Origin of the sequence: Stieleria sedimenti, assembly GCF_025060895.1 — a bacterium.
Classification (GTDB): domain Bacteria; phylum Planctomycetota; class Planctomycetia; order Pirellulales; family Pirellulaceae; genus Stieleria; species Stieleria sedimenti.
In genome coordinates this window covers 57,672-115,342 of sequence record NZ_JANZKV010000042.1, presented here as the reverse complement: position 1 = coordinate 115,342, position 57,671 = coordinate 57,672, and the positions used below count along the sequence as shown (strand labels likewise).

The 57,671-nt window shown below is 55.1% G+C and carries 47 protein-coding genes and 1 pseudogene (1 of these 48 only partly in view); 16 read left to right on the top strand and 32 right to left on the bottom strand.

Annotated elements, in window-relative coordinates; translation table 11 throughout:
• The first annotated feature begins 27 nt into the window (after positions 1 to 27).
• Entirely contained in the window at positions 28 to 849 is an 822-nt protein-coding gene (locus NZK35_RS06690) for an anti-sigma factor family protein (protein WP_259631796.1), read from the top strand.
• Between the two features lie 3 nt (positions 850 to 852).
• On the opposite strand, the gene NZK35_RS06685 is transcribed toward NZK35_RS06690, so the two are convergent.
• The 5 genes and pseudogenes from NZK35_RS06685 to NZK35_RS34625 all read right to left on the bottom strand — a co-directional run.
• Positions 853 to 2,094 (bottom strand): DUF4062 domain-containing protein, encoded by a 1,242-nt coding sequence (locus NZK35_RS06685; RefSeq protein ID WP_259631795.1) that lies wholly within the window; start codon positions 2,092 to 2,094, stop codon positions 853 to 855.
• A 190-nt stretch (positions 2,095 to 2,284) separates the two neighbouring features.
• Complete coding sequence (locus NZK35_RS06680) at positions 2,285 to 4,792, bottom strand: heavy metal translocating P-type ATPase (RefSeq protein ID WP_145214774.1); 2,508 nt, start codon at positions 4,790 to 4,792, stop codon at positions 2,285 to 2,287.
• A gap of 451 nt (positions 4,793 to 5,243) precedes the next feature.
• Complete coding sequence (locus tag NZK35_RS06675) at positions 5,244 to 6,728, bottom strand: PP2C family protein-serine/threonine phosphatase (protein ID WP_259631794.1); 1,485 nt, start codon at positions 6,726 to 6,728, stop codon at positions 5,244 to 5,246.
• On the bottom strand, positions 6,728 to 7,195 hold the full coding sequence (locus tag NZK35_RS06670) for a response regulator transcription factor (protein ID WP_259631874.1): 468 nt from the start codon (positions 7,193 to 7,195) through the stop codon (positions 6,728 to 6,730). Before NZK35_RS06670 ends, NZK35_RS06675 begins: the two co-directional genes overlap by 1 nt.
• 15 nt (positions 7,196 to 7,210) lie before the next feature.
• Positions 7,211 to 7,339, bottom strand: a pseudogene (locus tag NZK35_RS34625) (carbon storage regulator); the annotation flags it as partial.
• A 755-nt stretch (positions 7,340 to 8,094) separates the two neighbouring features.
• Here NZK35_RS34625 and NZK35_RS06660 point away from each other — a divergent pair.
• Positions 8,095 to 8,460 carry a hypothetical protein gene (locus tag NZK35_RS06660; RefSeq protein ID WP_145214780.1) on the top strand — a complete coding sequence of 122 codons (366 nt, stop codon included), beginning with the start codon at positions 8,095 to 8,097 and terminating at the stop codon, positions 8,458 to 8,460.
• Between the two features lie 132 nt (positions 8,461 to 8,592).
• On the opposite strand, the gene NZK35_RS06655 is transcribed toward NZK35_RS06660, so the two are convergent.
• From NZK35_RS06655 to NZK35_RS06610, 11 genes are all read right to left on the bottom strand, one after another.
• Entirely contained in the window at positions 8,593 to 10,188 is a 1,596-nt protein-coding gene (locus NZK35_RS06655; protein WP_145214782.1) for a cation:proton antiporter, read from the bottom strand.
• Between the two features lie 49 nt (positions 10,189 to 10,237).
• Complete coding sequence (locus tag NZK35_RS34845) at positions 10,238 to 10,444, bottom strand: BON domain-containing protein (protein ID WP_407699770.1); 207 nt, start codon at positions 10,442 to 10,444, stop codon at positions 10,238 to 10,240.
• A 36-nt stretch (positions 10,445 to 10,480) separates the two neighbouring features.
• Positions 10,481 to 10,810, bottom strand: coding sequence for a response regulator (locus NZK35_RS06650; protein ID WP_259631793.1), 330 nt, complete (start codon positions 10,808 to 10,810; stop codon positions 10,481 to 10,483).
• Between the two features lie 83 nt (positions 10,811 to 10,893).
• A complete protein-coding gene (locus NZK35_RS06645; RefSeq protein ID WP_259631792.1) occupies positions 10,894 to 11,655 on the bottom strand; it encodes a methyltransferase family protein in 762 nt (253 codons plus the stop codon).
• 13 nt (positions 11,656 to 11,668) lie between these two features.
• The gene (locus tag NZK35_RS06640; protein WP_145214790.1) at positions 11,669 to 14,797 is read right to left on the bottom strand and encodes an efflux RND transporter permease subunit; all 3,129 of its coding nucleotides are present in this window, start codon (positions 14,795 to 14,797) and stop codon (positions 11,669 to 11,671) included.
• Positions 14,798 to 14,803: 6 nt separating this feature from the next.
• The gene (locus tag NZK35_RS06635; RefSeq protein WP_259631791.1) at positions 14,804 to 16,327 is read right to left on the bottom strand and encodes an efflux RND transporter periplasmic adaptor subunit; all 1,524 of its coding nucleotides are present in this window, start codon (positions 16,325 to 16,327) and stop codon (positions 14,804 to 14,806) included.
• A 226-nt stretch (positions 16,328 to 16,553) separates the two neighbouring features.
• Positions 16,554 to 17,075, bottom strand: coding sequence for a hypothetical protein (locus NZK35_RS06630; RefSeq protein WP_145222886.1), 522 nt, complete (start codon positions 17,073 to 17,075; stop codon positions 16,554 to 16,556).
• A gap of 89 nt (positions 17,076 to 17,164) precedes the next feature.
• The gene (locus NZK35_RS06625; protein WP_145214797.1) at positions 17,165 to 17,509 is read right to left on the bottom strand and encodes a hypothetical protein; all 345 of its coding nucleotides are present in this window, start codon (positions 17,507 to 17,509) and stop codon (positions 17,165 to 17,167) included.
• Between the two features lie 130 nt (positions 17,510 to 17,639).
• Complete coding sequence (locus tag NZK35_RS06620) at positions 17,640 to 21,017, bottom strand: efflux RND transporter permease subunit (protein WP_259631790.1); 3,378 nt, start codon at positions 21,015 to 21,017, stop codon at positions 17,640 to 17,642.
• A gap of 99 nt (positions 21,018 to 21,116) precedes the next feature.
• Entirely contained in the window at positions 21,117 to 22,652 is a 1,536-nt protein-coding gene (locus NZK35_RS06615) for an efflux RND transporter periplasmic adaptor subunit (RefSeq protein ID WP_259631789.1), read from the bottom strand.
• Between the two features lie 899 nt (positions 22,653 to 23,551).
• On the bottom strand, positions 23,552 to 25,150 hold the full coding sequence (locus NZK35_RS06610; protein WP_259631788.1) for a TolC family protein: 1,599 nt from the start codon (positions 25,148 to 25,150) through the stop codon (positions 23,552 to 23,554).
• A 1,427-nt stretch (positions 25,151 to 26,577) separates the two neighbouring features.
• Here NZK35_RS06610 and NZK35_RS06605 point away from each other — a divergent pair.
• From NZK35_RS06605 to NZK35_RS06590, 4 genes are all read left to right on the top strand, one after another.
• On the top strand, positions 26,578 to 28,179 hold the full coding sequence (locus NZK35_RS06605) for a SulP family inorganic anion transporter (protein WP_259631787.1): 1,602 nt from the start codon (positions 26,578 to 26,580) through the stop codon (positions 28,177 to 28,179).
• A gap of 85 nt (positions 28,180 to 28,264) precedes the next feature.
• Positions 28,265 to 28,522 (top strand): hypothetical protein, encoded by a 258-nt coding sequence (locus NZK35_RS06600; protein ID WP_259631786.1) that lies wholly within the window; start codon positions 28,265 to 28,267, stop codon positions 28,520 to 28,522.
• 85 nt (positions 28,523 to 28,607) lie between these two features.
• The gene (locus tag NZK35_RS06595) at positions 28,608 to 29,282 is read left to right on the top strand and encodes a carbonic anhydrase (RefSeq protein ID WP_145214805.1); all 675 of its coding nucleotides are present in this window, start codon (positions 28,608 to 28,610) and stop codon (positions 29,280 to 29,282) included.
• A gap of 138 nt (positions 29,283 to 29,420) precedes the next feature.
• A complete protein-coding gene (locus NZK35_RS06590; RefSeq protein ID WP_145214808.1) occupies positions 29,421 to 30,374 on the top strand; it encodes a hypothetical protein in 954 nt (317 codons plus the stop codon).
• 289 nt (positions 30,375 to 30,663) lie between these two features.
• On the opposite strand, the gene NZK35_RS06585 is transcribed toward NZK35_RS06590, so the two are convergent.
• The 8 genes from NZK35_RS06585 to NZK35_RS06550 form a co-directional block, all read right to left on the bottom strand.
• Positions 30,664 to 31,356 (bottom strand): hypothetical protein, encoded by a 693-nt coding sequence (locus NZK35_RS06585; RefSeq protein ID WP_145214810.1) that lies wholly within the window; start codon positions 31,354 to 31,356, stop codon positions 30,664 to 30,666.
• A gap of 806 nt (positions 31,357 to 32,162) precedes the next feature.
• Positions 32,163 to 33,296, bottom strand: coding sequence for an ABC transporter permease (locus tag NZK35_RS06580; protein ID WP_145214813.1), 1,134 nt, complete (start codon positions 33,294 to 33,296; stop codon positions 32,163 to 32,165).
• A 42-nt stretch (positions 33,297 to 33,338) separates the two neighbouring features.
• Positions 33,339 to 34,100 carry an ABC transporter ATP-binding protein gene (locus NZK35_RS06575; protein WP_145214816.1) on the bottom strand — a complete coding sequence of 254 codons (762 nt, stop codon included), beginning with the start codon at positions 34,098 to 34,100 and terminating at the stop codon, positions 33,339 to 33,341.
• On the bottom strand, positions 34,101 to 35,660 hold the full coding sequence (locus NZK35_RS06570) for an efflux RND transporter periplasmic adaptor subunit (protein ID WP_145214819.1): 1,560 nt from the start codon (positions 35,658 to 35,660) through the stop codon (positions 34,101 to 34,103).
• A 2-nt stretch (positions 35,661 to 35,662) separates the two neighbouring features.
• Positions 35,663 to 36,193: a hypothetical protein gene (locus NZK35_RS06565; RefSeq protein ID WP_259631785.1), complete on the bottom strand. Its 531-nt coding sequence runs from the start codon at positions 36,191 to 36,193 to the stop codon at positions 35,663 to 35,665.
• Positions 36,194 to 36,240: 47 nt separating this feature from the next.
• Positions 36,241 to 37,395: an ABC transporter permease gene (locus NZK35_RS06560; protein ID WP_259631784.1), complete on the bottom strand. Its 1,155-nt coding sequence runs from the start codon at positions 37,393 to 37,395 to the stop codon at positions 36,241 to 36,243.
• 100 nt (positions 37,396 to 37,495) lie between these two features.
• The gene (locus NZK35_RS06555; RefSeq protein WP_145214828.1) at positions 37,496 to 37,843 is read right to left on the bottom strand and encodes a heavy-metal-associated domain-containing protein; all 348 of its coding nucleotides are present in this window, start codon (positions 37,841 to 37,843) and stop codon (positions 37,496 to 37,498) included.
• Positions 37,844 to 38,623: 780 nt separating this feature from the next.
• Positions 38,624 to 41,068, bottom strand: coding sequence for a fused MFS/spermidine synthase (locus tag NZK35_RS06550; RefSeq protein ID WP_259631783.1), 2,445 nt, complete (start codon positions 41,066 to 41,068; stop codon positions 38,624 to 38,626).
• Positions 41,069 to 41,305: 237 nt separating this feature from the next.
• Between NZK35_RS06550 and NZK35_RS06545 the strand changes: the two genes are divergently transcribed.
• The 3 genes from NZK35_RS06545 to NZK35_RS06535 all read left to right on the top strand — a co-directional run bounded on the left by NZK35_RS06545 (position 41,306) and on the right by NZK35_RS06535 (position 44,506).
• On the top strand, positions 41,306 to 41,983 hold the full coding sequence (locus NZK35_RS06545) for a hypothetical protein (protein WP_259631782.1): 678 nt from the start codon (positions 41,306 to 41,308) through the stop codon (positions 41,981 to 41,983).
• Between the two features lie 1,018 nt (positions 41,984 to 43,001).
• Positions 43,002 to 43,937, top strand: coding sequence for a hypothetical protein (locus NZK35_RS06540; RefSeq protein WP_145214834.1), 936 nt, complete (start codon positions 43,002 to 43,004; stop codon positions 43,935 to 43,937).
• Positions 43,938 to 44,107: 170 nt separating this feature from the next.
• Positions 44,108 to 44,506, top strand: coding sequence for a hypothetical protein (locus NZK35_RS06535; protein ID WP_259631781.1), 399 nt, complete (start codon positions 44,108 to 44,110; stop codon positions 44,504 to 44,506).
• 306 nt (positions 44,507 to 44,812) lie between these two features.
• On the opposite strand, the gene NZK35_RS06530 is transcribed toward NZK35_RS06535, so the two are convergent.
• On the bottom strand, positions 44,813 to 45,505 hold the full coding sequence (locus NZK35_RS06530; protein ID WP_259631780.1) for a hypothetical protein: 693 nt from the start codon (positions 45,503 to 45,505) through the stop codon (positions 44,813 to 44,815).
• An 84-nt stretch (positions 45,506 to 45,589) separates the two neighbouring features.
• On the opposite strand from NZK35_RS06530, the gene NZK35_RS06525 reads away from it, so the two are divergent.
• The 3 genes from NZK35_RS06525 to NZK35_RS06515 all read left to right on the top strand — a co-directional run bounded on the left by NZK35_RS06525 (position 45,590) and on the right by NZK35_RS06515 (position 48,251).
• Positions 45,590 to 46,048 carry a hypothetical protein gene (locus NZK35_RS06525; protein WP_259631779.1) on the top strand — a complete coding sequence of 153 codons (459 nt, stop codon included), beginning with the start codon at positions 45,590 to 45,592 and terminating at the stop codon, positions 46,046 to 46,048.
• Between the two features lie 519 nt (positions 46,049 to 46,567).
• Positions 46,568 to 46,897, top strand: coding sequence for a hypothetical protein (locus NZK35_RS06520; RefSeq protein WP_259631778.1), 330 nt, complete (start codon positions 46,568 to 46,570; stop codon positions 46,895 to 46,897).
• Between the two features lie 370 nt (positions 46,898 to 47,267).
• Positions 47,268 to 48,251: a hypothetical protein gene (locus NZK35_RS06515; protein ID WP_259631777.1), complete on the top strand. Its 984-nt coding sequence runs from the start codon at positions 47,268 to 47,270 to the stop codon at positions 48,249 to 48,251.
• Between the two features lie 88 nt (positions 48,252 to 48,339).
• On the opposite strand, the gene mntR is transcribed toward NZK35_RS06515, so the two are convergent.
• Positions 48,340 to 48,753, bottom strand: coding sequence for a manganese-binding transcriptional regulator MntR (gene mntR, locus NZK35_RS06510; RefSeq protein ID WP_259631776.1), 414 nt, complete (start codon positions 48,751 to 48,753; stop codon positions 48,340 to 48,342).
• Positions 48,754 to 49,001: 248 nt separating this feature from the next.
• Between mntR and NZK35_RS06505 the strand changes: the two genes are divergently transcribed.
• The 4 genes from NZK35_RS06505 (at position 49,002) to NZK35_RS06490 (ending at position 52,880) form a co-directional block, all read left to right on the top strand.
• Entirely contained in the window at positions 49,002 to 50,057 is a 1,056-nt protein-coding gene (locus tag NZK35_RS06505) for a DUF1559 family PulG-like putative transporter (protein WP_259631775.1), read from the top strand.
• Between the two features lie 357 nt (positions 50,058 to 50,414).
• Positions 50,415 to 51,218 carry a hypothetical protein gene (locus tag NZK35_RS06500; protein WP_259631774.1) on the top strand — a complete coding sequence of 268 codons (804 nt, stop codon included), beginning with the start codon at positions 50,415 to 50,417 and terminating at the stop codon, positions 51,216 to 51,218.
• A 2-nt stretch (positions 51,219 to 51,220) separates the two neighbouring features.
• On the top strand, positions 51,221 to 51,676 hold the full coding sequence (locus NZK35_RS06495) for a HEAT repeat domain-containing protein (protein WP_259631773.1): 456 nt from the start codon (positions 51,221 to 51,223) through the stop codon (positions 51,674 to 51,676).
• A gap of 112 nt (positions 51,677 to 51,788) precedes the next feature.
• Positions 51,789 to 52,880 (top strand): transporter, encoded by a 1,092-nt coding sequence (locus tag NZK35_RS06490; RefSeq protein WP_323379615.1) that lies wholly within the window; start codon positions 51,789 to 51,791, stop codon positions 52,878 to 52,880.
• Here NZK35_RS06490 and NZK35_RS06485 read toward each other — a convergent pair.
• The 6 genes from NZK35_RS06485 to NZK35_RS06460 form a co-directional block, all read right to left on the bottom strand.
• A complete protein-coding gene (locus tag NZK35_RS06485) occupies positions 52,841 to 55,042 on the bottom strand; it encodes a heavy metal translocating P-type ATPase (protein WP_259631772.1) in 2,202 nt (733 codons plus the stop codon). The genes NZK35_RS06490 and NZK35_RS06485 overlap by 40 nt on opposite strands.
• A complete protein-coding gene (locus tag NZK35_RS06480) occupies positions 55,039 to 55,410 on the bottom strand; it encodes a cation diffusion facilitator family transporter (RefSeq protein ID WP_259631771.1) in 372 nt (123 codons plus the stop codon). The genes NZK35_RS06485 and NZK35_RS06480 overlap by 4 nt, the downstream gene beginning before the upstream one ends.
• Positions 55,394 to 55,603 (bottom strand): hypothetical protein, encoded by a 210-nt coding sequence (locus NZK35_RS06475; protein ID WP_259631770.1) that lies wholly within the window; start codon positions 55,601 to 55,603, stop codon positions 55,394 to 55,396. Before NZK35_RS06475 ends, NZK35_RS06480 begins: the two co-directional genes overlap by 17 nt.
• A gap of 92 nt (positions 55,604 to 55,695) precedes the next feature.
• Complete coding sequence (locus NZK35_RS06470) at positions 55,696 to 56,964, bottom strand: cytochrome P450 (protein WP_145214859.1); 1,269 nt, start codon at positions 56,962 to 56,964, stop codon at positions 55,696 to 55,698.
• Between the two features lie 47 nt (positions 56,965 to 57,011).
• A complete protein-coding gene (locus NZK35_RS06465) occupies positions 57,012 to 57,503 on the bottom strand; it encodes a thioredoxin family protein (protein WP_145214862.1) in 492 nt (163 codons plus the stop codon).
• On the bottom strand, positions 57,500 to 57,671 hold the 3' portion of the coding sequence (locus NZK35_RS06460; RefSeq protein ID WP_145214864.1) for a cation transporter. It continues 461 nt past the right edge of the window; only the last 172 of its 633 coding nucleotides appear in the window; its start codon lies off the right edge, out of view — the gene reads right to left on this strand; it ends in the stop codon at positions 57,500 to 57,502. Before NZK35_RS06460 ends, NZK35_RS06465 begins: the two co-directional genes overlap by 4 nt.

Here is a 57,671-nt window from a genome sequence, read left to right as displayed (position 1 = left end):
TCATCAGATATTTCGCGGAGCAGTCATATGGATTGCCAACAAGCCAGCAAACTATTGTCGAACTACTATGACGGTGAACTATCTGGCGAACAGCAAATCAATGTCGATCGTCACATCAAGGGCTGTTCCGACTGTCTTGAGCACTTGACCTTTTTTGATGCGGTTTCCGAGGCGATCCGAAAGCTGTCTCTGGCCGCAACGCCTAAAGAATTGCTTTGGGAACGCATCGCAACGGAATTGGACGAAACGCCTCGATCTTTCGATCAGCGTGCTCTGCCAACCGCGCCGACCGCCGTGGCGAGAGAGCAATCTCGATGGCGGTGGACAATGTTATCCACCGCAGCCATCACGCTAATTGCGGTCGGTCTATACTGGGTAGCGTTCACCAATCGTCAGCATCATGAACCGCTCCAGGCGTATCTGGACCTATTTGAAACAGACCCTGAGCTCGCTCAGCAGCACCTAGCAGAAACGTATACGGGTCGCTCCATATTACCCGACCAGGCCGCGCAACTGGTCGGTTACCGTCCACGCAACGTGGACACACCGCCCAGTGGTTTCGTATGCGATGAGTTGATGGTGCTGGACATGCCTTGCTGCAAATGCGTCCAAGCCCTTTGGCAGCGCAAAGACCATACGCATCTGGCGGTCTTCGAGCACAAGTGTAAAGTGAATGATTGGTTTTCTAAAGATCCACGCATCCAGATCGAGTGTGCCGGAATCATTTGTCGAGTTACGCAGATTGACGGGCAACTCGCCGCCTCATGGCGAGTAGGCTCCCGCATGATGACTGTTATCGGCGTAAGAGACACCGACGAACTGGCCCGGCTCATCGAAATCCTTTCGTAAATTTCATCCGCCGTCAGGATTGGCGAACTTAAGCCACTCGTGTTCGCGCAGAGTCTTACGAGACTTATCATTGAGTCGGACTGCAGTCGTACCCCCGTCGCCGGCGACCAATTCCAGAGCTTCGATCTCTCCGAGAGCATTCACTTTTTCGCGGACGATTGGAACGGCTATTCTGCAGCCGTTGAACGCATCTTCGGCCAAGCTGCTTACGTCGACGTAGTCGTATTCACCTTGTTGCAAAGAATTGACTCGGCGCAGCAGCAAAATGTGCCAAAGCTCATCGGCGGCTTCGTATCCACTCCGAGTCAAACGGAACACCTCTCGTTTGTACCCGAGATCCTCGGCGAAACCGCATTGTTCAAGTTGCTCCAAGCCACCCTCCCACTTGGCCTCGGAACGTTCGTCACCAGTATTCGTGAGGCAGATGCCACCCACAGATAACTCGTGGCCAGCTCGCATTCGGGACAGGAGGATTCGACTGCTGTCAGCCACGGATGCAACGGCAAGAATGGAACATGCTTCTGGTAAAAGCGTTACGTCGCGGCGGTCTGACTCAGCGGTTATCACCGCAAATTCGTTGCTGTCGAGAATCGCATTCATTGTCAGATCGAGTTGCTGTCGGAACAGACGAGCGAATTCCTCTGCTTCCGTGTACTGAAGATACAATCCGTCGGTTTTTACGCTGTCCTTGAACGAGCGGACTGCTTGGACTTGCTCCAAATCAGCCGCATTGGGAATGGGGCGGTCGCAGAAGAAAAGCAAGACTTTGTCATCGCCTTTTGTCTCGGAGAACTCATGGATTTCTTGAACCGTGCCAGACAGGGCTTTCGCGGTTGGCGTTCCGAGACGCGACCATAGGATTGCAACGAGCAGGTCGCAACGCTCCAGCAATTGAGCGTTAATCAAGTCTTGCGGATGCCCACCCTGCACAGCACGCGAGTGGGTCTCAACCCGAATCGGCTCGACGATTACGGATCGCGGCAGAGAATGGGCGGCATTCCATTCCTGAATGACTCGGCAAGCCTCTTCCCGTTCAAGATGGACATCGCCGGGGCTGGCTATAAATACACGGACGATGATTCCGTTTTGCATATTCTCGATACTCGCCTTTGAAGAGAGGAAGTTTTTGCATCGTGCAGGAAACTTTGCAGGAATCAAACAAAACGATGATTGTATTGGAGCATTCCGGAAATGGCAGCCATAGCAAGCAAGAAAACTCGGTTCCGGAAGGTCAGTTTCCAGCATGCCATCGTGCTAAAGTCCCAGCAATCGCAAGTTGGTAACGCTGGCAGCATACGCCACTCAACGCCCTGTCATTGCAGGTTCGCTATGGAGTTCATGTACGATAAATCCGACGGACCGATGACACGCCGCAACTGAGCTTCGAGCGACGGCGTCAAACAAATCAATGACGAGGTGAGCAGTTATTGCTCGATCATTCATAGTTCGTTGAGATCGATCGGTAAGCGAGCAGTCGCAGCGCGTTAAAGACGACGACGAGGGTACTTCCTTCGTGGAGGGCGACGGCGGGGCCGATGTTGAGACCTAGGATTGTTGCCGGTACGAGAAAGGCGACCATGCCGAGGCTCATCCATAGGTTCTGGCGGATGATGCGGCGGGTGGCTCGGCTGAGTCCAATAGCGAGTGGGAGATGGTCGAGGTTGTCGGCCATCAGTGCAACGTCGGCTGTTTCGAGCGCAACGTCGCTGCCGGCGGCTCCCATGGCGATGCCGACCGAAGCGGATGCCATCGCAGGGGCGTCGTTGACGCCGTCGCCTACCATCGCCACGCCGCCTTCACTTTGCAGCTTCTTGATCTCCGTGACTTTGTCGTCGGGCATCAGGTCGCCGCGTGCTTCGTCAAGACCAACTTCATTGGCGACCGCGTCGGCGACTTGCTGATTATCTCCGGAGATCATGATCATCCGCTGAATGCCGAGTTGACGCAGTTGTGCAATTGTTCGTTTCGATGCTTCACGCGGTGTGTCCATCAGTCCGATGACGCCGAGATAACGGTCGCCGCGACGAACAATCATGGTGGTTCGTCCGTGTTTTTCAAGTGACTCGACGATGGTTCGAACGCTATCGGGAAGCGGTGGACCATCGACCTCTGCGAATAAGTCGTCCTTGCCAATGTGAACCAATTCGCCTTCGACGGTCGCTTGAATCCCACGTCCAGTAATGCTCTTCAAATCGGTCGCTTCAGGGATGAAACCCGCGGCTAGCGCCGTCGGCTCACCAGACTCCCCTCCTTCCAGCTTCTTTCTCCCGTCTCGGACGACGGCTTTGGCGAGCGGGTGCTTACTGAGGTCTTCGACGGCGATCGCAAACCGCAAGAGTTCCGATTCGTCGACACCTTCGGTGGTGCGAACGTCAGTCACTTTGGGTTCGCCTTCGGTCAGTGTTCCGGTTTTATCGAACGCGATCGCATCGAGACTGCCGAGGCTTTCCAGTGGCCCGCCGCCTTTGACAAGGATTCCTCCGCGAGCTGCTCGGGCGACTCCGCTCAGAACTGCACTGGGTGTTGCGATCGCCAGGGCACAGGGGCTTGCTGCGACCAAAACAGCCATCGCTCGATAAAATGAATCGCTGAAACTTTCGTCGATGACCAACGGTGCAAACATCAGTAACACAACGCCAGTGATGACGGATGGGACAAAGTAACGCTCAAACTTCTTCGTAAACTTCTGAGTCGGTGAAACTCGCGTTTCCGCTTCGCTGACCATCGTAACAACGCGGGCGAGTGTGTTCTCGGACGCCGTCTTGGTGACTTGGATTTCGATGGAACCGGACTGATTGATCGTCCCAGCGAACGCACGATATTCGGCGGAAAGCGATTCGGGATCAGCTGCTGCGGCGTCAACGTCATCGACGGGGCGTTTGTCTACGGGAACACTCTCGCCGGTAATCGGTGCTTGGTTGATGCTCGATTCACCAGCGATCACGAAGCCATCGGCGGGGACGCGTTCATCGGGTTTGATCACGACGACGTCGCCAACGACCAATTCTTCGACGGGAACCTCAGTTTCCGTGCTGTCGCGGCGCACACGCGCGGTTCGAGGCGCGAGTTCCGACAGCGCTTCGATGGCACGCTTGGCCTTTCCCATCGCGTAGCCTTCCAAGGCGTGGCCAATGCTGAACAGAAACAGCAACAACGCTCCTTCGGCCCAGGCACCAAGCGACGCGGCACCTGCGGCGGCGACGATCATCAAGAAGTCAATTTCAAATTTACCAGCTCGAATTTTTTCAATTGCTTCGGTGACCGTGTAGTAGCCGCCGAAGAGATAGGCCGCGATGTAACAGCCCAAAGAAATCCATTCGTTGAGATGCGCAAAAGATTCGATCAACCATCCGACTAGCAACAACACGCCACAGAGGACTGCGAAGATCAATTCCGACCTGGGACCAAAAATACCGCCGTGAGCGTGGTCGTGTCCCGAGTGATCGTGTTCCGCCTCGTGACCTTCATCATCATGCTTGTGGCCGGCGTGATCGCCGACAACGTCCGCTGCTTCGCCGGTCCATTCGTTCAGAGCCTTTGCGATCGCGGATTCGCTGGTGGTCCGTTTGTCGTACTCGACGCGAACAGCGCCATCGGGTGACACGACCGCTTCAAGGACGCCGTCTACCCGTCCTAATCGCGACTCGATCGCGGAGGCTCGGCGGGCGTGTGTTGATCGCAACTTACTGAGCCAATGCCCATAACGCTGATCCAATTGCGCACCGGCACGCTTTGCGAGATCTCGCACTTCGCCAGTCGAAACCACACTCGGATCGTAGTGAATACAAATTCGATCGGGCGTCTCGGTACCCCTCTTAATCGCGTGAACCGAATCAATGCCAGCCTTCGCTTGCAGCAAGTCCGCCAGTCTGTCGACGCAGGCATCATCCGCCGAATCGACGGTCGGCAGCAAAAGGCCCAGTTGCATTTTTTCTTTATTCATCTTTTTCTTTCTCATTGTTTCCGATCATGACTAAATGCTTGCGTTTATTCGAGTGCATCAGCATTAACACCGGTTGCTCCGCGTCGGATCGTTCGCGAATTCGTTCGTAATGGTCAAGGATGCAAATGGCGTGCCCATTGGTACAGACTACTGCCATTGCGACGGCTAAGCCTTCGGTGTAGGAAATACTCCCCTTGGTTACGTGTGGCATCAGCGGACTCTGAGTTCATTCGGGAAGGTTTAATTCGCAAGGAATAGTCGTGCACCTAGCCGTGCGAAACACGATCTGCCGTGTTGCGAATTTCTTGCGACAGGCTACTGGCGTGAGGAGCGTTAGTAGGAAGCGAAGCAACACGTGTTGGCTCGGCGGCACACAAAAGCGATATCGCGGCAAGTTGAATTGCAGCGGCGGCTCCACGCGACAGCGACGCAAAACGTAACGCAGAGCGACTCATTGAATTCTCCGTCCTTGTCCGTCGAGTCGAAGTTGATTGGTTTGTGATTGCTGGTCGTGCTCCAGGCACTGGGCCACCAGCAGCGTAATATCGTCTTGAGAAGGTTGACCGCCAATGTGCGCGTTGACCCGATCGGCAAACGTGCGAGCAAGTTCCGCGATACAAGCGTGGCCGTCGTCCACTGCGAGCTGCTGGATTCGTGTGCGGCCAAACATTTCGCCTGATTCATTGGTCGCTTCACTGATCCCGTCGGTTAGCAGCATGAAGCGATCGCCGTGATGGAGCTGGATCGTTTCTGTTTTCCAATCCAACGTCTCGTCCACGCCAAGGGGTAAGCCGGTCGCTTCGATCGACTGCATTTCTCCTTCATGAATCAACAGCATGGGTTCGTGACCCGCGCTGGCAAACTTCAACTCTTTTGATTCCGCATTCCAACGCAACATGATTGCGGTTGCGAAGCCATCTTCGGCTAAGTAACGCGGCAGGGCTCGATTTACGCGTCCCATCAGTTCGCCGGGATCGGTACAGCCGACTGCAGCCGAGTCGATGACTAATTTCAGAATCGAGGCACTCATAGCGGCTGGGATGCCGTGGCCGACAAGGTCAGCGACGTAGATCAACCACGACCCGTCGCGCAGCTTCATCACGTCGTAGATGTCACCGGCAACTTCTTCGGCGGGTTGGTAGTGCGTTGCGATGCGAAGACCGGGAACGTCAATTCTGTTGGGGAGCAAGTTGCGTTGAATTTGTTCGGCTCGCTTCATCGCTGTCGCCCGATTCGCTTGAGCGGCATTCAATGAATCTGCCATCGCGGAAATTGATTCACTCAAATCATTCAATTCCAAACTGAGGAATGAAGTCGGTTCGACCTCAAATTGTTTCGAACCGAGTCGTATCACTGATGCGGCAAGCTGCATCGTTGGTCTAGCGATCAGCCGCACGAGCACCACATCGACAATTACCGCCGCCAACGCCGCGATGCCCAACAACCAACTGACGTGCATCAGGATTTCACCTCGAACACTTCGTCGAATGTCTGCGGCCAACTCCGAAACTTCGACCGTTAGCAATCCTGACGAGAATCGTCCCGCGATCACCTCGAGGCTAAAGTTTGGCGCGTCGACCGAAACGGTTGAATCGATCGGGCCGGTGTGGGTGTGCAGCTTGCATCCATTCCAGCGGACGTCGATCCAATGCCCCGGCGAGTCCGGACCAGCGGTTTCGGCGCAACTGCTTTCCAGGAAAGCCGTGATTGCCGCAGTATCATCGGGATCACTCAAACGCAACAACGCACTTCCGATCACACCCGCTTCGTCGCTGAGTGTGATTCGTCGTTCATCAGTGGCACGCCGCATCTCTCGTCGGTAATCCGTCACCAGTAAGAGGCCAACGAGAAGGGCGAGTGGGATATTGACTGCCACCAGCAACAGCGACACCGTCGGGTAGGCCCGACGGTGATTCTTGGTCACGCGGTCGCCCATCAATCGTGTCCAGCAAGGCGTTGTTGCACGATGTGAACAATCTCGGTGCAACCGAACGCGCGCAGGCGGCTCGCAGAACCTTCAGGGGATTCATCCGGTGAAGGAAAACTGAGCAGCGCTACAGGAATTTGGTCAATCGAAGGATCATGGTACATGACCTCGACAACACCGTCACCGCTACCCCATAGCAAGTGCTGGTCAATAACCAACATGTCGAACGCGCCGGAACGGAGCGCTGACAAGCAAGATATTCCATCGGTGACTTCACTCGCACCGAAACCGACGTAGCGAAAGGCATCGGCATAGCGACGACGTTCGTCGGCGTCAGTGATGGCCACCAAAACATTCGCTGGGTCCGACTGTTCGGAACGAGAGGGCAAAGTGTGCGTCTCACGAGACTTGGGTTCCAGTCGCCAATGAGTGGCAATGCCTTCTTCGACGACCGTGTCTTCGTCATCGGGTGACACTTGTTCGCCGCGACAAATGGCGATTTCACGAGGAGCGTCGGTCGACAGTCTCGCTCGACTGCGACTTGCTTTCGCGATGGTGATCGTGGTTTCAGAACGGAGCAAACAAATCGATTGTCCAACCCTTCTTGATAGAACCAACATGGTTTGAAATTCCTTGAGGCGTAGACGGGATCATTCCGCCGTGAGTGTTGTGATGCCGGAATCATTTCCGGGCGACGCTGTGCTTTGGATCGAGCAAGTGGCTCAAATCAAAAAACGACAAAGCCGCGCACAAAGCTTCGGAGGCGTTTCAAACCAGACAGCGATCCGCCCGTCTTGGTGTCGTGATGCAACCAGCACTGCGTGATCCACTCGCGCGAGAAAGAAGTACTGGGCGTATACCTTGGCCCGCCGCGGTGACGGAGCTGACTCCGCATAGGCCAACGGGCTGGCCTCGCAGCATGAACACGGGAGGCCTGACGTCGACATCTCGGAATTGGTCGTGGTTGCCGCAGCAGTATGGCAGCCGCACATCGTCGCCGGCGAAGCGGTTGCGCAGCAGCGTGTTGCCGCGTCGTTTGAATGACCACATTGGCAGTGACGCGTCTGGCCGACCAGCGCCGTGATCAGGACAAGAACCGCCGCGAGGTGCACCGCAACTTGGTGGCGAACACATTTGCGCCGTGAGTGATGGAAGCAGCAATTCCCGCTCACCCGACTGACCTCCTCAGGCACCTTACGATGCCAAGGTGACACCACAACGACGGCACTGGCGAATCGTATTGACTACGCCATCGATTCTTCGCCGGAGTCGAAAACGCAAAAAACGAACGTTTTACGGGGGTTTTACGATTTGGTACGCGACCTGCATTACCGATCCCATGTTCCCCCGCTTCTCCTCCCAACGGATCTGAAAAATGAAACGCTTTTTGATGATTGCCTTCGCTGGTGCTGCCCTGACCTTTCTCATTCCGTCGGCTGACGTTACGGCTGCTGACTTCCATCATGGCGGTGGCCATGGCTACAGCGGCAGCCACGGGTATATTGGTCATGGTGGCGGTCACGTTAACTACGGGCACCGATACACCGGTGGCCACAGGTACTATGGCGGACACGGAGTCGTTACTCCCTACTATGGTTCGGGGTACGGCCGGTCCTCGTTCGGCTATGGTGGTGGCCACTACGCACCGAACTACCGCGCGTACCAACCGGCTCATCGCGGCCACGGTGGTGTGCATCTCGACGTAGGACGTTTGCATCTCGGAATCGGCGGTCATCACTGATCGAAGCCAGCCATCTGCGCAATTAATTACGACCGCGCGGATAACGACGAATAGACCGCGACGGCATCGCAGGACAGCCTGCGATGCGGTTGTCGTTCTCCAAAGCCTTCGTGTATCAATTGCTGGTTTCATTTACGCCCCTCTTCCGAGTTCGGGCAAATCGGGCATCGTGTCATCGCCGATTCGGGCAAGCGATTTCTTGAGTAGGACCGGAGTCATCAGCGTGGTGACGATAACCATGGCAACGACGGCGGAAAACAGCGAGCCAGAAAGAACGCCAAATCCCCTGCCTATACTTGCGAAAATGAGTCCGACCTCTCCTCGCGGAATCATCCCCAACCCAATCGTCCAACGATCCGCCCCACGTCCAGATACAATACCACAGGCCAATTTCCCGACGATCGCAACGACACTCAGGCCCAACGCAAGCCACAGAGTGTTGATATCGGTGAACGATCGGAGATCGACTTGCATCCCCATCAGTACAAAGAAGATGGGAGCAAATATCTTTTCCAGTGGCGCGATTAAGCCTTCCATGGAGTGTTGTGAATCAAACTTGAAATGGTCCTCTCGCAAAATCAAACCTGCCGCAAATGCTCCTACAATCGGGGCCAGTCCGATGATCCCCGCGACCCAAGCCAGAAGGAATGCCAACGCGAGCGGAAACAATAGCTTGAGATGACGCCCCCCAAAAGTCGTGAACACGGGAATCATCCATCCAACGAACTTTCCGCCACACAGAATTATTGCGACGAGGAAAAGCGTCGACAGCAAACCAATCTTGCTTATCTTAAGCACATCAACTTCCCCAGTGGATGCCACTCCGACAACAACCGTCATCAAGATGAGGCCGAGAATGTCATCTATGACCGCCGCGCCGAGAATAATCTTCGCTTCTCGAGTCTGTGTTTTCTTAAAATCTTGCAGGACGCGAGCGGTGATTCCAACGCTGGTCGCACAAAGCGTTGCTGCCAAGAAAAGATGGGCTACAACCGGGGACTCGGGCAGCAACCACCGGCTCGCAAAGTAACCTAGCACAAATGGGATAGTGACTCCGACGACGGCAACCAGCAATGCTCTCCAACCGACCGCGAGCATGTCATCGACCTGGGACTCCAATCCCACCATGAACAAGAGCAGAATGACACCTAGCTCCGAAAACAGCCAAATCGCAAAACCCATTGCGATGTAGCGTGGTCCTTCTTCCCCGGTCACAATCGTAATCAACCGGGCGGTTCTTCCGTGCTGGTTGACGGCATCGGCACCGAAAATCTGTTCGGCCGCCAGAGGCACGGACTCGCCGGAAAGCCAGACTTCGCTGAACAACGGGATTATATCGCCCAGATTCATCACCAGCGTAAAGAACGGAATTCCTAACCAAACGCCGATGTTCCCCAATAGCGTTCCGATCAACAGTTCCCCCAACACGGACGACTGTCCGACTCGTTCGGCGACCCATCGGCCTGAGGCGGCAAGCACAATAATGATCCCAAGCTCGAGCAGGATGGGTGAAAATGATAGTTGATGGTCTTCCGGGCTGTGAGCGTCAATGCTGTCTTTTGCGTCTACGTTCCTGTTTGAATTCTGCTCCGCTGGCGGGAATTCGGTTGCTTTGACCGAACGCATCGGGGCGGCATCACAGACGAGGTCACTCATCATCCCAGCCAGCATAAGGCTGAGAATCATGAAGACCATCGGCAGAGGGTTTCGATAAGCTGCACCAATCATGGATGCGTCGATCCGTGAAGCTTGCCATCGTTTGCTGCAGCTTGATTCGTCATTGCAAAACCTTGATTTGATTTCTGACGCCGGTGACTCCCGGCGTCGTGCTAACGATTGCCATGGCGAGAGCGCGATCGTCCAAATCCAAAACTGATGCTGTCAGTTCGGCGATCCCATGCGAATCCACCGTGACAGTCGAGTTTGGGAATCCCGACCTCGTTAGAGACTTGCTGATTCGCGTTTCGATGTAGTTTTTTATCACTTCGATTCCTGAATCTTGGGTAACGACTCAACGAGCTTATTGGCGTAGGCGACTCTCGACAACCTGAACAAGTTCTTCGATTGCAAGCGGGGAGCCGTTGCTGCGTCTGTGGCCCTTTCTTGAATCCACAGGGATTTCAATGATGACTGCCGGGACCGCTTGAATTTGCGAGTCATTCCTCAACACCTCGATGATGCCTTCGCCTTGCCCCAACGGAAGTTCCGTTTCCACTATCAAAATGTCGAACGCTCGGCAGCGTAAAGCATCCAGACACTCATTCGCGTCAGAAACGTTGGCTACGTTGAATCCCTCACTGGAGAGACGCGATGAATATTGGTATTGAAGCGTCGAATCAGAAATGGCCATGAGTACGGTTCTTCTTGCCTCTAACATCGTCGCTTGCATATCCTCTCTTCTCATTGTCTTGTCAACACAAACGTTTCGTTTTGCTATTCGCCCACCCTAGCCATGATTTCTTCGAACTTCGCCCAACGACGAAACTGACGTTTCATAATGCGGGCAATGCCATAGAGCACTAGCCCACCACCGAAGACGAGATACCACGAGGTTTCTACGGCGACTTTTCCTTGCTGCATCCTGTGCATCACGAATTCCAATCCAGGGAACGCCAATGCGATCACAGCAACTGCCGCTGATTCGGCGCGAATCACCTTGGGCCAATTCATTGGCAGTTCCGCGCTCCGCCACCGTATGATTCGAGGCACAAAAGCGGGGGTGCGATTTGCCCACCGGATGAACACTCGCCCGAACTTCTGCCGCAAGAATGCTTCCTCGGTAAACATGATTCGTTCGTAGTACAGCGCAAAAGACATCACATAAATCGCAATCAGCCATGGCGAAAGGGAATGCATCACAATCCCAAGCGCGATGAGGAAATTGCCGAGGTACAACGGATGCCGAAGGACTGAATAGAACCCAGACGTGTTCAGTGACTCGGCAATCTGTTCTTTCGTGTTGCGACCGGACGTTCCATCTGCCGCATGCCCTACCGTATGGCATCGTATGAAAAGACCAAGCAACGAAACGCAGAGACTGACGATGCCCCAAGCGAAATGCAAACTCGGATTCGTTTCGATCGTCGGGTATCGCGTCGCGGCGACGAAGATCAGCGGTAGGAAAGCGAATGGAAGATAGCTGCGCCAACGGAACAGCCAAACACCAGATCGTTCAAATTCTTCAATGAGGGGCATAGGAGTTGGGAGTTTAGAGGTCGGTTGGCTTGGGATCGTCCGGTTCCGCGGCGTCTTCGGTGGGCTCAAACCAGTGGTAAATTGACGGCAGCACAATTAGCGTTAGCAGACTGGATGTAATCACTCCACCGATGACGACGGTGGCCAGTGGGCGCTGGACCTCTGCACCGCTGCTGTTGGAAAATGCCATCGGCAAAAAACCGAGTGCGTCGGTGGTCGCTGTCATCAACACGGGACGCAGGCGGTCGACTGCGCCGGTGAAGACTGCGCTGCCGACTTCGCTGCCGGATTCACGTAGGGCACGGATGTGTTCAATCAACACCACACCGTTCATGACCGCGATGCCGAACAGGGCGATAAATCCCACCCCGGCGGAAATCGAAAACGGCATGTCACGAATCCATAACGCCAAAATCCCGCCAACGGTCGCGATCGGCACATTCAAGAAGATCAGCAGCGCGAGTTTGACCGAATGAAATGTCAGATACAGCAACGATCCAATCAGAAACAGCGCGAGCGGAACTGCGACGGACAAACGCCCGACGGCGTCTTGAAGGTTCTTGAATTGACCTCCCCACGTCACGCGATAACCGGGCGGCAGGTCCACCTGGGATTCAACGGCCGCTTGAGCTTCGCCCACAAAACCGGCCAAGTCGCGACCACGAACATTGACTTGAACCAAAAAGCGACGGCGAATTTCGTCCCGGCTGATTTGTGCGATGCCAGGACCAACGGTGATTTCAGCAAGTTGTTCGAGCGGTATCTGCCGACCACTCTTGTCCGCAATTCGCATCTTTTTGAGCGATTCCAGGTCTTTGCGGTACTTCGGTGCCAACCGGACCATCAACGGGAAACGCTTTTGGCCTTCAAAGACTTCGCCAGCGTCTTTGCCCCCAATCGTCGCGACCGCATCGAGCACGTCTCCGGCATTGATTCCGTAGCGCGCGATCTGATCTCGCAAAATCTTCACTTGGATGTAAGGCAGGCCGCCCGTTTGCTCGGGCTGGACGTCCGCCGCACCGGGTACTTGAGAGACAACGCCCGCGATTTCGTTTCCGATCTTTTGCAACGTTTCAAGATCGTCACCGTAGAGACTGATTCCGATATCGCTGCGAACACCGGAAAGCAATTCTTGAACACGCAATTCAATCGGCTGAGTGAAGCTGAAGTTATTTCCAGGAATTCGTTTGTACAGTGCTTCGCTCATCGCGGTGATCAGTTCTTGTTTGTCATCGAACCGCCACTCATCACGAGGCTTCATGATGACAAAAATGTCACTCGCCTCGACGCCCATCGGGTCGGTGGCGATTTCAGGGCGTCCGGTTTTTGACACGACCGATTCGACTTCGTCGCCGAATTCATCCAGCAACGTTTGTTCGATGTCGGTTGTCATCTCAATCGAACGTTCCAGTGAAACGCTGGGCAATCGCACGGCCTGAATTGCCATGTCACCTTCGTCAAGTTTCGGCACGAATTCCGCACCGAACCGACTGGCGATGAAGATGCCGACGGCCAGCGAGACGGTTGCGAAACAGACGATCGCCACCGGGTGCTTCATGCTGCGTCGCAACAACGGCTCGTACCCGCGCTTGGCCAGGCGAATCAAAAACGGGTCGTTTTGTGTAAACTTACGAGCCAAGAATAGCGATGCGAGAACCGGCATCACGGTCAATGAAAGGATCAATGCGCCCACGAGTGCCGACATGAAGCTGAACGCCATCGGGCCGAACATCTTTCCTTCGATGCCCTGCAACGACAGGATCGGAATGAAGACGATGATCACGATCGCACCAGCAAACAGAATCGGTCGTGCAACTTCGTGACCCGCTTCCCGAAAGACTTTCAGTGGCGCCTTTTGCAAATCAGGATTGCGTTGTTTCGCCAACCCTACTTGCCGAATCACGTTTTCGACCATCACCACGGCACCGTCAACGATAATCCCAAAGTCGAGCGCCCCCAGGCTCAACAGGTTGGCCGAGACGCCGAAGTATTTCATCGACATGAAAGTGAACAAGGCGGACAATGGAATTGCCGAGGCCACAATCAAACCGGCTCGCCAATCGCCAACTAGCAAGAACAACATGATGATGACCAGGATGGCACCCCCGCTGACGTTCTCGATAACGGTATCAACGGCCCGTTGGACCAGCTCGGTGCGGTCATAAAACGCTTCGATGTAGACCCCTTCGGGCAGCGACTTTTGAATTTCCGCCACTTCCGCTTTGACGTCTTGCACGACGACGCGAGAGTTCTCGCCGATCAACATCATCACGATTCCAACGACCGCTTCGCCTCGACCGTCGCGGGTGACGTAGCCCTGACGCAGCAGCGGCGCAAATCGAACATCGCCGATGTCGCGAACCAAGATCGGTGTTCCGTCTTCGCGGCTGTCCAACACGATGCTGCCGATATCGTCGAGCGACTCAACCAGCCCTTCGGCGCGGATCAGTCGTTGTTCTTCGTAGTGCTGGATGTATCCACCACCGGCGTTGGCGTTGTTGCGATCCAGGGCATCAAAGACTTGTTGAAGCGTGATGCCATAATTCAGCATCGCAGTAGGATCGACCTGGACTTCGTAGGTTTTCAGCTCACCACCAAACGTGTTGACTTCGATCACGCCGGGGACACCGCGGAGTTGAAAGGCCACGTTCCAGTCGAGAATGGTCCGAAGTTCTTGCAGGCTGTAGTCGTAGCCCTCTTTCGCTTGAACCTCAAACTGATAGATCTCGCCCATTCCTGTTGCGATCGGTCCCATTGTGGGTACACCGATGTCCGACGGAATGTCCGCGCGGGCTTCGGTCAATCGCTCGCCAACCAGTTGTCTGGCCCAGTAAATGTCAGTGCCTTCCTCGAACACAACGGTCACGTTGGAAAGGCCGAATCGAGTGACGCTGCGGATTTCGGTGACTTTCGGAATACCGCTCATCGCGGTCTCGACCGGAAACGTGACGAATTGCTCCATTTCGACCGGGCCGAGCGCCGGTGACGTGGTTAGAACCTGAACCTGAACATTGGTCAGGTCGGGCACTGCGTCGACGGGAAGCCGTAACATCGAATAGATGCCAGCGACCACCAACAGCACGACGCCCAAGAGGACGACGATGCGATTGTTCAGCGAGATGTCAATAATGCGATTTATCATGATGAATTAGTGACCGTGGCCGATCTCTCCTTTCATCAGTTCTGACTTCAGAGCGAATCCACCGGACGTCACCACTTTGTCGCCGACCTTCAAACCTTCGCGAATTTCGACAACGCCGTCAGATTTCGTCCCTGTGACGATGGGAACCATGAGAAATTCGGTTTCGCCTTGCTGAACGAAGACGACGGTTTTGTCCTCCACTTCCTGAATGGCCGATTCGGGCACCGCCAAAATGTTTTGAGAGTCTTCCGAGGGTATTTCAATTTCCACGAACATTCCCGGCTTCAAATGCCGATCCTCGTTTTCGGCAATCGCCTGTAGGCGGAGCGTACGGGTGTCCGGATCGAGAACGTCGCCGCGATAAAAGATTTTGGCAGTATGCGTATGCAATGAACCGTCGCTGGCCGTCGGAGCACGAAAGGTCAGTGTGTCGCCGAGCCCGGCGATCGCGGGTAGGTCCTTTTGATAGATGTCGGCTTGAACCCAAACGGTGGATAGGTCAGCGAGACGAAACATCTCGGTGTCGGTGCCAACTCGCTCGGCCAGAACCACATTCTTGGCAATGATGGTTCCCGCAAAGGGAGCGACGACTTCGTAGTGAGATAGGTGCCCGCTCTTCTCGTCAGGCTGAATGTTTTCAAGATCGTCATCGTCATAACCGAGGATGTTCAGCTTTGCCTTTGCGACTTCAACGGCCTGTGCCGCTTGTTGCACGGCCTGCTCGGCTTCCAGGGCATCCTGCGGGACGCCAAATCGCAACTGTTCCAGAACCGCGTTGAAACTCGCTTTGGCGGTATTGAGGTTGGCTCTTGCTTCGATCAACTGCTTTCCGGCGATCGCGCCAGTGTTGGCGATCGGTTCGATGCGATCGAAATCCGTTTGGGCTTGCACCAAGGTCGTGTAGGCACCGAGCAACTGTTCGCGATACTTTCCGATCGGCTTATCACCAAGCGTCTTTTCAATTTCCTCCGCCGAAGCGTTCCGATCGAGCGCGTCGATCAACTGCAAAGCATTCGTCTTCACCTGTTGAGCGAAGTCATTCGCCTGCTTGGCAAACTTTTCCTGCAACCTTGCTTGGTACAATTCCAGCTTGGCTGTACCCACCTCACGGCTGTCGATGATCGCGAGCGTCTGGCCCTCGTCGACGCGGTCGCCCAAATTCACGGGGACTTCATGCGCCCGCCCTTCGGTAATGGAATAGATGTTAGCGCTGCGGTCCTCGTTCAGTGTGAGCTTTCCCGTGGCCCAGGTTTGCATCGTCACTGTCTGACGGTTGACCGGCTGCACCTTCAGCTTGGAAGCTTCCCACATTTCTTTTGGCAATTGGACGACCGCTTCTTCCGCGCCACCCTCATCGTGGTCCCCTCCCTCATCATGACCGTGCCCGTCTTCGCCCTCGGCAGCCTCCGTGTCAGCGAGCGGTCCACCGGACCAATAAGGAACGCTAAAATAGACCGCTCCGCCGGCAAGCACCGCTGATGCGAGGCAGGCTCCAATGAGGGTTTTGTTGAACGTTGTTTTCTGCGGCATGGTGGCGAACTCTTCCGGCAAATGTTGTTTTCTTGTCGATCGAAATCCTTTTCGTCGAAAATAACTTAGATGGCAGTGTAAAAACGGTTCCCGGCCTCACGAGGCTAGTCGTATCCGAGGCCGGGAACCTCGCCGATCGCGGTAACACACCGCGACCGACTTGGGTAATCGAAGATTGATGATTGCCGATCGGAGATTGAAGAACGCAATCTGAAATCTTCAATCATCAATGGCTATGTCCTTCGTGGTCATGATCGTGTGAAATCTTACCGGTATACGATTTGCCGTCGATTTGCAGGATCACGGCTCCTTCGGCCCCGGCTTCCATCCATTGGTCCATCTCGGCCTGGGTCGACGTGAATCGCGATGACTTTCCGGATTCATCGTCGGGCTGAGGGTCGGCGGGAAGTTCAAACGATTTCACTTCGCCGTCATGCTTCAGGCTGACGGTTAGTTTTTCGGCTTCGATTGCGACCGGCTTCGTTGCCGATCCGTCGAGAACGTACATCGCTACCGCGCCGCTGCCGTGCATCATCTCGATGTGGAACGCCTCCTTACCGAGTTCGACGAGCTCCCCGCCATGTGGACCGTGTTCGGGGTGGCCTCCCATATCCATCATCGGTGGCATCTCGTCCATGACGATGGGCTCTGGCGATTCGACCGGTGTGTCATCGATCTGCACGTCACTTTTAGAACAGCCCATCACTGCGACAATCGCCAGCAACAGGGTGAATAATTGCATTTTCATCATGGCTCTTTCGGGTAAGGGGGGGGATCAAAAACGGAATGGGGAATCGGACGAAGTTACCGATTCCCCACTCCTTCAAGACGCACGTTTTAGTGAGCGTGCTTGGTTTCAAAGCCGAGCTTCTTCAACCAGCCTTCCCACTGATGGGCTTCTTTGTGGCTCTTCAGAGCCAATTGCTGCCACTTCGGGCAGCGGTAGTTCACGTCGGTGTGCCCGCCGTGCGAATCGACTTTGACTTCACAGCGAAGCTTCGTGAGCGTCTCGGCGAGCTTCTTACTCTGGTCGCCTTCGGCATGTGTCGTTTTCCACTTCTCCAAGCGGTATTCGACGAGTTCTTGAGCGGCAGCATTGGGCTCGGTTGCCTGAACCAACATGCTGCCCATCGCGACCGATGCGACCAAAACCGCGACTGCAAGTATCCGTACTTTCAACATTGACATTCCTCCGTGGGAGTCTTCTTCAAAACAAACAACATCGCTTCGGCAACGCACCGAAACGGCAAACCAATTCGCTCGTTCACAAAACGAGCACGAGGAACCATTCCCCATGTCAGTGATTCTTTCTTCATGTCGCAACAATCGGGCGATGAGGTTCTGTGCTGGTAGCTCCCAACCCGTGACTCCCCATCTCTTCCTGGTGGTCTTTGACAATCTGTTTCCCTGCCCCCTGTCCGATCGTCCAAAATAGTGCTGGACGAACAAAAAACTCCGCTAGCGTGCTGGTCAGCAGTCCGCCGACGATGACAGTCGCGATCGGGTACAAGATTTCTTTGCCGGGTTCACCGGCGGCCAGCGCGAGCGGTAGCAAACCAATCCCAGATGTCAGCGCCGTCATCAGCACCGGAGCCATCCGTTCCTGGCCCGCACGCCGGACCATTTCACGGGTCCACGATTCGCCTTCGTGCTCGACCAAGTGGATATAGTGGTTTAGCAGCAAGATCCCGTTGCGGCTGGCGATTCCGCACAGCGAAATGAATCCGACCATCGCAGCGACCGTCAGGTTTTGATCCGTGATCACGAGCGCCGCGACCGCACCGATAAATGCGGTCGGCAGAGCGACCAAGACTTGCAACGAAAAATTGGTGTTTCCGAACAGTGTGTAGAGCACCAGGAACATGCCTAGAAGCGTGATACCAGAAAGAACCAGCAAGCGCCGGGAAGCGGATTGTTGGCTTTCAAACTGACCGCCGTATTCAATGAAGTAGCCCGGTGGCAATTCCATTTCTGCCAACTTCTCCTTGATGTCACCCACCACGTCGACCACCCCTCGCTCGGACACGTTAGCTTGCAACACGATTCGCCGACGAACCTGTTCCCGCTTGATCATATTCGGTCCGCCGCTCTCATAGATGTTGGCAACTGAATCGAGCGGCACCGTTCCGCCGCTGGGCAACGGCACGGCCAATCGCTTGAGCTTCGAGACGTCTTCGCGATACGGTTCGTCCATCCGAACCATCAGGTCGAACGTCCTCTGACCGAGTAACACTTGGCTGACCACGGTTCCATTCATCGCTGTTTCTACTAGCTCCATCACGTCGGCAGGACGTAATCCATTTTGCTTGAGCGCACTTCGGTTCAACTCGATTCGCAACTGTGGGATGTTGGTTTGCTGTTCAATGACAACGTCCGCTAAGCCTTCGACGCCCGAAATGCGCTGTTTCATCTCGTCCGCTTTGTTGCGTAAGACGTCGAGGTCGTCGCCGAAAAGTTTGATCCCAATTTGAGCTTTAACACCCGAAATCATGTGACTGATCAAGTGAGCCAACGGCTGCTCGGTACTCGACACCACGCCGGGAATGTCCTCCATCGTTTCGCGAATGGTTTCAATGGTTTTCTCCCGATCCGCACCGTCGGCCATTTCAAGAAATAGCTCAGTGACGTTGACGCCTTCCGCATGTTCGTCGAGTTCCGCACGCCCCGTCTTGCGAGCGACTGACTTGACCGAGTCAATTTTCATCAACTGCTCTTGAGCGATTTCTCCAATTTTGTTGCTAGTCGCAAGCGACGTCCCCGGCGCTAGCAGCGCGTTGACTTGAACGGCTCCTTCATTAAACGGTGGCAGAAAGTCGTTTTCCAACTGACTCACCGCGAAAACTGAAAACGCCACCATTACGCCAGCGACACCCAGAACCGGCCCAGCAAAGCGAGTGCTGAAGCTAATGGCCAGCCCCGCAAGCCCTTTCAGACCTTCAAGCAACCGCCCCTCTTCGGCTTCTTCACCGCCAAGCAATCTCTCGATGGCGACCAGCGCGAACCAAATCGCAGGTGTCAACAGGATCGTCCACCACAGGGAATCGCCGGGCATTGCAAATGGCAGATGCAAGATATGGATCGCACGCGGCACGACCCAGTACATGGTTAGCGCTGCAATACCAAACGCAAGCATGGGAACGACAAATCGCCAGAACTTCTTGCCTGACAGCAATAATGACGCCAAGACGGGAGTCACGGTTAATGAAACGCCGAGCGACGCGATCAGCGATACCACGTATCCCATTGCAAGCGGCACGAACAATTTGCCTTCCATGCCTTCGAGCGCGAAGAGTGGAATAAAGACGAGTACGACAATCGCCGTTCCGTACACCACGCTACTTCGCACCTCGATGCTGGCCTCATAGACCACCCGCAGCAGCGGCCGAGGGTACTCCGAGTGACGGTTTTCTTTCAACCGTCGGAAGATATTTTCAACATCAACAATCGCATCATCGACCAGCTCACCGATCGCTACGGCCAAGCCACCTAACGTCATTGTGTTGATCGAAAGACCAAACGCGGCAAACACGCACGCGGTCGCGATGATCGACAACGGAATCGCGGTGAGCGTGATGAACGTGGTGCGAAAATTCAGCAGGAACAGGAATAGGATCACCAGCACCAGGACTCCGCCGTCGGCAAGAGCCTCGACAACGTTTTCAATCGCTCGGTCAATGAATGACCTTTGTGAATAGACATTGGCGATGCGAATGTCATCGGGAAGCGAGATTTTCAGTTCTGCGAGGGCTTCCGCGATGGCCGTATCGACAGCACGGGTGTCGCTGCCGGGTTGTTTGTTGATCGTCAAGACGACCGCTGGACCACCTTCGACCTCACCACCTTCCATTCGCATAAACGTTGAGGAGTCTCCGCGTTTGACCTGAGGCCCCTCAACAACTTTTGCGACATCCGCAAGCGTGATGGGACGGCCTTCACGCATCGTGATGGTGATTTCCCGCAAGTCATCCAAACTCGTAATTCGCCCCAGTCCACGTACCAGCAGTTCGTTGGCACCTCGTTCATCGAGATACCCGCCCGTCGCGTTCAAGTTAGAGTCGCTGACGGCTTGGTGAACATCGTCCATGTTCAGACCGAACGTACGCAGTGCATCGGGATCAACCAGCACCTGGTACTGCATCCGTCCACCGCCCATCGTGAAGACTTGCGACACACCTGGAATCGTCAGCAACCTTTGACGCACAACCCAGTCGGCCAGTGTCCGAACTTCCATCGGCTCAGTGACATCACCTTCGCTCCACATGCCGTACATGAGAATCTGGCCCATGATAGACGAGATTGGCGCGAGTGTCGGCTTGATTCCGTCGGGCAGATTCTCCGACGCAAGTTGCAATCGTTCGTTGACAATCTGGCGGTCGTTGTAAATGTCGGTTTCCCATCCGAATTCGACATAGATCACGGACAATCCGATGCCGCTGCTGCTGCGCACCGCTTCGACACCGCTGGCACCATTGAATGCCGTCTCCAGTGGAAACGTAATTAACGCCTCGACCTCTTCGGGAGCCATCCCTGGCGCTTCGGTCATGACAACGACGCGCGGGCGGTTCAAGTTTGGGAAGACGTCAATCGGCAACTTTGTCGTCTGCCACGCGCCTACACCAAGCATAATGCCAGCGAGCGCCAGAACGATCAGCCGGTTGTTCAATGAGAACTGAATGATTTTATCGAGCATGATATGTTTGCGAGTCCGTTGCGTTGTTCAAAAGGGGGAGTTCGGAGCTGGGAGTGGTTGTTTACTTTTCTTTCCCTCTCCTTCACTCCCAGCTTTTTCCTAGTGGTTGTGTCCAGCGTGTGGGTCAATCGCACCGCCTGACTTGTTCTTCAGCGCCATCTGCAACTGATGGGCGCCACTGACGGCGATTGACTGGCCCGGCCAAACTTGACCGTCGTTCTTGATGGCGACGTTGATGGAGTCAGCCGCAAGGACCTGAACGGCCACTCGATCGAAATGATCGTTGTTCTCCACGAACACGAAACGCTCTGGGCCTTCTTCTGCAACGGCATCCTTGGAAACTACAATCGCGTTGTCAAAGCCAGCGAATGGCACCCGCAGCTGCAAACGCTGGCCCGGCTTGTAACGCCAACTAACGAACCGTTGGCCTTCAATTTCCTCGGTTCTTTCGACCTCGTTTGTCAACGAGACGAAGAATGGCAACGAACGCGACTCCCGACTCACCTCGTTTCCGATGTAAACGATCTTCAAATTGTCAATGATGTGGGGCGGCCCCTGTTGCGTCTCGAATACGGCTTGAAGCATTGCTCCCGAGTTTGCCGCTTTCTGTAACGCTTCTCCATCTCTTTGGTAGGCTTCACCCTCAATCAGAATCTGGCTATAGTCGGACAGTCTGCCCAAATGTTGGCCCGCCTGGACCGACTCTCCGCGACTTACCTCTAGATTTGTGACTAGAAACTCGGCGTCGATATGTTCAGGATGAATGGGTGGAGGTTGCATGGATGCAAACCGCATGTCGCCAACGCTTGCTGACGTCAGACCCTCACTACTTGGAGCGTGAAGTGAATCGTGGTGTAGCGAGCGATCGGCATGAAGCGTCGGAGCATAAACCGTGACTTCGCGGATGAGCTCGCGCGTTTTTTCAATACGGTCGATTTGGTCGTCGGTTAATCCGTGCAGAAGCATCGACTGCTTTGCCGCCATCAATGCGGCTGTCAATTTGTCCCGCTCATACTCTCGCGCCAGCTTTGTTTTCCCAGCGATCGCACCAGTGCCAGAGATGGAAGCCAATCGCTGAATCTCACGTTGTTCAACGTCAAGCTGCCCCAAAGAAGTTAGGAATCTTTCCTGCGTGTCAACGAGATCTTGATGGGTCAGTCGCAAGGTAAACAGCGGGCGACCACTCTGAACCAACTCACCCCGTGAGATATTGATTGCATTGATGACGCCCGTCAGAGGCGAAGTGATGGCCACATGAGTACGGCCCGGCCAATCCGAAACCGACGCCGGAACTTCGATATACTCGTTGAACCGACCGACGGAGACTGTTTGCGTGGACAGCCTCAGGTTGGCACGCGCTTGGGCGCTCAGTTCTATTGAATTTAACTCATCATGGCCATCGTGGTCGTGACCTTCATGGCCGCCGCCACCGTGATCGTGCCCCGAGTGATCGTCATGGCCACCATCGCTGTGGTCATGACCTTCGTGGCCAGCCTCTTCCGAAGCGGCCACCAGCCCAAGCTTTTGCGGGTACTCGGTGAAGGCAAATCCGCCCGCGACGATGGCCACAAGAATTGCGGCAATCGTCAAGACTGGTCCAGCAAGCCTCGCAAAAAACGCCTTGATTTTGGACATAATTACTTCCAGGAATAGAGACGGGGAACTGTGATATCGCGAAGAAATAGGCGCGCGCTCGCCCGCTATACATTCGCTAGAAAGCCCGCAGTTCCGATTCAGCGCAGCAATGAACTACAAAGACGAAACATGACGGTTGCTGAAGAACAGAAACGGAAAAAACGATGAACCAGATCAGGTCCAACCTGCAACAGGGCAGCGTTTGTTCCGACTCCTCAACTAGAAAGGCTATTCAGTTAAATCAGCCACGTGCAAAGAGATGCACAGTGCGATAGAGAGTCTTCAACGCCGGCAAACTGCCGTTGGCGTTCTTGCTGCCAGCAGACAGTGCGGACCCGAGCCATGCTCGGATCAAAGTCGTACAAAATGTACCCAACAAAAACGGCGTCGCACACAAAGTCAACATCGCTGGAGGGAACAAAGCTGCACGATCCAGTTGAGTGGCAACCCGGCAAGCGGCCATCGCAGGGACCAGATTCACATCCTGGACATACAGGTGCGATATTCGTTTCGCTACCGGCGACAAACTCACTGGTGCAAGACCCTTCTGCTCCACGGCTGTGGTCGTGTCCCTCATGATCGTGGCAGCAATCATTATCGTGCTGGACACTTGGGTGACCGTCCGCATCGCAGACATCATCGTATACGCTGTGCGCGTGCGAATCACAACTAGCAGCATGATGCAACGAACACCCGAGTAACGAGTGCAGCAGCATGGCTACGACGGTAGTGATTCGACAAATGGCAAGCACGGGTGGTTCCTGCGATTACAAGGTATTCATATTGTCGGCATCTTTGTTAAAAAGGTCCATAGCGATTGCAGTCGCTCCGCATATTTTGAACAAATCGCCCAGGTTGACTTAGGCGGATCCCACAACCACCCTTCAGCGGACGGAAAATCACTGTTGGCTGAACGTCAGGCCCCGTAGGCTGTCGTCGCCGCTATTGTCGACGATCGGGTCCAAGGCACCCGTCAACACATAGCCATCGACGCGGGCGCGGGCTTGGCCGAGCAGTGCCTGGGCCGCGATGTACTGCAGATTGGTATCGAAATATGACCGTTGCGCAATCAAGACTTGAACATAGCTAGTTTCACCGGCCTTATAGGCGATCTCCGCCAGCTCAAGCCCCTCCTGCGCGTTCGGTAGGATATCTCTCGCGTACTTATCGACTGCCGCCAAGGAAGCGTCAAAATTGCCCGCGGCTGACGCGAGTCGTGCTTTGATCGCATTTTCGATGCGCTCGACCTCACGAGACGCGCGAACGTATTCTGCTCGCGCCGCCGAGAGATTGCCCTGGTTTTTGTTGAAAACAGGAATCGGCGCACCGATCTGTAAATTGATCAATCCGTTGTTCGTGCCGTTGTCCACACCGGCGGCAAATTGGACATCCAAGTTGGGGATCGGCTGGACTTCGTGGCGGCAAATGCTCGCCCGCGCCTGATTGACGCGAGCTTGAGCGGCTTGGTACTCAGGGCTGGAAACGACGATCGTCGAGGCAACGCTGTTCCAATCCATCGCTGACTCGTTTTGCGGCAAGCGACCTTGCAAATAGGTGGGAGACATTTCGGGTGTACCGGCCAATGCGGCTAATTCTCGCCAAGCGGCATTGAATCGAACTACCGCTTGCTGAAGCTGCAAGTCGACCTCGTTCTTCAGCACCTTGGCTTGAACAACATCCAATTGCGATCCCTCTTCCGCCTTTTTTCGCAGCTCAGCAAACTCGAGTCCTTTGTCGGAAACGGTCTGGAATTCTTGGATCAACTCCATCCGTCGCTGTGCGGCCAAGGCTTCAAAAAACTTGATCCGGATATCGGTGGCGACGCGGTACTTCTGGGCTTCGAGTTGCAGCAGTTGAGCACGGAGGGCTTCATTCAGCACGCTGCGGTTGAGTGCCAGCTTGTCTGCGGTGATGATCGTTTGAGAAATGAAGACTGTGTGCTGATCGGTTCCTTGATCGGCGAGTTGATTCGCTTGGTAGCCGATGCTCGGGTTGGCTCGCAGGCCGACTTGGGTCCGGAATCCGGCTGCTTTTTGCGTCGTTGCGACCAACTCGGCAATCGTTGGATTGTTGCCCAAGGCGAGCGACTCGAACTGTTCGACCGTCATGCCGCTGGTGTTCGCGATGCCGTTTTCTTGTTCAACAACGACTGGCTGCAAGAACTGCATGCCATCACCGTCCGATGTGTCGAGCGGCATGAAATCACTGAGCGACGATGTCGCTGGCTGCTGAGCCACCAACACAGGCGAGACTTCTTGGACAATGACATCGTCATAGGCAACTTGTTTGACGGTCGAGTTGGGTTCCGCCTTTGCAACTTCTAAATTTGCGTCGCGGACGCCTGCCGGCCCCTCCGAGTGGGACTGCCGTGCGGGCTGATGGGCCAATCCCGTATATTGGCTGATGGTACTGCATCCCGTTGACAGTCCTAGAGTGGCCAAAAGCAATAGACGTCGCGTCTGTTTGGTTCTGGCGATGATTGGTCGCGAATTGGACACCGAGTACTCCTCCTTGAATAGATCGACCAGCCTGCAATATCCATCGGCCCCGAAACTACCGAATTTCAAGCAGAATCGTCACAATCAGAGGTTAAATGCCGGATCGACGTTGTGGTGGTAACGATTGTGAGGGCATTGAGTCTGACCAGTCACCCTCTGGTAGTCCGCAAACGCCAAATTCCGTTCCAGAGGTTCAAAACGCGGACGGCGACCAGGCGATCTGCATGAGACGACCGGTCTAGTGATGTCCACCGAGAACGTGTGGAGCCCGACGGCTCAAGTCTTGACGCAGTCATTGAAAATCGCGTAGCTCATCTAAATCTGTATTTGCACGGCCGAATAAGTTGGTTCCGTTGATCGAATACGCCGATCAAGTCTTTCACGACTTTTACTCCATCAACGCAAGAAGAAGCTGGCAATGAGAACAAGGTATCTCAAACGAATCGCTCGATTAGCCATGATGGGGCTGATGGTGGCGATATTTGCGATGCCGACATCGTTGGTCCAAATTTGCCCATGTACGACGGTCTGTGGCGAAAGCCAGTGTGGTTGTCATGCATTGGTCACCGAATGCGGCATGGCGGGGGAACTGAACTGTTGTTCCGGAAGTCAAGCTTCGATGCCATGCGATACCGTTGTTAAACATGGATGTGGAATCGACTTGCTGGTGTGTCACTGCTCCGATCACTGTCCTTGTCCGTGCCAATGTGGCCAGCGAAATGATCAGGCAACCATCGGCTGCAATCGAACTGTCGTTCGGCAAACCGTTGAGCGGGGCATCGCGGGCGCGACCGTATTGCCTCTTACTGCACTGGTGCAGAGCCGTCTCTCGCGCATCAGCAATTCGCCAATTGGCATGTGGCGACCGCACAGCAACGCTGTGCCACTCTCTCGCGTTTTCTCCTTTGAACGCCGCTCACTGAGCATGTTGTCTCGAAAGTCATCTAGGCTTTTGTTTGATGCCCGTCCAGTGTTGAACCCACCCAGCTCGGTTTAGGTTCATTCCTATTTGCAGCGTTGCAAAACCTTCGATGGACTTCGCGCTGCGCCGTTGTTGACCGCCCCCAGGGGCGACCTGCGATTCGGTGTGAATCGCTTTGCAGTTTCTTGTTTCCAACTCTAGAGAAAGGATTCTCGATCATGGCTAAGTTACTTTTCAGTTTGATGTTGGTGGCCGCCTTGGCCGCTGTGACTTCCGTGGGATGTGCTTCGACCGCCGGAGGAGGTGGAGGCGGTGGTAGCCACGCCGGACATAGTCACTAGCCACGGGACGCAAGCGATCAGGCGCAATCAATTGAGATCGGGTCTGATCACAAATCCCCAGTGGACCAGCCGGTCGTTGGCGGCCAGGAAGCCGTGTGTTCCGAAGCAAGGGAGTGCTGGCGGCCGGTTGGTTCCATTATTCAATTCCCCCCCAAAATCACTTGATGTCCCAGAGAACAAGTTTCATGCACCAGTCGTTTCAAAGGGCCTATTGGTCATCCTTAATTCAATCACCGAAGCAGGATTTCCTTGCTTCGATCGTTGTCTTCTTGGTCGCATTGCCGTTGTGCATGGGAATTGCAATCGCCTCGGGCGTCCCCGTCGCTGCGGGTTTGATCACCGGAATTGTCGGCGGCCTCGTCGTGGGTTGGTTCGCCGGAGCTCCGCTACAGGTCAGCGGACCAGCCGCTGGCTTGACGGTGATTGTCTTCGAGCTGGTGCGAGAGCATGGAATCGCAGCATTGGGTGTGGCCGTCCTGATCGGAGGCAGTCTTCAACTGGTCGCCGGAATGATGCGGCTAGGACAATGGTTCCGCGCAGTATCCCCCGCCGTTATTTACGGCATGCTTGCGGGCGTCGGTGTGCTAATCCTCGCCAGCCAATTCCACGTCATGCTGGATGATGCTCCGAAGTCCAATGGTCTATCGAATCTCGTCTCGATTCCGTCGGCCGCCTATTCTGCAGTCCTGAGTCACGATCAAGCCGCCGCCCTCGGGACGCTCGCCATCGTCATCCTGTTGGCGTGGAACAAACTGGCCAAAGGAAGACTGCGCTTGGTTCCGGCTCCCCTCGTCGCGATCGTATCAGCGTCAGTCTTTGCGGCATGCTGGCAACCCGACGTTCAATTCGTTCAAATGCCAGTGAGTCTAATGAGCGAGTTGCATTTCGCCTCGCCACAGGTTTTTCAGACGACTCCGTGGCAGGCGGTTCTGCAGGCAGGTGTGGTCATCGGAATCGTTGCCAGTGCGGAAACGTTGCTGTGTGCGTCAGCCGTTGAAAAGATGAAGCCAGACGTTCGGACCGATTACGACCGCGAGTTGGTCGCACAAGGCATTGGCAACATGATTTGCGGATTGCTTGGTTCACTGCCGATGACGGGCGTGATCGTGCGCAGCAGTGCGAACGTCGAGTCCGGCGGACAATCGCGTTTGTCCGCCATCTTGCACGGCGCGTGGTTGCTGGCGTTCGTCGTCGTGCTCGCTTCCGTCGTCGAGTTCATTCCGACCGCCGCCTTAGCCGCCATCCTTGTCTACACAGGAATCAAACTCGTCAATCTCAAAGCCATCAAGCAACTGAAGAGTCATGGTTACAGTGAAGTCGGGGTCTATCTTGCCACGCTCGGAACGATCGTTGCGACGGACTTGCTAACGGGCGTCGTGGTGGGGGTGGTGCTGTCCGCGGTCAAACTGCTTTATCGGTTTTCTCACCTTCACACCTTGGTCGTTCGCGGTGAAGGCAATTATTGCTTGCTTCACCTCAGTGGAGCGGCAACGTTTCTTCGCCTGCCTCAGTTGGCGAAAGCTCTCGATCGCTTGCCCGTCGCTAGCGAAGTTCACATCGACCTCACGGAGTTGGACCATATCGACCACGCATGTTTGGAACTTTTAATGACCTGGACTCAACAGCACGAACGTAGTGGTGGAACACTCATCGTCGATTGGGGATCGCTACACGCTGCTATCGACACGACCGCCGAGGCCGAAGAACAGCGGCAATCGACACTCGCCACAGCTCAGACAGCCGAGTCACGTCAAGCCGCTGCGTAGATATCACAAAAACCTACTTTCTGTTTGAATGTTACCTCGAAAATGAAATGGATTTCAGATGAGAAGCCAACCCGTTAGACGTTGCGTGCTTCTGGCAGCAGGATTGCTTTCGATCTCACTGCACGTCGGTTGCGCCGCTTTGCCCTGGCGAGCCAAACCGACACCGACGAACACGGCATACGAAGACTACATCGAGCAATCGGTGGCGAACATTGACTATGAGGCCGCTGCCAACACGCCTTCGCCGCCGGTTCGATTATCCGGTTCACCACCGGCCAGTCCCTTAGACCGCGTTGCCGCCGCCTCAATCGACGAAAGCTGCACAAGTGGTTGCTGTCACTAGCAAGTCGTCGCGTCGCGACTACGAATCTCATCGGAACTCTTGCCACTTTTTCACAAATGCAACAGTCAATTCGGATAGACGAACCATGCAATCTCTCATCAACGGTATCCAACGATTCCAGGACGAAGTCTATTCCTCCAAGCAAGTATTGTTTCAGAGGCTTCGGTCCGGTCAAAGTCCGTCCACTCTCTTCATCACATGCTCTGATTCTCGGATTGACCCAGCTTTGCTCACGCAGACAGAACCAGGTGAGTTGTTTGTACTACGAAATGCGGGGAACATTGTGCCACCGTTTCGATCGCGACTCAGTGGTGCCGAAGACATGTGCGTCGCGGCGACAATTGAGTATGCCGTCAGCGAGTTGAAAGTGTCCGACATCATCATTTGCGGACATTCTCATTGCGCTGCAATGACTGATCTACTTGATCCCCAGCAGCTTGCGGACCTACCCGCAGTTCGTCGGTGGTTGGGCTACACCAATGTCGACTACCGACTCGCAGAGCTTGATCGCGACGAAGTGCATGATCCCAACGAACGCCTCGATGCTGTTGTTGAAGAAAATGTTCTCTGTCAAATGAGCAACCTCATGACACACCCGTGTGTTGCCCGAGCAGTCGCCGCCAACGCATTGAAAGTGTACGGATGGACTTATCGGTTGGAAACCGCTGAAGTCTTGGCTTGTAAATGGGCTACGTCGGAGTTTGTTCCAATCGCTCAGTTTGTGCCGGATGATCATTGCCTAAAAATGCGTGCAGCATGATCGCCGGAGGGGTAATGGTTGTGATGTCATGTTTAACGGCTAGAATGGGGGTTGGGTTGGTCTTCGCCAAGAGAATCGTCACGGTGGCTGATTGAAATGGCGTGGCCTTCACAGCATCCTTTTGGTGGAGCCCCAGCCATGAACATTCGATACTTGGTCGCTGCCTACGCGATCGCCGTCGCCGTCCCCGCTTTCGCACAACATCATCACGGTGGCCACTCGGGACACGGTTCGCACATCGGTCATGGGTCGCACTTGGGGCACGGTGGCATTCACCTCGGCCACGGTGGGCACTCGAATCACGGCATTCATTTGGGACACGGGTCGCACTTGGGGCATGGTGTTCACCTTGGGATTGGTCACGGATCACACCTGCATGGTGGAATCGTCGGCGGCCACATTGATCACCACAACCATATCGTGCAAGACTCGCACGGCCACGTTGTCGGCACTACACATCACGATGTCGTTCACACGGGTTGGTCGCACGTCGTTCCCACAATCCACGGGCATGGGCATGGACAATACTACGTCCAGGGCGATCAGCATTACTTCGCACCGATCGCTCCTGTTTCATCATCGGGGACCTATGTCGCCGCCAAGCCAGCCCTTGTCCCCTATGGTGGCTTCAATCAAACCGACGACTTGTCCGGTCGGTTGGAAACGTTAGCCAACGAGTTGTTGCTTGATCTCCATCACAACTATCAACACAATCCAGGGTTCGCCGAAACGTATCGCGAAGCCTATCAACTGCTCGACGCTGCCAAGTTCATCCATGCAGCCGACCACAACAACGATCGCGACGCAATTCGATCGCGTATCAATGGCACCGACCAACTGTTCCATCACATCCAGCAAGATGTACGAGGTTGGTCGCGGATACACCAACGCCAAATCGGATCGTTGGGGATCCTCTCAAAAATGGAACTGGTTGAAGCAACCTTGCATCATTTGATGAACGACGTTGGCGTCTCACCGTCAGGCGGCCCTGACAGTGCCCCGATGGCACCGCCTATTCTTGAGCAAGCTCCACCGCCTCCGGCGGTAGACGCTCAGCTTGGCAACACGCCGCCGCCACCGACGATCCAGTAGCAGCCGAATAAAACCGGGCCATAGAGCCGCACGTGATTATCGCGTCCAGTGGCACGGACCGTTCCGATGAAATCAAACAACAGATCAAAGGGACTCTGTTCCACAATTTTGAAATCAGTCACTCCACCCCGGAAATGAAACTTCCGAACAGGCTTGCGAAGATATGACGAAGCCGCCGTCATCACCAAAAATCAACAAGCCGTTGTCGGCTTCCGCTACCGTGGACGCCGACCGCCCTTAGCGGCTCGCGTTACCGCAAGCCGCTCGATCGGGCGTTGATTAGCAATTGCTAGTGATCATGGTCGCCATACTCGTGACGGGTCTCGAAGCCGTTTTGCTTTAGCCAGCCCATCAATTGGTCAGCAGTCTTGTGATTAGCAACGTGAACGTCACGCCAAGTCGGGGCACGAAACGCGATGTCGGAGTGTCCGTCGTGCGAGTCCACGCGAACTTCCGCGCCCACTTTTTTCAGCGTGTCGATCATCTGCTTTTCGTTGGCTGAGCCATCACCGTGCATGCGTTTCCATTTCACCATCCGAAACTCCACGACCTCGGGACCCTTGGCGTAGGCTGGATCGGGGTGAGCGTGTGACACATCGAAGCCAGACTTCGATAGCCAACCCGCCCATTGCTCGGCCATCTTGTGGTCCTTGACCTCCATTTCCTTCCATTGGGCGATACGATAGGTCACATCGGTGTGACCATCGTGGCTGTCCTGCTTGACTTCACAGCCAAGTTTCTTGACGGTCGCAGCATGCTGAGCCGCTTTGTTGGCATCGTCAAAGTGCATCGACTTCCACTCGGGCAAATAGAACGCCAACGTTTCACCTCTGTGGGCATGATCACCGTGGTCGTGTCCGTCGTGATCATGTCCGGCGTGGTCGTGGCCTTCATGTCCCGCCTCTTGGGCCGAGAGCGATCCGCCAGCCAAAGAGATCGCAGCACAAACAGCCATGGCAAACATCATTTTTGAAACTTTCATCTTCATGTCCTTCAAGTTTTGATTGGGTAGTTAAATTTCTAGCATTGGTCCAAAACCGTAGCGAAAGCCACCAAGGATTTCGGATCGTTGTATGACAGCCGCGATTCTTGCGGAATGCTGGTGCCACTTCCTAAGATGTTCAGCCGATTGTCAAAACGGCTGAGACGGGGAACTGCAGCGCGGCGAAACCCAAAAAACCGTAGCGCAAGCCGCCATGGAGTTCGGTTGCTATTCAGCGAATTGACGAAACTCCTGGCGAGTTTCGTTACGCCTGCGTTTGCCGCAGATATTGTCGGACGATGCCTAGATTTGCCAGGATTGCAGCAGTGCGCAGCGACCACCGGCGGTCACACACCAGGCGGCTTCCGCCGATAAAGAATGAGCTGCCGACGTGAAGAGATGCGGGACCAGTCGCTTTGCCGGTCCGCATGTCCAAATGGCGATTGGCTGGAGATCGAAATGCGGTGAAGCGATTCTGGCGTCGACATAGACACAGCGGCCTTCGTCGCACGGCTGGGAGTGATCGTCGGCAGGCACGCCCTCTTGATGTGCGGCTTCATCGTACTCGGCGGAATGTTTCCCGTCATGGCCCAATGAAGCATGGCAACCAATTGACTCATGCCCGCAATTCGCCATCGCATGCTCATGATGCACGCAACATCCCGCCAACGCATGCACGTTGAAAGCCAGCAGAGTTAGAAACTGGATGAGGGTAGACAGCAAAAGCTTACTTCTCAAGAAATGTCAGTTGGCGAGCTTCACAACGAAGCGATTATCGGCACCGGTGCGATGCGAGTCAATGCCAGTCAGGCTTGCCGGAGGGCGTTGACGATGGGGACGGTGCCCGCCTGGATAGCGGGTGCTAGTCCCGCTGCAATGCCAACAGCCAGCGACACCAAGGCACCTGTGAGGGCTAATCCGATGGACGGTCGAAAGGCGATGGTCGCTCCCTCAGCTCCGATCGCGAAACCACCGATGGCCAATGCTGCCATTGCCAGTGCGGTCCCCGCGATGCCGCCGACAAGACACAGGATCGTGCTCTCGGTCAACACCAGCCGCATGGCCCGCAACGGTCGCACGCCAATGGTTTGCAAAACCGCGTATTCTTTGATTCGATCTTGGACACTCATGACCGTGGTGGTTGCAACGAGCGACAAAACTAACCCGACACACGCATAGCCCAACCAGTGTGCGAAACCGATCAAGTCGACGAGATCCGAAAGCGTGCTGGCTTGAAAGGCACCTTTGCGACGCGTTTTGGTCGCGACGCTGCCGGCGCGTAGCTTGGCGTCAATTTCACTGGCAACGCGGTCCGGGTCGGCGTCGTCGGTCAACAACACTTCGTGCTGCGTGACCAATCCAGCGGCGTCGAGACCGCGTGTGTATTGTAGGAAAGCGAGACTCGTATATATCAAGTTTTCTTCCGATGGCACGGTCGACTGGAATACTCCGGCAACCTTGACGGAGATATCACCGATCGAGAATTGGTCTCCCGTCTTCAGCCCTCGCCGCTGAGCAACATTACGACCGACAATGGCGGCGTCCCGTTGCGTCGAAAACGCATGCCAGTCTCCTGCTGTTAACGTCAACGGACGCGTCGATTTGATTTGCTGCGGGTCGGCTCCGTTGAAGACCACAATATCCAAGCTCGCACGGCAATTATTGGTCCACACCTGAATCGGCATGACATCACGAACACCGGGAATCTCCTTGATTTTGCGCGAGTAGTCTTCCGGTAATCGGCTGGTTGTCGGGCAAAAGCGGTTCTCCTGAAAAACGATCAAACTGCGATCTGCATCGGAACCGGTTGTCAGTCGCTGTAACCCTTCCTGCACCGAACCAACGAAGCAGAAGACAAACATCGCCACCGCCGCGCCGGTGACGGTGAGTAAGGTTCGAGTGCGATGACGCCAGAGAGTTTTAAGGACGTAGGTGAACATGGGAGATTGCCGAATGGAGAATGGAGAATGGAGAATGGAGGGTCAGCCAAATTTCTTGATGGCTACTGAATCTCCTGCGTTCCCGACTCCCACCTCCCACTCTCCCAGACTCCCGCTCTCCTTGTCTCCCCCTCTTTCTAAAAACTTCCCGCGATCGAGCATCAATTGCCGCGAAGCGATGCTCGCGGCATCGCGATCGTGAGTGACCATCAACAGCGTGATATCGAGTTCCTTGTTGAGTCGTTGCAGCAGGACCTGAACTTGCTCGCTGGTTTCGGTGTCCAAACTACCCGTTGGCTCATCGGCGACAACGACCTTTGGATGAGCCACAATCGCCCTGGCGATGCCGACTCGTTGCTCTTGCCCACCGGACAATTGCCGCGGATAGTGATCGGCGCGGTCGCTCAGTCCCACCGCCTCCAACGCCAACTCAACACGCTGTCGCCGCTGAGTTGACGAAAGATTCAAGAGCAACGTCGGCAATTCAACGTTCTCATAGGCGGTCAGAACAGGAATCAAATTATGCGTTTGAAAAATATAGCCGAGGTTCGCGGCCCGCCAATCGGCCAGTTTGCTGCGTGACAGTTTCGTCACTTCCGTTCCATCGACCGTGATGGTTCCTGAATCCGGGCGGTCGATGCCACTGACCAAGTTCAGAAGCGTGCTCTTTCCCGTGCCGCTTGGCCCCATCAGCGACACAAAGTCACCCGCGTCAATATCCAAGTCGATATCGTCCAGCGGAGTGATGGTTTCGTCACCTTTACGGAAACTCTTGCTAACGCCACGCAGTTCTACTAAAGCCATCTAATTTACTCCCATTGTTTGATCGTCGCCGGTCACCTTGACCGGACTATTTTCCGTTAATCCATCCATGCCGCTTGCGACTAATTTGTCGGTGACCTTCAAACCCGACTTCACTTCCACCAATCCGCCCGCACTGGATGCACCCGCTTCAATGGTTCGCCGTTGGGCTCGTTCATCCGCATCGACAACCCAGACGAATGCACCGCTGTCTCCCGACTGAATCAGATGTTCCGGTGCGAACATTCGCTCCGTTTCCGTCGCCTCGCTCTTGGTGTTCCCAACGATGGGAGCCAAAAATGTTGCGGTGACCAGCATTTCAGGGCTAACCGTTGGCGGAGGGTCAAGCAATTCGACTTTGACTTCCAAAGTATTCTTTTGAATGTTTGCCGAACTGGTCGATTGAAGGACGCGGCCTTGGATCGGCGTCTTTGAAGAAGCCGTTTCGATTTCCACTGGCTGGCCCGGCGTGACCATCGGCACATCTTCCAATCGCACGTCCGCGCGGACTTGCAAACGCTCGGGATCGTACATTTCGATCACCGTGTTCGAGCTTTGCCCAGCGGTCGTTTCCATTCCCATCACGCGCGTTCCCGGTGCGGCGACGAGCTTCAAGACTCGCCCGTCCATCGGCGCGCGGACAATGTTGCGATCCAACGCCAATTCGGATTGCCGCACACGCAGCTTCGCCTCGTCTCGGAGCGCCTTCGCCGACTGCACCTTCGCCTCCGCTTCCTGGAGCTGACGGTTTTCCTCGATCAGCAAGTTTCGCTGTCGCTGCAATGCGTCGACCTTCCTCTGCAACGTGTCTACCTCGGATTGCAGATTCGGTTGTCGCTTGTGTAGCTCTTGTAGATTCGCGTGAGCCGTCGCATGTTCACTTTCAGCCTGTCGCACGATTCGTGAAGCGATCGCATCCTTGGCCTCGCGTTTCCCCTCCATGCTGCTGTGTGCGTACTTCACCTCCGCTTCGGCGGCTTGGATCAAGAACGGAAGTTTTTCCAGTTCCGTTTTCGACTTGGCCAGCGTGCTTTGGGCATCGGCCAGTGGTACTTCCAGATGAACAGGATTCTCGATCCGCACCTTTGCCGCATCGCGTTCGGCAATCGCGCGATTCAGTTCTCCCTCGCGAATCTCCAGTGAATTTTTCGCTTGCTCGACGTCCAGTTCGGCATCAATCGCAATCAACTTTGCGATCGGTTGGTCTTTCTTGACACGTTGTCCCTCGACCACCAACAGCTCGTCAATCACACCGGGGGCCAACGCCGCGACACGAATCGCTGTCGGTCGCGGCTCGATCCAACCCGGTGATTGAAACAGTGTGGTGCCTGCCTGTTGGACCTCCGCTCGCTTAACGATCACCGGCACGACCGTCACGCTGGGTTGTGGCATCAACTGACGCCCAGCCGCCGCGACAAGCAGTCCTAGAAAGCCGAGCAGGATCGCTAGCGGGAGTACGTACCGCGAAACCCAAGGCTTTCGCCGGGGCTTCACCGCCTGGGAGGATTCACTCGCCGGCGAGCGATCGAGCGCCAATTGACTGAGGTCCAAAGGACGATTCATTGTTAGTCCTTCCTCACGAAGATCTTTTTGGCAGCGACGGTCAAATTGCCTTGATCGTCACGTTTGGCAGTGCCCTTGACGACGACGGTCGACAACTCTTTGACTTCCAAAAAGTCGCGAGCGTCCTGAGTCACTGGCTTGCCCGCATCGTCGACGATTTTGACGGTGGCAATGTTCTCCTTCACGGCGTCCGTCTCGCAACAGTAGTCCCACGGCGTCGGACAGCCTTCGTCAGGAGCACAATACGGAACCTTTGTATCAACGATGGTGAATGCCGCCAAGCCTTTGACAAACGGTTCGCTCGATCCGCCGATCAAACCGACCAAGGTGATTTCCTTGCCGTCTTCGGCTTTCTGACGTGCTTCGCCAACCGGGACCGCACCTGCCGGTTCCGTCTCGGCCTCGTATTGCGTCTTGCCGGACTCCAAGTCGTACCGGTTTTGGCTCGGCCCATCGGCAACCGTGGCACCGTCCTTGCATCCAATCATCGCAATCGACAATCCTACAACAGCAAACGACATCAAAAGTTTCATCTCAAATTTCTCCAAAGAGGGTTTCTGTAAACACATCTGCAATCGCCTCAGACTGCTTTCAAACTCGTTGCGACCTCCGCTCGCAACGCCTTCAATGCCGGAGGCAACGCACCGACGACACCTAGCAGCAATCCAACACCACAACCGATCAAGATCGCCACGCTGTCGATACGAATCGTAAAAGCGCCCATGGTGAAGCGAACCGCCATTCCATTGAGCATCGTCAAAGCAACCACGCCGGAGAGCAACGATCCGGCAGCCGCCAGCAATACACCTTCTTGAACCAAGCTGATCAAGATCGCCCGACGTCGATATCCAACCGCTTGCAAGGTTGCGATTTCGCGAATTCGTCCAGCCACCGCGCCGTACATCATGTTCAACCCAGCAAAAATCCCTGCTCCTGAAACCAGCACGACTACGAACCATGCCAACACGCGGACCGGTTTGTAGTGCTGCTGAAGCGAAGCGTAGTAGTCCGTCTCGCGGATCGCTCGCAGTTCAAGGTCGGTGCGTTCCTTACAAAACAACTCGACTTCCGCCGCCGAACTTTGCGGCGTCAGCAGCATCGCAACCAAACTCAAATCCTGCCGTTTGGTAGCTGTTTGAAAGTCACCCAACTTGCACCAAATCTCCGACTCGTAGGCAGCACCGCCTGCGGCAAAGCGACCACTGATCTTCCAACGCCGGTCTTCAAATTCAATCATCTGACCGATGGCCATTGCGGCATCGGTGCTGCCCAATTTGGCGGCGGCCAAGCGACCGACCATCACTTCCCCGTCGCCGGGCCAGTCGCCATCGACCAGTTTGACACGGCGGCGGACCAGCGGAGTGGACAGCGTAATGCCGCGAACGAGTCCCAAGCCCCCATCGCCCGCGTCCGTCTTCACTCGCGTTCCCAGATAAAGCTCAGGCGAAACAGCTGTGACGCCGAATCGCTTCGCGGCTCCATCCAAACTCGCCGTCAGCAGCGAAGGCGTCCGAGCTGCGATCGACGAGTTTTCAATATTCTCTTCGGAGTTGACCGAATACACCAAAACCACGTCCTCATCACCACTGACGGTCAATGATTGCTCCAATCCTCGGATGAACCCGACAACGACAAAGACCAACATGACAACCGTCGCCAAAGCGAGCAGCGTCAATGCCGTCCGCATCGGCCGCCGAGCCAAGTTGCGAACACCGTATTCCCAGGGAAGTAGCATTAGATTGATGATTTCAGATTGGTGATTGAAGATTGATGACGAGCAAAGAATGAAGAACGAGGAACAGGTTTCTCCATTCCCCATTCTCTATTTCCTCTAACTAACTCTTCGGCTTGGACGTAAACGTCCCCTCGGGACTCACCATCTTCGTCGGTGTCTTCCCGATGCTCTCCATGATCTCCCAGATCCCCTTGGGGCTGAGCCGGACTCCCGTCTTGGGAATCAGGGTTACGGATTGCTTTTCGATGTCACACTGAACTTTGGCGACATCATCGACCTCGTCAAAGCGTTTCGTGATTTTCTTCACGCAGCCGCCGCACATTTCACCCACCGTCATCACGGTGTTCGATTTTGTACGGTCGGCGCTAAACGCGCTCGTCGGCATCGCGACGGCGGCAAACGTCATGACAGCGGCCAACAGGCTCGCGTTTCGGACTAAACTCAACATGCCAAGACTCCTTCTGGAAAGGCAAACTCAAAAACAAAACTCGTACGCGACCATCGCGCACGAACCCGTAGCGGACGCCACCAAGGCATTCCACCACAGACGGGAATTCGCTATCTCGTAGCGGAAACCGACAAGGGTTTCAGCAATGAACGGAAACTCGCGATACGTCGAAATTCTTGGCGAATTCCGCTACCGACCACGATTCTAAAGAGACGGATGAAACAACGAGGGTCGCGGGCGAGTGAGGCTCTCAAGCCAACTCGGCACGCAAGTTCGTGATCCGTTCAAATCAACCAAGATTGGTGCGCTGTGCGCGCATCCCTACCGCATCTGTACCGCGGCCTAACCTTCGGTGCCCAATCGCGAGATGCTGACGACACACTACGGGGCGCATCAAGTGAAATCATTGTTGACGGCAAGACACCGACCTGAATCGTCTTCACCGCCAGCGGCAGAGCATCCGACTCACTGATGGCACCATCGCACAAGCAATCTTGGCAATCGCATTCACCGGTGGGCACTGGTTCACCGGCGGGCATTGGGCCGGAAGCATCCGAGCCACTCTCGCATCCATCCTGCGAACAGCATCCGCACGATGCGGTTTGCGAAACATCACCATTGCCGCTGCTGACCTGGCAGGCAAAGCAACGAATTGGACACGCCATCAGAGCGGCGATCAGCAAAACGGTGAGGGTCGGTCGAAACATACAAACAGATTAGCTGAAGGCGGATTCTACGTAAATACTAATTCGGATGTCTCAGCGCGTCAGCTTGATCGTTTCACTGGCCGAACACTAGGAAACGTTGGGTTTGGCGTCCTCCTCGAATTTGCTCAGGATTGCGAAAAAATTTCTCCGGGCCGGAGTTGACCGAGGCCGGTGGCAGGTCCGTCAGCACCATGGCATAGAAACGGGCCAACCACGCTCCCCGCAACAACTCGCCGGCCATGAGCGATTGCGGTGTCCAAAATTCCACTCGCGGATATTCGTCTCGGTTGAGCATGGAATTCCCGGCAGTAGGCCACTGTCCGATCGACGCCAAACGAAGATCGTCCAGCGATGTCAACTGCGGATCGTTCCCACCTGGGACGCGCCGAAGTCTATCGAGCCGAGTTGCCAGGGCAGTGGTGTCAATCTCGATCGGTCGCATCGAACCGACCAACCCGATGATTGGTTTGCTCGGGTCCATCTTTCCCCACCACAATGTCGTCTCGGGAAACACGGTTGCGAAGGTGTCCGCGATCGTCGTGAATTCGCGCTCGCCCATCTGATAGATCGGCAACCACTGACAGAATAGACCTCCCTTTTCAAGACGTTTGGCCGCCGCTGCATAATGCTCTTCGGTGTAAAGGTATCCGGTCTCACTTTCCCAGGGCACGAATAGGTCCGACACGATCACGTCAAACTTTTTACTTGTGCCCAACAGGAAGTGCCTGGCATCGTCGGTTGTCACATGCACGCGATCGTCTTCCAAAACATGATCGTTTCGATGGCCCAGTTCTCTGGCGGCGGCAGTCACGTCGGCGATCAGTTCAACGATCTCGATCGTTTCGGTCTCTGGATGCTGGATCGCACCGGCCGCGGTCACGCCGGTGCCCATGCCAAGAAATAGGACGCGTTGCGGATTGGGATGCAACAACATTGGCAACCGAGCTTGTCGGCGCTCACGCGTCGCCGCGGCTCCGGTGCCACCGAGGCGATAGTGCAAATTCTGGCGAATGTACCAAGCCTCGCTGTCTTTGCTGCGAGTCACGTCAATCCAACCATAGGCCGACTCGCGCCTCGTTAAAAAGACCTCGTCAGGGTCGCGGCCCAACAATGACCAGGACGACGACGCGAAGCCAACCCCAACGACGCACAGCCCTCCGAAAGCAATCGCAACCGACCTCCCGTAGCTGAAAGTCGCGTGATGACCGGAAAATCGGGCGGGCGCGACAAATCCCGAAAGCAACGCGATCAACAGCAACAACGCCGCGACAACCAGGAAACCACCCCACAGGCCGATCGTCGGCAACATGACAAAGCTCGCCGCAAGCGACCCAAAAGCCGCTCCCACCGCGTTGACCATCGCAAGCGTTCCCACGGCTCGGCCCGTCGAATGGCTCCTCGCCATTACCTGCCAAGTTGCCGGAAAGATCATCCCGCAGATCGTGACCGGCAGCATCACATAGGCAAACACCAATATGAAACCGCGCAGCAAATGACCAACAAAGGTCTCGCCTGAAACGAAGTACTGCAATCGTGTGATGTTCACAAACAAGGCCAAGCACAAGCAGCAACTCACGGTAGCCGCGATCCCGCACCAAAACAGAATGGCATCGGGCTTGACGCGACGCATCAGCATGGCCACTAACGCAGCACCCACGGCCAACGCCAACAGGAACACGGCAATCACATTGCCGAATGTGTAAGTGCTGTTATGAAACACCAATGAGAATAATCGCGTGTACAGAATCTCAAGCGCCAACGTCGCAAAGCCACTGATCGCGGCGATTGCAATCGCGACTCTTTTAGTAGCGGAAGCCGCCAAGGCTTTCGGCGTCCCTGATCCCTCGACTCGCCCCTCCGACCGATCACCCCCCGCAACTTCTACAACTCGCCTCTGCGACACCCCGATCGCAATGACTCCCACCAATACACCGACCCCGGCCGCGACATAGCTGCTCCGAGCCACCCCCACTTGGACCAACAACAAATAAGTGCAGACCAGCGTTCCGGCCATCGCACCCGCCGTGTTGAGCGCATAGCCGATCGCGGCGCTACGGGTTGGGTGATCTGACACGCGAGCGAGTGCCTGCGACATTAGCGGCAAGGTCGCGCCCAGTGCCACTGTCGCAGGAAGCAAAAGCAGCATGCCGATGCTTGCTCGACTAGCAAACTGCCATGCCATGCTCTCGCTCGACATCCACGCGACGATAGCTTGCGACTGCAACACACTCAGCAGCGTCGGAACGCAAATCGCCCAAGCCGCCGCAGCGATCTCGAGAACGCCAAACCACCGCAACGAACTTCCCGACGCCGAAAGCCGACCGCCGACGCAGTACCCGATCGCCAATCCCAGAAACAGGCTCGCCAGCACGACGCTGCCCGCCAGAACCGTGTGCCCGAACAGCAATCCGGCTTGACGCGTCCAAGAGATTTCGTAAACCAGCGTTGTTGCCCCGGAAACGAAAAACAGCAAAAGCAGCGGCAGCGTCGACGCTACGCCGAATCGTTTCGTAGGCATCTATCGTCCTTGACCATTAGTAACTCAGTGCAATATTTATTTGTCTTGGATAGTGTCGTCAGAGTGTACACATTGTGCCGTCAGTTCGACATCGCTCGCTCTTCGCACCAGACACCGTGAATCTTCGGAAACGCCGCAAAACACGCGTTTCCTGGGGAATGGTCTCCAGCGGCACGCCACTTGCGATAAGTGGTCGAAGTCGTCCGTCCCTAATAACTTACAAGCGAGCCAGTCCAAATGAACCGAATCATCCCTACTATCGGACTTCTTGTTGTCGGCTTCGCTCTGACGACGACCTCGGCATCTGCTCAGCACTACGGTTATGGACATGGTCAACATGGGCACCACGCTCACTACGACCAAGGATTTTATCATGGTGGACACAGCCACCACAACGACTTCCACGGTGGCTATCACCCGACAGACTTTTTGACCTACCCAGTTCATCCGCCCACCAATGTTTACACAGTTCCTGTTTACCGCGAACAGGTGTATCTCGATGCACCAGAGAGCGATTTCTACTGCCCGAATTCAGGCTACTGCCCCCAAGCGGCGTACGGGATCGGTCAGCAATACGCGCCGGTGCCGTCGCATAGCCAACTGAATAATTACGCCATTGGGCCAACGCAAGGCTTGAACGATCCGGCGCACGACGGGCATGATCACTCAGGACACGATCACGCTGGTCACACTCATTCCAATCTCGGCAACGCCTACGCATCTCCGTCGCAACCACAGGACCGGAGTTACGTCCCCGCACCTTCTCTGGATCAATCGCCTCAGTTCCAGCCAGCGCCTCAGCAGCAGCCCAACAGCTATTCCGGCATTCGCCCGAACTCACCCAACTCATCGCCAAGCCTACCGGAACGCAGCGAAGCACCCGTCCAAATGGACGGGCCTCCGCCTCAGATTTGAGATGCAATCCACTAGCAAGCGGCGTGAAGCAATCATCTCGCAGATGTTCGACGTATTCTGACGTGCCAACGGGCGTAGAGGCCAATCGCCTTGATAGAGATTTCCGAGTTGATCGCAATCACGCATCACCGGGTCAGCAGTTCCAATATGCGCGCCGAGTGATTGGAGACGTCCGCCGATCGAATCGGAATCAAGGGGCACCTCGCTTTCGGTTCCCACCAATTCAATCACGGGCCGAGCTGAGTCTGTCTGTAGCCAGCCGAACGTGACTTTTGGAAAGACCACCGCAAGGCAGTCAGCAATCAGCCAAAACTCACGCGTGAAAGTTTTAGGAATTGGTTGAGGGGATTCGTCGGAGATTTCGCACGTTCTTTTGTTCGCGGATCACGTTGATCTGGAACAGTCGAAAAATCCCGCAACAAAAACAGATTCACTCATGTACAACACGAAAAAGCTCCTCCCCGCACTCGCGCTCGTCGCCGCTCTCACATTCGCCTTGGGCGCTGAAGCAAAAGCGCAATTTGGTCACGGTTGGGGACACGGTCATGGTCACAGCGGCCACGTCTATCAGCCGGTGGCGCCTTCGCATTGGGGTCACGGACATCAAACGCACTACCCCAGCTTCGGTTGGCGTCACCCGACTTACCACAACACCACACACCTTGATTACCACGCTCCGCAAATCTCTCGGCATGGCAACCACTTACACGTTCAGCCGAGACACTACGACGTGCATCCGACCGGTCACTGGGATCACTAAAATGTGTTGAGTGTTCAAACGTCTCAGCCAGCTTTCTCAGCCGACTATTCGTTGGCTGGGGCGGTTTTCATGGCGAATAGGCTTGCCAATGGCATTTTCCCTAGAAGCCCAACGTATCCACGCCAGTTTTTGCACAACTCAATCGAATCTAACATCCGCCAAGTCAAAACAACCGAGACTAATGGTTGACCTCTTTCCCCTGGCTCCCGAGTTTCGACGACATCGGAAGCAATTCAAACCGTTCTCTGGAGCCTCCCTGTGAAATCTCAACTTTTATTTGCCGCGTGCCTTTTCGCAATGACGACTACGGCCTCGGCTCAATTCAGAATCCAAATCGGCTCTGGTCACGATCATCATGGTCATGGCGGAATCGTCCAGCCGCACATCGACCATCACGAGCACATCATCCGAGATCGCCACGGGCACGTAACCGGCCGAGAACATCATGACGTCGTTCACAACAGCTGGTCGCACATCGTTCCCAACACCATTCGTGGTTACTCAACGGGCCGGTACTATGTGCAAGGCAATAACTACTACTACGCACCACCTGCTGGCCAACATGTGGCAGCACGTCCCGCGATCGTTCCGTTCGGAGGATTTACTCAGTACAGCGATCTCTCCGGGCGGCTAGAAACTCTGGTGAATGAGATGTTGCTCGACCTCCACTACAACTATTCTCACAATCCTGGATTCGCAGAAACGTACCGCGAAGGCTACGAACTTCTGGGGGTGGCAAAGTTCATTCATGCCGCCGAGCACAACAATGACCGCGAAGCGATGCGTTCCAAGCTTCTCGGGACGGACCGGCTGTTTCATCACATCCAAGACGACGTTCGAGGTTGGACGAGAATTCATCACCGCCAAATCGGCACACTCGGTCTCATCTCGAAAATGGAAATTGCCGAATCCACTTTGCATCACTTGATGAACGACGTTGGAGTCTCCGAATCGGGCCAGGCTCCGCAGCCAACTTCTGCAGCGGGCGGAGGAGTAGAGCAAGCTCCGCCTCCACCCGGCATCCAACAGGGATACTCACCAATGCAGGGCGCACAGCAAGGCTATGTTCCACAGCAGGGTGTTCCTCAAGGTTTTGCCCCGCAGCGTGCTCCCGCCCAAAATTATGCACCTCAGCGTAGCGAGCCAAGCGCGGCTCCACTGGGCAATTCACCACCACCGCCTACCGTTGAATAGCACCACGACCGAACCGCCGTCAGGCGAATGGCCAACTGTGTCCGTTCGGTGCGTTGACATGCCGACAACCTCGAACCGATGACGAATGCAAGGCCCGCCAATTTTCGCTCGCATTCGAGCGCATGGCGTAGCGACACCTGAGGCATCAAGTGAAAACCAAGTCTATTGCCATGAGACAACCTGTCGGTTCGAACGCTCGCAAGCGCCGAATGCGTTTTACACTTCGCACGTTGTTCGTAGTCGTTTCTGGTTCGGCGATCGTAATCTGGTGGGTCCTGGTTCCGACACAGAAAGTGAATTTGTTTTCAGTTGAAGTCAACTTTGGGAAATCCGAGTCGGCTTTGGCGATGGTTAGTCAATTCGAGAAGAGCGAATCCTGGCGCCGATCACTCGTGCGTCACCTTGCAGGTGGCAAGCAAGTAACTGCCGTCAAGTCCAAGACCGAAGTCTCGGTTGAGCCCATCTCTTTCAGTGACATCGTTTTTGGGCGCCGAAGATTTGCAGTCGTGCAGGGACATGACGTATTGGCTGCCGACGGTAGTAGGCATCAAGGGTTTTCGACAGCGTAAGGATCGATCACTCATTGGGGTATCGAACCTCGCCAAGAATGACGCGTTTGGATTGGTGCTCTCCCCCAATCGCAGCAGCGGAGAAGTCATGCATAAGAATGCATTCTTGGACTTGTTCATCATCAGAGAAGCCCCATGCCATTGCCGATTACCGGCGTGTTGTCATGTGGCCGCCACAAAACTGCTCATGAGTTCAATCGCTAAAAATTGAATCAACATCGCTACTCTCCACTGGTAAGAAACTTGATTCGGTCACCAACCGAGGCCACGACTGCGGTGGCCTCGGAATCAATTCTTATACTCGACTCAGTGGTCGTGCCGCACTTCAAAACCGCTCTGTTTGAGCCAGGCCACCAGCTTGTCCGCATCGTCGTGACTGGCCAGATGGACATCACGCCAAATGGGTGCTCGAAATTTGATGTCCGAGTGCCCGTTGTGCTTGTCGACACGAACATCAACACCAAGACGACGCATTTGATCGATGAACGAAGCTTCATTCGGCGATCCATCACCATGGACCTGCCTCCATGGCACCAGCCGAAACTCGACGACTTCGGTGCCCTTCGTGTAAACAGGATCGGTGTGGCCGTGAGAAACATCGAATCCCGATGCCGCCAGCCACTTCGACCAATGCTCGGCTAGTTGGTGAGTTTTGACTTGCATGCTTTTCCAGTTCGCACAGCGATAAGTCACGTCGATGTGACCAGCATGATTGCCTTGCTTCACCTCGCAGCCGAGTTTTTTGACGGTCGCCGCGTGCTGGGCCGCTTTATTGGCATCATCGAAGTGCATCGACTTCCATGACGGCAAGTGGAATGCGAGCACTTCACCGCTGTGATTGTGGTCGCCGTGGCTCGCGCGATCGTGTCCAGCGTGCGAACCACCATCATGCGAGTGGCTTTGCTGTTGTGCCCGTGCGGTGCCAACAGTTGCTACCAATGCGGTGGCCGCAGCAACGGCAAGCAGATTCCGCGCAAGTTTCGATATCGTCTTAGTCATTTGGTTGATCCTTCGATTCGTTGTTTGTTTGATTGTTGGTCAGCGCATGCGCACAGCGCGCGCGCTGGAATTCGGTTTGAGAAAATGAACTCCAATTCCCTGGAGAGAGACGCAAGTCAATTGACGCGGAATATCGACCGCATCAACGAAGCGTCGCTAGATTTGCCAAGACTGCTGCAGCGCGCAAAGCTGGCTGGCAGGGTGACAGCGGGGCAGAAGGCGGTCGATTCGATCGATGGCAAGCAATCGTCGAACATCCACCGAGAAACAGGGTGGCAACGTCGACGCGAATACTCCGCCATCCGCATATTCAGCAGATTTCGATTTCGCGCCGACAAACTTACAACTCCCCTGATTGCACTGTGGAGTGTGATCGCATGGTTGCCGGGCGTTACCCGAATCGGTGCCGCTATGGTGATTGTCCGCACCGTGTTGGTGCTCGTGATCATGGTCGTGCGCCTCGAGATCGGCTCCATCACCACAAGAATGGTGGGAACACATTGCGGACGCATCGGAGTGATGATGATGCAAGCAACACCCTAGGAAAACGTGCGCGCTAAACGCGACGATCGTCAGGCAATGGATGGTGCGAGCAAACACGTGCTTTGATTCTCCAAAGGTAAGAGACGGTGGATTGTTGGGAGTTCGCAGGGCGCGGTCGATCTCAATCGATGATCGTGATAACTCGAAGACGTCGCAAGGATGCTCACTGCAATGCTGAGGCTGGACTTTGGTTGCATGGTCTGTGCCAACCGGCCGAGAAGAATGAGTTGGCCTGGATCCCCCAACGTAAATCCCACGTCATTCGCCCACTGAATCGTCGTTACTGTACCTAAGAGAAAAAGCTTCGGGGAAAAGTCTTACGCGTGCGTGTGATCGAATGCCGGCGCCGCCGCGCGATCCTTTGGAACACACGGTTGTGCTCGCATTGATGGCGCTATCGTGAGCTTACCGCCGAAAACGTTGCAAAAACGCGTTTGGCATGGGGCATGCGTGTTTCACAGTCAGTTTCCTTCCAGCCGCTCGACCGAGACGGTTCACTCACTCGAATGGAGTTAATTCATGTTGAAAAAGAAAATGCTGTTGCCTGCCGTCATCCTCGGATTCGCCGCCACATTTGCCCTTAGTGGCGAAGCCAATGCTCAATGCGGATACGGATTGGGACAGGGTGTCGGACATGTCGGTTACGGCCAAGTTTACCGTCCGACTACCCGTTCCTATTTGGGGCAGGGCTACCAATCCTATCGCCCAAGTTACGGTTACCGTCAGCCGGTTTACCACGACACAACCCATCTTGATTATCACCGGCCACAAGTCATCCGTCACGGTCGCCACTTCCACGTGCAACGAGGGCACTACGACGTGCACCGAAGCGGTCATTGGCATCACTAGTCGACGGGTATCGGGGTGTCTCCGTCAGCAACGCGTTGGCGGGGATACTGCCGGTGTTAATGCTCTTGGCGTTCCTGTGTGACTCGAGTCCAACAGAGGTGCAAAGCAACCCCGACGGCGATTCCGCAACAAAAATACACGATTCCAAAGGGAAGTTCGGTGTGCGTGAGATGGGCGAAGAAACTCATTTTTCAATACACCAGAGGTAAAAGGTCTTATCGGCTTTGGTTTGGGCAACGACATTTTACGCTTTGAAGGCTTTCAATGCGACCTGCGACAGAACCGCACGACGATCAAAATCTCCCTTCCGAATAAGCCTGTGCAAATCGAAAGAAAAATGAACATTAGCTGCTATTTCAAACGCTGCTTCATGGCAGTGCTCACAATTGCTGTTTGTGCGACCGCATCGACTGAGTCCTACGCTCAAAGTCTATCGAATCGCGACCTTCGCAATATCGACGAGTTGGCAAATAAATTGATCGGATACACAGAGGAACTTCACGATGAGTTCCATCATCATTTTGAACGAGTGCGTCATGCCGAGAAGTTGGATTCCGATGTGACGCGTCTGGAGGAAATCGCGAAGGAACTGCACGCGTTCTCGCACGACGCTCCCAGCGCCGAAGCCACTATGAAACGTCTGCGCGCCGATGCCAATGAACTGTTGCAACTTTCCTGGCAGATCGAGCGGACGGTTGCGCTTGCAGAAAGCTGGGTACGAACCAGCGATGAGAGGCGGGGAATTGCTCACATGCGAGACGTCTCCAGAGACGTCGTCCGAACCGTTTTCCGAATTGACGACTATCTACCAGTCGACACTGATGTGATTGACGGACAGCTTGCCCGCCTTGAAAACACTGTCAAAGTTCTACATGACGAATTTCACGAGCATCTGGAAGGCTACGAGGTGTCTCGACACTTAGACGAAGACCTGGAAAGTCTCGAAAAATCCGTCGAGCACATGCACGACCTCGCCCACAACAAGCATTGGGAAAACGTCGACTTGCCGCACATCGTGCATGACATTCATGATGTCAAAGACGCGACACAGCACATTGAGGAGCTCTTCGTCCGCCAAGCGAGAATTGGTGTGCGGACTCGTGATTTTGTTGGCATCGAGCATTCCCGTGACGCGATCAGCGACGTGTTGGCGTCGATCCGATTGCTGGAGCACATGATTGAAAAAGCGAATCCGCGGGGCCACACCACATTTCATCGTCGTGTACATCGGGACGTTCACGACCGATACCGAGCGCACCGCGTCGATCCATATCACGATGACCATCGGAGCTATGATCCGGAGCGATACCGATACGGATATGATTCGCACCGCGCGCGGTATCCGCGTCATTGAGCGGCCTTGAAACGATCTGTCGAAGCATTGAGTTCCCCCAGTTGCGGGAATAGCATGGCATACACACGCAAGGCCGTTGAACCGGCCCTTACTGCTCTTTGGGCCAGCCGCTTTCCAGCACGGCTTTCATCGCGGCCAAGGTCTCCTTGCCTACGTGGTGTTCAATTCCTTCGCTGTCGACTGCCGCAGACTTCTTGCTGACGCCCAACTTCCGGAGAAACTGTTCGACGATCTGGTGGCGACGGCGCGATTTAGTTGCCAAACGTTTACCCGCTGGCGTCAAGAAGATCGGCTGGTAGGGCTCGGTCATGACCAATCCATCTCGTTTTAGGCGTGCGACCGTATTGCTTACCGTTGCTTGCGTGACCGCGAAATGCTGGGCCAAATCGGTCGAACGGCATGCACCCCGCGCGTCCGCTAATTCGGCAATCGCCTCCACGTAGTCTTCTGCAACTTCTGTGGCATGATCATCCCTCGTTCGCTGGTGTTTCGTCTCCGACAAGTTGTCGTCCTCATTTCTTTAGGGCGCATTCGCTGCCTCAAGCGAATCGTTGGCAAGTATATCGGAAATTGCGAACGCTCGAAGGTGGGCTACATCGCCGTTGCTTTCTGACTTCAGATTTTCGCGATCCTTCCTGTTGACGCTAAAGTTAGCCTAAGCTAAATTTCAGCCAAGTTTAGCAGAGGCTAAGTATAGTAGCTGAGGCTAACTTGTTCTTTCCTTGGTCTCGTGATGACGGAGTACGCGTTGTGAATGACAGCCGCCGCCGAGAAACTGGCTTCCGCAGATGCACCCATCAAGGCGGATTTACCCTTGTGGAGTTGATGGTCGTGATCGCGATCATTGGGATCTTGATTGGCCTATTGCTTCCGTCCGTGCAGGCGGCGCGCGAAGCCGCGCGACGAATGCAGTGTCAGAACAAGCTCAAGCAGCTAGGCTTGGCCATGCACAACCACGAAAGTGTGAAAAAACACTTTCCCGCTGGCGTCATCCGCAAGAAATGGGATCAGCAGCCCACATGGTCGGAGGGCCATTGGGGTTGGGGCGCTGTCGCAAATCTGTTGCCCTACCTGGAGGAAACGGGACTCTACGGAAATCTACGGCTCGACATGCCACTTCTCGGCGCGCCACCGACCTTTCCAATTCTGGACGAGCACACTGAGCTTGTGGACAAGTCCATTCCCGTCTTGTTGTGCCCGAGCGATCTCGGGACAGTGCTTGATTTCAGGTATGCGCCGGAGAATTATTTCGCCTGCTTGGGCAGCGGCTTGGCGAGCCCGAAGACTGCGGCGGGGAGTGACAAAGATGCGGACGGAGTCTTTTATGCCAACTCGTTTACAAAGACTCGCGATATCACCGACGGCCTTTCCAATACGTTGGCAATATCCGAATCGATCATCGGTCCAGGCGGTGCTGGTCCAGACGGGTTTGTGACATCAACTAGGCCCGTTCACACAGAAGACTATTGGTCAGCACTGATGCCGTGGGTATCTCCAACGCTTTCAGATTCTGCCTGCGCTGGAGCGACATCATTCGGTGTAACACGTGGGAATGCGTGGGCCCCATCGAGTCACTTGAGCGGGTTTTTCAACGCATATCTGCCTCCCAACAGTGACGTTCCGGACTGCATGGTGCATTTCAGCTTCTCACCAGGTTGGATCGCAGCGCGCAGCCGTCATTCGGGCGGCGTCAACGTGCTGCTCTGCGATGGAAGCGTGCGATTTGTAACCGATTCGATCGATTTAGATCTGTGGCGTTCGCTAAGCACGCGGGGCGGTCACGAAGTGATCGAAGGTTTCGAGTGAGCGTGGACCAGCCTAGGAGAAAGCAGCATGCCAACTTTATCTGAAACGGTCGACGTAGCGATCGACTCGGTCGCGCGAGAAAGTGAGGCAACTAAGGAGCCTGGTCACGACGCAAAAGAGCCACGCAACACGGAACGAGCTCCGAAATCCGTGACACGTTGGCCACGAGCGATCCTGTTTTGGTCCATGTGTTTGCTGCTGAGCGCGGCAGGCCATTGGGTGTATGTCACAGTTCGTACGATTGATCGGAACGTATCGAGCGAATCCTATCGAGCGCCCGGGCGTGAAATCTCCTGGGTAGGTCACGGGTCCTTAGAGGAGTCCGTCGATCGTGCCCGATCAAACACTACAGTCACTATGTTGACCGAGCATCCAACTGCTTTGCCGTTTTCGCTGGTCTGGTTTGGGGTTGGAATAAGTCTTACGCTGCTTGCGACGATTTCGGTGTGGTCATGCCGATGGGTGAGCGACTCAGGGATTCAGTCGCTCGTCGGATTGCTTGCTGGTCACGCGCTTTGGATCGGCACGATCGAAATCGGACTGGACCTGGCCTCGAGGCGTCTCGGCCTTGCGGGAGCGATCGACGTGGTCAGCGGGCGGACAGCGGGTGTCCACGGGTCTGCCGTGCTGATCCAGTTGTCGTGCATATTTCTATTGCCGATTCTCATCGGACTTATGTTTCACGATTCGAATCGGTGTGTGGTCTTTCAGTGGTTTCGTAGACGCCTGCCAATCTCCAACAGTGCGAGTCCATCCGGGCGTATCGACAACTACGCACCTCGCACCATGATCCAGTTTTTCATGACGGTCTGGGTGTGTTACGTGGCAGTGCTGTGGATGGCAGATCCGTCACTTGGATTCTTGAGCCACGTCGCTCTGCTTATGACGCTGGTGTCAATTGCAATCGCAACGCCCTACATGATCTGGAAGACCGTTTCACAAACGACGCCCGCAAGAATGCTTCGCTACAGCGTCAGTGGTGCTGTGGTCACATGGACGGGAATCGAAATCGCATCAGCAACGGGGATGATGAGCGAACCGTGGCTGCGTGAGTCGGCCACAAGTGGCGTGATCTTCGTTGGCGGAAGCGTGTTGCTGACGGCGATGTCTGCCGCGTCGCTGGCGCCAATGCGGAAAACCACAACGACAATGGTCCAATAGAGATGATCCTCAAACAATCAACGCGCCTCCTCTACCTGGTGTTATTGGGCGTACTAGGATCGCAGGTGGGATGCGATTCCGTTCACGAGGAACGCCTCGTTACTGCTGATGAACTGGTCGCGGAAATCGATCGACTAAGTGGTGCAGTTCACGCGATGCCGCCCGGAGCAGTCGATGCAGTGTTACGCGCGTTGAATTCCGTAGATCCAACGATGCGCGCTGAAGCGGCGATGTCACTCGGCAAATCGAATCGGTTGACTCAACCGATTTCCCGTCAGCTCGAAATCCTAGCGATCAACGACACGAACCCTATCGTTCGTGCCGCAGCCCTTTCGGCATTGTTTGAGCACGGAACACCGTCTCGTGAGATGATCGAGCTTGCCGAACACCTTTGTAGCGATCCGCAACTAAGCTCGCTGGCTACCCGGCTTTCGACGGAGAAGAAGCAAAGACGGTAGGGTGGGACCGGAATGAAGCGTTTGTAAACACCAGGATTCGCCGACCGTAATCCGCAAGGCTTGCCCAATCCAGTTAGTTCGCAACACCAAAGTGGTTTTTGTGCGGAAGCCGATGCGGGAACATGGTCTCGATAGACGTGCGCAAAAGGACCGTCGAGAGACATTTGTAGCCGGTGCTAAACCTGAGCCGATAGAAGAGATTCAACACGTTGAACGAAATGGAAGTCTTTCAATGACACGGAATAGCGGATTCTGCCGATTGCGTTGTCAAGCTGCAGACCAAGCAATGTTCGGGGTTGCGTGCAGTCTCTTTTTGCTGACGGCAACGCCCACTTGGGTCTATGCCCAATCGTATTGCGCCGGGTATGGCTGTGATTCTTCAGAATGTGCTTCTGCGCATGCTCGCAATTGCACGTGCAAATCCTGTTCACGTGGCACGCTATTCCTATGGAGTCGCGTTCCAAATGTCCGTGGCGGTCCAGATCTTTGTGCCCCGCTGGTAACTGACCGTCCTGATTTTACAGAGGCTAGTTCCACCGTCGGTTTGGGTGTCGCGCAATGGGAGGTCGGGTACACCTACACATTTGATGATGATGGCGCGACGTCAGCCAAGTCACATTCGTATCCCGAGCCTCTGCTGAGATACGGAATCCTTGCCGACTGGCTTGAAATGCGTGTAGGCTGGAATTATTCCGACGAAGAAGTGGGTGGTGTTGCCGCCGACGGTAGCGAAGACCTCTATCTCGGATTCAAAATAGGATTGACTCCACAGGATGGAATCCTACCGGAGATGGCTCTAATCCCGCAAATGACTGTTCCGACAGGCGATGACGCATTCTCAGCCGACGAAGTGCTACCAGGATTGAACTGGATTTACGGTTGGGAGGTGAACGACTTCGTTTCCACTGCTGGAAGCACACAGTTCAACCGCGCGATTGACGAAGGAACCGGCGATGCGTTCACGGAGTGGGCTCAATCATGGACCTTCGGCTACTCGCTTACCGACAAGATTGGAGCGTACACGGAGTATTTTGGGCTCTATCCAACGAGCGCTGACACGACGGTCCCCGAGCACTACTTCAACGGCGGTTTCACCTATCTCGTTTGCGATGACGTTCAATGGGACATTCGCGCCGGAACAGGCCTCAATGATGCGGCTGACGACTACTTTGTTGGTACAGGGCTTTCGCTTCGATTCAAGTAGGCGGGTATGGTGTAGCGGCGCGTTCCAAGCAGACGTAGACCATTACCGATTACCAACAGTGACGCTCCCATATCGGCAGCGATTGCGGCCCAAAGACTGGCAAACCCCAAGAAGGTCAGAATTACAAACAGTGCCTTCACCGCCAGTGAAAAACCGATGTTCTGGCGGATGATCCGAAGCGTGCGACGCGAATGGTGAATTAGCCACGGCAGTTTGGAGAGTTCGTCGGACATCAGTGCAATGTCGGCCGTTTCGATGGCTGCATCACTACCCGCGGCTCCCATTGCCAGTCCCAACGACGCACGCGCCAGTGCTGGAGCATCGTTGACGCCGTCGCCAATCATGGCGACGTATTCGTGCTGTTCGACTAAGCGTTCGACGGCTTTGACTTTGTCTTCGGGTAGTAGCTCGGCGTGGACTTCGTCAATTCCTGCTTCCGCTGCAATCGCTTTGGCGGTGCCTTCGTTGTCGCCGGTCAGCATCACCAGTTTCTCAACCCCGGCTGCGTGCAACTCGCGAATCGCGTCGCGGGTTTCTTCACGAATTGCGTCCGCCAGCGTTATGAAACCGCAAACATGTTCATCATTGCCAACAACCACTACGGTTCGCCCCGCTTCCTGTATCGACTCAAGTTGTTCGTGAACCTCAGGCGTTTCTTGGCCGCGTTGTTCCAAGTAGCGATGCGACCCCAGCCAAAAAGGCTTGCCATAGATATGTCCTGACGCTCCCTTACCTTGAATCGTTTCAAAGTTATCGGCAGCGACCAGTTCAATATCCCTGCGTTTCGCTTCGTCAACGATCGCACGTGCCAGAGGATGGTTGCTGTTGAGTTCGAGTGCACCGGCTCGCATCAGAAGTTCGGCTTCGTTGTGACCGTTCATCGGCACAACATCCACCACGGCAGGCGCTCCCTGTGTGAGAGTACCGGTCTTGTCCATCGCAATCGCCTTCAGTTGAGCGGGCAACTCGATGAACACGCCACCTTTGATCAGAACCCCATTTCGGGCAGCAGCCGCCAAGGCAGCCACCACACTCACGGGGGTTGAAATCACGAGAGCACACGGGCACGCGATGACCAGCAACACAAGCGAACGGTAAAGCCATACGGACCAATCACCACCGAAAGCCAACGGCGGGATCACCAGCATCAGCAACGCGACAATCATCACCACAGGCGTATACACCGCCGCGAACTTCTCGACCCACTTTTCCGATGGAGCACGCTTGGAACCGGCATCGCCCACCATCTTGATGATCCGAGCCAGCGTTGTATCGTCAGCGGCTTTCGTCGTTTCGATTTCAAGTATACCGTCACCATTGATCGTTCCGGCAAACACTTCGTCACCGGGTTCCTTTTCAACGGGAACGCTTTCTCCGGTGATCGGAGCCTGATTCACGCCGCTGATGCCAACGAGAACTCGACCATCAAGCGGAATCTTTTCGCCGGGACGCACGACGACCGTGAAGCCAACCGGCACGTCCGCCGGAGCCACGTCACTGATCTTCCCGTCTTCGTCTCGAAGGTGAGCCGTAGGCGGTGACAAGTCCATCAGCGAAGCAATCGCACGCCGCGCACGGCCAACGCTCGATGATTCAAGCAACAGTGAAACCGAAAACAGAAACGCGACCGCAGCCCCCTCAAACCATTCACCGATCGCAATCGCCCCGACAACTGCGACGGACATCAATAAATTCAAGTCCGGCCGAAGCGCAACCAGCGAATGCCACGCCTTGGGAAGCACCAACAGTAAACCGGTCGCGATGCTGATCAGATAGAAGCTGATCGCAATCACTGGGAGGCTTTCGTCCGCTTCGCCTAGCGACAACTGCAATGCCAAACCGATTCCGCCTGCCACGCCACTGATTGTCGTCATGACTGTGCGTTGGTTGCGTTGCCAAAACGTCAATTCACCGTCGCGGTCCGGGGCATCGTCCCAGACCTCAGCACGCAATCCGGTTCGCTCGATTACGGCCAGCACGTCACCCTGCGTCACATCGGCACCGTCAAGATTCACCGTCAACTTGCCGTTAAGCAGGTCAAATCCAAGCCGATCATCGCTACCGACCAGCGGAACCAATTCCCGCTTCAAGATCGAAACTTCTTCGGCACAGTCCATCCCGTGAATACGAAGGCGTAATCGTTGGTCTTCTGATTGGTTCATTCGTTTTTCTCTTCCGTTTCAGCGTTTGATGGGTCAACCTTCCAAGCATCGCGTCCCGCCTCAAACGCCTCCCACGCACCATACGGCACGATCAACAAGGCAGCCACTGGGTCGGCCCACCACCAACCTTGCCACTGAACCAAGCCGATACCAACGAGCACGACGATCGTTTGGTACTCGCAGATCATCGTGTCAATCGCGTCGTACTTCAGCGTCGGCGAACCCGTTTTCTTGCCGTAGTGATACTTGCCCCATGCCAACAACGGTTTGACAAACAACGACACCAACAAGATGCCAATGCCCCACCATGACGTGTCCGATTTTTCACCACTGATGAACTTGCTGATCGCTTCATAGCAGATGAACAACACTGCGATCGTGAACGCAGCGGAAAGCACCGACAGAGCGATCTTTTTTGCGTTTCAAGACTTGGCGTTCGGAAATACCCTGCACCTCACCACCGAGCCGCCAGATCATGAACGCCGCCAAGTTTCCTTCAACGATGCTGTCCACGCCCCAACTGATCAGCGCGGAACTGCCGGTCATGAATGCGGCGGTCATCGAGATGGCAACCTCGGCAACGTTGTAGGCCAGACTGGCGACCTCGACGTACATCCCACGTCGAATACCTTGCTTCCTGTTTGACTCATCTGTCACGCCGATGCCTTTCCGCCATTTGCCAAATTCAATTTCATGATCGTGAAGCCACTGGCAGGGATAGCGGGCATCCGTCGCATGTCGATCGCCAGCTCCTGTTCGGGAACTTCGTACTGGCAGTAGTTGACTAGCAAATCCAAGGCCACTTTCATCAGTTCGATTGCGATCGGTTCGCCGGGGCAGCGATGGTTGGTGGCGTAGTCTCCGCCGCCCTGTGGGATCAGGCTGAACGGACAGCGTTGCCAGTTCTTGAACCGGTCTGGATCAAATTTGTCCGGCAACTCCCAAATCCTTGGATCATGATCCGTGCCATACAAATCCAGCAGCACCTTCTGGCCTGCCGGAAATCGGTAGCCATTACACACGAACGACTCGCGAGTCTTCGCGCCGGCGAATGGAAAGAACGGATAGAACCGGCGAACCTCTTGGGCAAAGCACTGCAAAAGCCCGTCTTCACCGTCGGCAATTCGCTGACGGTATTCCGGATGCTGGTGCAAGGCGTGAGCGGACTGGACAATGAAGGCCGACACGGCGATCGTCGGACGAATCACATTGTTCAGTTCAACGGCGGCAACATGCGTCGAAAGTTGATTGCCGTCAAGCTCGCGATGGAGTGCGATGATTTCAGCGGCGGAGTTCTTTGGCGGCTGATAGTCGGCGCGACGGACTTGCTCGATCAGCTCGCCCAGCCACGCGTTGGTCTGCTTGCGTGCGATTCTGGCGTACCAATGCTTGGGACCGATGTTGGCCGCGTAGTCGAAAAGCGACGCAAGCTGCGTCGTGCGTCGATCTACGTCCCCGTCCGGCAGCGGGACTCCCGCCCACCGACAAACGGCAATCGTGATTATCTCTTGAACCTGCCGATACAGCAGAACAGAGTTCATCTTGGTCCATTGAACCAGTCGCTGCTGAAACACGTCGCGAAAGGTTGCGGCCAATTTGTCGACTCGCTCGTGCCGAACGATCGACATGAACATGGCTTTACGATGCAGGTGTGCCTCGTCATCCAAACCCTGCACTCCGCCTTGGCCGAACAACGTCTTAGCAATATGCGATGGAGAGACGCCCTCACGCGAGAAACGGCTGGTGTCATAGAACAACTTCGCCGCTTCCTTGCCTCTCATGCAGATGACTTTCTGCAACAGCAACCGGGTGTGGAACACATCGGTTTCCAGTCGATCGCAGGTTTTGGTGATATACCGATAGGGGTCGCTCAAAAGCGATAGCGAATGGTCCAGTCCGCCATGTTTCGGTATTCGAGTCATTTTTTGTTTTCCTCCCATATCTATTTGGCATTGTTGATTTCGTTTGTCTAGTCACTGAGAATGACGCGAAGCTGTTCAAGCGTCTTCTTTCCATAAACGCGTTTCACTTCCACCCCGCCCTCAAAAAGGATCAACGTCGGGTATTTGTCGATCTCATATTTCTCGGTTACGAACGGATTCTCATCGACATTCAGCGCACCAACTTTCGCAGTACCCTTGATCTCTGCGGCGAACTCTTCAATCGTGGGTTTCATTTCGATACACGGCCCACACCATGGAGCCCACATGTCGACCAAGACCGGCAGGTCGCTCTCGATCACTTCGCTTTGAAAGTTGTCGTCGGTGAGTTGGATTGCTGATGAATGGTCGCCAGCATTCGCATCCGTTTGTGGAGTCGGTCGTTGACATCCTGAAATGAATGCGGCGAGAAAGAGAAACGCAGACGTGATACGTAGCGGAACACACCAAGTGTTTCGGTATTGAGACGCGGCGTCGAAAGCCTTGGCGGCTTCCGCTACGAATGGTGTTGGTCGGCTCATGTTTCGCCTCCGGAATTCGCACGGTCGCTCTTTTTCGCTTCCTTGGCACTCGACAATATTTCAAAGCCGCCTTTGACGACAATTCCAGCGACGAGCACTCCGATTACCAGATCGGGAATTTGTGACTGGAAGAAAATGACGGCAATCCCCGAGAGCACGATGCCCAAG

Coding starts and splice junctions, on each gene's coding strand:
- NZK35_RS06690 (WP_259631796.1), top strand. CDS start 28: ATGGATTGCCAACAAGCCAGCAAACTATTGTCGAACTACTATGACGGT.
- NZK35_RS06685 (WP_259631795.1), bottom strand. CDS start 2,094: ATGCTGGAAACTGACCTTCCGGAACCGAGTTTTCTTGCTTGCTATGGC.
- NZK35_RS06680 (WP_145214774.1), bottom strand. CDS start 4,792: ATGAATAAAGAAAAAATGCAACTGGGCCTTTTGCTGCCGACCGTCGAT.
- NZK35_RS06675 (WP_259631794.1), bottom strand. CDS start 6,728: ATGGGCGACCGCGTGACCAAGAATCACCGTCGGGCCTACCCGACGGTG.
- NZK35_RS06660 (WP_145214780.1), top strand. CDS start 8,095: ATGAAACGCTTTTTGATGATTGCCTTCGCTGGTGCTGCCCTGACCTTT.
- NZK35_RS06655 (WP_145214782.1), bottom strand. CDS start 10,188: ATGATTGGTGCAGCTTATCGAAACCCTCTGCCGATGGTCTTCATGATT.
- NZK35_RS06650 (WP_259631793.1), bottom strand. CDS start 10,810: ATGGCCATTTCTGATTCGACGCTTCAATACCAATATTCATCGCGTCTC.
- NZK35_RS06645 (WP_259631792.1), bottom strand. CDS start 11,655: ATGCCCCTCATTGAAGAATTTGAACGATCTGGTGTTTGGCTGTTCCGT.
- NZK35_RS06640 (WP_145214790.1), bottom strand. CDS start 14,797: ATGATAAATCGCATTATTGACATCTCGCTGAACAATCGCATCGTCGTC.
- NZK35_RS06635 (WP_259631791.1), bottom strand. CDS start 16,327: ATGCCGCAGAAAACAACGTTCAACAAAACCCTCATTGGAGCCTGCCTC.
- NZK35_RS06630 (WP_145222886.1), bottom strand. CDS start 17,075: ATGAAAATGCAATTATTCACCCTGTTGCTGGCGATTGTCGCAGTGATG.
- NZK35_RS06625 (WP_145214797.1), bottom strand. CDS start 17,509: ATGTTGAAAGTACGGATACTTGCAGTCGCGGTTTTGGTCGCATCGGTC.
- NZK35_RS06620 (WP_259631790.1), bottom strand. CDS start 21,017: ATGCTCGATAAAATCATTCAGTTCTCATTGAACAACCGGCTGATCGTT.
- NZK35_RS06615 (WP_259631789.1), bottom strand. CDS start 22,652: ATGTCCAAAATCAAGGCGTTTTTTGCGAGGCTTGCTGGACCAGTCTTG.
- NZK35_RS06605 (WP_259631787.1), top strand. CDS start 26,578: ATGTCCCAGAGAACAAGTTTCATGCACCAGTCGTTTCAAAGGGCCTAT.
- NZK35_RS06595 (WP_145214805.1), top strand. CDS start 28,608: ATGCAATCTCTCATCAACGGTATCCAACGATTCCAGGACGAAGTCTAT.
- NZK35_RS06590 (WP_145214808.1), top strand. CDS start 29,421: ATGAACATTCGATACTTGGTCGCTGCCTACGCGATCGCCGTCGCCGTC.
- NZK35_RS06585 (WP_145214810.1), bottom strand. CDS start 31,356: ATGAAAGTTTCAAAAATGATGTTTGCCATGGCTGTTTGTGCTGCGATC.
- NZK35_RS06580 (WP_145214813.1), bottom strand. CDS start 33,296: ATGTTCACCTACGTCCTTAAAACTCTCTGGCGTCATCGCACTCGAACC.
- NZK35_RS06575 (WP_145214816.1), bottom strand. CDS start 34,100: ATGGCTTTAGTAGAACTGCGTGGCGTTAGCAAGAGTTTCCGTAAAGGT.
- NZK35_RS06570 (WP_145214819.1), bottom strand. CDS start 35,660: ATGAATCGTCCTTTGGACCTCAGTCAATTGGCGCTCGATCGCTCGCCG.
- NZK35_RS06565 (WP_259631785.1), bottom strand. CDS start 36,193: ATGAAACTTTTGATGTCGTTTGCTGTTGTAGGATTGTCGATTGCGATG.
- NZK35_RS06560 (WP_259631784.1), bottom strand. CDS start 37,395: ATGCTACTTCCCTGGGAATACGGTGTTCGCAACTTGGCTCGGCGGCCG.
- NZK35_RS06555 (WP_145214828.1), bottom strand. CDS start 37,843: ATGTTGAGTTTAGTCCGAAACGCGAGCCTGTTGGCCGCTGTCATGACG.
- NZK35_RS06550 (WP_259631783.1), bottom strand. CDS start 41,068: ATGCCTACGAAACGATTCGGCGTAGCGTCGACGCTGCCGCTGCTTTTG.
- NZK35_RS06545 (WP_259631782.1), top strand. CDS start 41,306: ATGAACCGAATCATCCCTACTATCGGACTTCTTGTTGTCGGCTTCGCT.
- NZK35_RS06535 (WP_259631781.1), top strand. CDS start 44,108: ATGAGACAACCTGTCGGTTCGAACGCTCGCAAGCGCCGAATGCGTTTT.
- NZK35_RS06530 (WP_259631780.1), bottom strand. CDS start 45,505: ATGACTAAGACGATATCGAAACTTGCGCGGAATCTGCTTGCCGTTGCT.
- NZK35_RS06525 (WP_259631779.1), top strand. CDS start 45,590: ATGAACTCCAATTCCCTGGAGAGAGACGCAAGTCAATTGACGCGGAAT.
- NZK35_RS06520 (WP_259631778.1), top strand. CDS start 46,568: ATGTTGAAAAAGAAAATGCTGTTGCCTGCCGTCATCCTCGGATTCGCC.
- NZK35_RS06515 (WP_259631777.1), top strand. CDS start 47,268: ATGGCAGTGCTCACAATTGCTGTTTGTGCGACCGCATCGACTGAGTCC.
- NZK35_RS06500 (WP_259631774.1), top strand. CDS start 50,415: ATGTTGACCGAGCATCCAACTGCTTTGCCGTTTTCGCTGGTCTGGTTT.
- NZK35_RS06495 (WP_259631773.1), top strand. CDS start 51,221: ATGATCCTCAAACAATCAACGCGCCTCCTCTACCTGGTGTTATTGGGC.
- NZK35_RS06490 (WP_323379615.1), top strand. CDS start 51,789: ATGCGGGAACATGGTCTCGATAGACGTGCGCAAAAGGACCGTCGAGAG.
- NZK35_RS06485 (WP_259631772.1), bottom strand. CDS start 55,042: ATGAACCAATCAGAAGACCAACGATTACGCCTTCGTATTCACGGGATG.
- NZK35_RS06475 (WP_259631770.1), bottom strand. CDS start 55,603: ATGACCGCCGCATTCATGACCGGCAGTTCCGCGCTGATCAGTTGGGGC.
- NZK35_RS06470 (WP_145214859.1), bottom strand. CDS start 56,964: ATGACTCGAATACCGAAACATGGCGGACTGGACCATTCGCTATCGCTT.
- NZK35_RS06465 (WP_145214862.1), bottom strand. CDS start 57,503: ATGAGCCGACCAACACCATTCGTAGCGGAAGCCGCCAAGGCTTTCGAC.